This is a genomic window from Mesorhizobium sp. WSM4935 (assembly GCF_029625735.1).
Lineage (GTDB): Bacteria > Pseudomonadota > Alphaproteobacteria > Rhizobiales > Rhizobiaceae > Mesorhizobium.
The window spans coordinates 110,793-165,631 of sequence record NZ_JARTVR010000003.1 but is presented as its reverse complement, the minus strand read 5'-3'; the positions used below and the strand labels follow the sequence as shown (position 1 = coordinate 165,631).

Below are 54,839 nucleotides of genomic sequence, written 5' to 3'. Positions count from 1 at the left end.
AGTAGGCCGGATCGAGGATCACTGGTTGACGATCATGCAGCCGGCGCATCGGCTCGCCGGCAGGCTCAGTGATTATAGTGCAACTCGTGACGTCCAGCGCTTTGTTCTAAGCCCACAAGCCCGCGAGAAAGGCGCGTGACCGGGCAGGAAGATGTGCCAGGGATCCTTGCCGCGATGGGCCGGGCTGATGGTCCATTCATAGAAGCCATCGGCCGGAATCAGGCAGCGCTTCGATTTGAAGGCGTCGCGAAATGCGGGTGTCGTATCGCGGTCTCGACGCGTGCATTGAACATCGGTGCCTTGGGCATCTCCTTCGCCCAGTAGGGCACCAGCCACCAGCGGCCGGTGCGAACCTTGTGGTTATCGTCGTCGCCCGCCGTGATGAAGGGCACCTCGTCGGTCGGCGCGATGTTGTAGCGGGGTGCATCGTTGCGGCCCACATCTGCTGGCGCCGTCAAACGATAAAGTCGGTGGATTTCGGACCATGGAAGATATCTGGTGTAGCGTCCGCACATGCGCTGGTCACTCCATGTCGGGGACGTCGCCGCTCACAAAGAGGGTGTTTGGCGGTCCGTAGTGCCCAAGCGCCGGATCGGCATCCCGGCTCCAGGCTATAACGCCGACATGCTTTCCTGCTAGCGTTTTGGCAGTCCGGATCGCGCGCTCTTCGCTTTGCTGATCGGTCGGCCCGTACATTGGAAACAGCTCGCCATCGTCGCCGCGGTCAAAGGCGACCACGACAATGAGCTTTGGCTTTTTCTGCTCCGGAAGGACGTGGGTAGACATTCAACGGGCCTTTCTCAATTGAGCGGCGCTGATCCCGCTTCTAGTGCCTCGATCGCGTCGAGCACCGCTTGGCGCTTTGGCTCGACGGGCTCATCCGGGTGGAAGCCCGCGAGTGACAGCGACGAATAAGCAACCGTCACGGCGCTGACGAGTTGCTGCGCTTTCGAACTATCCGGAACCTCCGCAGTGGCGGCGATCGCCAGAAAAAATACACGGTTGTCGGTGAACTCGCCTCGGCCATCTTCCGCCTGGATAATCTCGCGCATTCGCGCCAGCGCGGTTTCGCGGTCCGCTCGCTCCGTCTCGGGATCGTGCACGAGCTGTAGGCCGTGAACCTGCCAGCGTTTCTCGTCCGGCCAGCCCTCGCAACACGCCTTGCTGGCGGCGTTGCTTGCCGCCCACCAGACCTCAGCGGCAGCATACTCGTCTTCCGACGGCTCTTGGTCCGGCGGAAAGCCCTTGTCGTCCCATCGCTCGACGGCGAACGCGCCGCTGGCAGCATCTTCTGCCGTCATGCCGGCGCGGTCGAGCACTGCGGTTGCAGCGTCGATTCCGCGCTGTTTGTCTTCGGCGGTGGCGCCCCTGGCGTCCATCATGATGTCCATGACCGACCTCTCTGTGGCTGTCGGGGGACAGTGAACAAAATGAGAACATTGGAGTCAAGAGCCTCTTGACCAGAGAGGAATATGTTCCTCATTTCGGAGGATGCCCGAGCAACCAGAGAAGTGGCCAAGAGGCGCCCCGTGGACTCTGACCCATGCCCATGACGCGGGACAGGTGGCGGGGATCCGCTGCGCGAAATGCAACATCACGCGCTACTACAAGCCGCTCGAGTTGCGAGAGGTCATCGGCAACATCACGATCGAAGAGGTTCGGGACAAGGCTCGCTGCCAGAAGTGCGGCAGCCGGGAATGGATAAGTGCGCAGCTATTCAACACGACCGGCGAGCAAGCCCACACGATCCGATTTCGACGGCTGGTCGAAATCCGATGGGAGAAGCGGGTGATCTGGCGGGATGAATGACGGTCCATCTCTATGGGTCCTAGTAGCAGTTCCGCCATCTTCGGTTGTGGCACCCGGCTAACCCCGGCCCGTGTTGTTTTTATAGCCCGTCGGCTTCGGCCGGCGGGTTTTTTGTTTGCCGCACTGAGTTGAGCAAGGCAGCGACTACTTCCCTCGGCACTTCGCTGCCTACAAAATACCGCACCAGGTCATCTGCGCATTTTTCCCATTCCTCCGGCGGGATGCGGTCGTCTGCAATCGACCGTTGAAACGCCTGGCGGATCACGTCGAAATCAAAAGCGGAAATGAAATTAGCTGAGTGTCTATTCACGGGGCTTTCTCCACGAAATGGGCGAAAGCACCTGAGTTGACTTTCAAGCGTCCGTGTGCCGGGAAAGGGACGACCTATTGACAATACGCCTCTGTCGGTTTGCGAGCTACCACATTTGTTGGATAGGTGCTTTTAATTCTGCATAGCGGGTGAAACCTTGTTCGAAGCTGCCGGTTCGCGTGGGGAATACGGGAGGTTCGGATGGGTCGCGACGGCAGAGATGACAAGGAGAAAGCGGCTGATCTCCTGGTTCGGCGGCTGGTGAAAGAGACAGGCATCACGCAGAAACAAGCACGAGATCTCATCGAGATGATCGGCACAGACTGGGCTTCGCTCGTGCGAGAGGCGCGCTTCCTTAAGGGCAGGCATTGAAACGCCGCTGGCGAAGGTGGCGATCCGTCGGCCTGGATGGGTGAGCTTTTCTTGTTGCGTAAATGCCTAATCGGGATAGGAATTAGCTAAAAGCATTCCGGTTGGGGGGGGCCATGCCGATTTACAAACAGGCTAAAGAAGCCGGAATCTTCAGTTCCTCAGACCTCGCTCTGCTCGGCCGCGTATTCGACAAATTGAAGAACGAGCATCAGTCCTCGGAGCGACGTGAAGCTTTGGCGTCTCGCCTTCTGGCCAATTACCAGGCCGGCATCAGGGACGAAGACGAATTGCTTACGGCTTCGAAACTACCCCTCGGGCGCTAGAAGCGAGCGATGTACTGACGGGCTTTTCTTTAAGCGGATGCTAATATTGTTAATGCCGCACGGCCAAAAAGCGGCTCATAATGTGAGCCTGCCCCGCGCCGCACGCGCTGGGTAAGGGCCCGGCCTGCCCTGCCTAGTCCCCTCTAGACGTCCCCCAGGCCGGGCATCGTCTTGCCTGAGCGATCTGGGACCGAACGTCGTGGGAACGTTTTTGAGCTTCGGCAGCTGCTATATCGATCAAATATGTGAGGAGCGGCTCGCCGGAAGCGCTAGCCCTCCGGCGGATCTCCGTCAGCATGGACTGCGCAAATTCCAGGTTCTCAAGCGTCGTGGTTTGATACAACTCGGCCTCCCGAAATAAAGGCTGAGGCAAGTGTATTAGCAGAAGCTTGCGTGAGAATTAATCCTTGGCACTCGCGTTGTCGCCATACTGTGCCAGCACCTCCTGAAGCGCTTCAACCGCTGCATCGGTCACGATGCCATCCGTCTCGACGAAGAACTCGTGACTTTGCCGGCCGATGTAGTCGGGTACGATCTGAAACTGAAAACCGGGTAACGCCGCGCGAAGGTCCTTACTCAGCTCCTCGACCAGCTTGGGCGTGACCGCGCACATGCGCGGCGGCACGACGATCATGCTGCTGGCCTGCCGGCGAGATGTCATTTCCGCCTTTCGAAAGAACAGGCGGCCAGCTAAGGGCTCAGGGGGAGGCAGCTGACCGCCTAGGGGCCTTGGAAGCGTCGGAAATGGAACCGACTTGGCCACGCCATGCCGGCGTTTGCGGCGTTCAAGGGCGGCCTCACTGCAATGGTGAACAGGCGGTTACTATCCACAGATCACTTGAAGGCAAAACTGTAAACAACCCCGCTCGCCTCATCCGTGACCCGGATCCATCGCTGTTCGTCACCGCGTATGGTCGTGACCGCGCAGCCCGTGGCCGTTTCCGCTGCTACCCATGGGGTATTAGCATGACAACCTGATGGGCCACCACCGCGTCACCAGCCATTTCTTCAACCCGGTAGGTTTTCATGCACTGCTGGCCCCGTTCGGTCGCAGACCCAACGATGGTCGCGAAGCGTTGTTCCGGGCTCGACGGGGCGCATTTTGATCAGCGCAATATCGCGCCGATGTGCTTCGCCAGCCCTTCAAGGGCTTCCACATCGGCCGCATATTGCGCAGCATGCGTCGGATATCGTTCTTGCTGCTGGCGATAGAAGCGGATCCAATTCGGCAAATCGGCGATCGGGAACGTTCCCCGCCAGACGCCTTTCTCGAGCGTGAATGTTCCCGTTGCCGAATCGTAAGTCGCTATCGTCTTCATGGCGGCGTTATAGGCGGGTGGTCTTGAAACAAAAGGCGCGGCCGATCGTTTGCGATCTGCAATGATGGGTGCGCGATGCCATCCACCTCGATCAAGAAAACAGAGTACGATCCAGTCAGCAGGGTTCTCTCCGTGTGGTTCGTGGCCAGCGGCAAGCGCTACGATTTTGAGGAGGTGCCGGCGGAGACTGATGCGGCGTTCCGGTCGGCGTTTGTCAAAGGCCGATATTTTAACGACCACATTCGCAATCACTTCCGCTTTCGCCGCATTCCGGACTAAGCGTCCATCTCAAGCGGTTCATGATCCGACTGTTCGTGCCAAAGCACCTGTCGCATGTCTCTGCAGTCCACGATTTGACCGCAGGTCTCGCAGCGATAGAAATCCGTATCGTTCTCGGCGCCGGGTGGAATATGTACGGTGACCGCGTGCTGCGGCCCGAGTTCAGAGAGCTTTGTCATTCGGTGAGCTTCTCCACCGTCGCAATGATGGCCTTGGCCAACGCCTCGGCCTCACGAATGGGCTCCGGGCCATAGAGGCCGTCCACCATCTCCCGGCTTGGCAGCACGCCGGCCGGACAGGTCAACTCGATGGCCATCCTGATGAGGCCGAGCGCTTCGTCTAAGTCCTCAGCGGAGGTCGTAACCCAGGGTAGTGCAAGAAGGTCTTCGAAGCTCTCCGATTCAGCGTCAGTCACCCCGGAGCTTGTGGGCTTCGCGTTCAAGCGTCTTTCGGTAGTTGCCATGCTGCTTAATCAACTCTCGTACCTGTTGCACCGTCAGGCCAACTTTGTTGGCGAAGTGACGTACTTCGTAGTCCTCGTCGGCTGAAACTCGGTCGCGGTCGCGAAAATCCCGTTTGGTCTTGTCATCTGCCATCTTCGCGTCTCCTGGTCTGTCGTGGAGAACCGCGGCAACGAATGAATGTTCCCATTAGCCATAGCTAATGGGACCGAAGCAATCCCGCGCTATTAAATCGAATTCGATAGGCAGTGTTGGGGTCCTGATGCATAGATCAGGCAGCGATCGGCTGTCTTTATTCCGCCTTTGTCGCCGACCTTGGTTGATAAGCCGCCGGAAGGCGACGGTTGGATTCACGAACTGAAATTTGACGTATACCGCTCTCAGATCGTCATCGATAGGCGTGGCGTTCGCATCTTCACGCGGAGCGGCATCGATTGGACCGAAAAATATCGAGAACTGGCGAAAGTCGCCGACGAGTTAAACGTCGTCAGCGCCATTATCGATGGTGAGATCATTGTGCTGAATGCAGCCGGGCATCCCGACGTCCGGGAACTTCGTAAGGCCGTCACACGCCGTCCGCACGATTTGTACTTTGTGGCTTTCGACCGAATGCACCTGAACGGGGCGCTTCACGGGGCTGCATTCGTTACCTTGAACAGAGAAGTACGTCATCGGCTCTGGAAGCGCGTCCAGGAGCACAAAGGGCCCGCGCCAAAGGGCGTCAAGCGACCCTCAACGCATTGGGTAAAGCCGGGGCTCATCTGCCGCGTCAAGCATCTTCGTGGCGAAGAGACGTTGCGTCATGCGTCGTTGCAAGATTTTCGCGAAGAGGAGAGGGTTGTCGGTTCCGCATCCCGCCTGACGGCGGCGCTATACTGATGCTCCTATGGCCGCCCTGTTGAGCCGGTCTCAGGGCCACGAACTTTCTCCAGCACCGAATTGACTTGGTCCCGCTGGTGGGCATTCCGGTGCTTCCGCCTTGTACGCCCTTGTTTGCTTTGGTCGGAAGAGAGGCGGGCGGCCCTCTCTCCCCGCAAGCCTCATCGGCGGTCTCCCCCATCTTCCTGCGCTTCGCTTCGTGCAGACCGGGGATACCCCTCCACCGCCGCGGCTTGCCCCCTCGCTTCCCGATGCTCGCCGCGAGGTGGGGTTCAGGTGGCCTGAACCCCTCGGGTTAACCTCAGGTCAACTGAGAGCGACAACGAGCAAGACCATGACCACGACTGAACCAACATCCCGCTCGGCAAGCGGGTGCCGTGCAAATCCAGTCCCCGCTGCCCTGAACTATGCAGCCTTCGCCGCGTGGACAGAGTGAAGCGTCTCGGGCTTCAGATGTGTGTAGCGGCGCAGCATCTTCCAATCTTTGTGCCCAGTAACCAACGCTACCTGTTCAATTGTGAACCCGGCTTCAAACAGGCGGCTCGTTCCTTCGTGCCGTAAGTCATGAAAATGTAGGTCGTGGATGCTCAGATCAGCGCATCCTCGACGGAAGGCGGTGCCGACTGATTTGTGATTGAACGGGAAAATTCGATCATCGTCATTGCTTCGCCTTGCGCGCTGCTCCTCAACAATGGCCCACGCATCGTATCCAGTGGCCGCGAACAGCGGTATGCGCTGATTGTTGCCTTGCTTGTTGCGGGGGTCTTTCCGGTCGCGGATGAGAAGCATTCGCGTGCGATTCTCCAAGTCGGACCAACGAGCCCTGCAAATTTCCTCCTGGCGCATCGCCGTCGCAACCGCGAAACGTATGATCTGGCCAACCGGCGCTATCTGGAGAGGATTTGAATCGAAGTAGGCGATTAGCCTGTCGAGTTCGTCCTGGGTGGGCCGCCTGTCGCGCTCACACCCCTTGCCGACAAGGCCAAGGCGCTTAAGTGCGATGCGCGCGAGATCGACAGGTTCCACTTTGACTGCTAGACCGTGGACGGCCGCGGCATGCGACAGGACAAGTTTGATAAAACCGATGTCTATACCAAGAGTCATCGGTCCAGCGCCTTGGGCTGCCCGCTCACGACCAAAACGAACAAGCCGTTCGCGATCGAGAGCCGCGAGGTTGCACTTCCCGAGTTGCCTCTTCAGCATAGCGAGGGCTGCGGCCTTGGAGCGGCGAGGGGACTTGCCTACATCGCACATGTCATTGATATGAAGATCGATGAGTTCGCCGAAGGTTTTCAGGCGCGCTGTACGTGACTTGGTCGGCGTTTCGCCGCGATCGACCTGGCGCTCGGTTTCGGTGGCCCAGCGCCGCGCGTCGTCTCTGCGCAGGAACGTCTCGCTGACATAGCGACCCTTGCGACGGACTTGCACACGCCAGGAACCGGATGAGAGCTTGGTGTAAGTGGCCATTTTTTCGTGTGCGCTCCGTGTGCACTGAGAGATCGAAACGTGGCGAAAAGGGTCGTATTCTGGGGTAAATTCGTGTGCACTCGGCAGGTTCTAAGAATTTGATGTTAAAGGAAAAATGCTGGAAAATCAAGACCATAGAGTGGCCGTTGCCCCGATGATGGACTGGACGGACAGGCATTGCCGGTTCTTCCATCGTCAGATGACGCGGCGCGCGCTGCTTTACACCGAGATGGTGGTGGCGGACGCGGTCATCCACGGTGCGCGCGAGCGACTGCTCGGTTTCGATGATGTCGAGCACCCGGTTGCATTGCAGCTTGGCGGATCGGATCCGGCAAAGCTCGCCGAGGCCGCGCGGATCGGCGAGGCTTTCGGCTATGACGAGATCAACCTCAATGTCGGCTGCCCGTCAGACCGCGTCCAGTCGGGGACGTTCGGCGCCTGCCTGATGAAGACGCCGGCCCTGGTCGCCGAATGCGTCGCGGCTATGAAAGCTTCGGTGAAAATCCCCGTCACGGTCAAATGCCGCATCGGCGTCGACGATCAGGACCCGGAACCCGCTCTCGACGCGCTTGCCGACGGCGTATTTGCCGCCGGCGCCGACACGCTCTGGGTGCATGCCCGCAAGGCTTGGCTGGAGGGGCTGAGTCCCAAGGAGAATCGCGACATTCCGCCGCTCGATTATCCGCGCGTCTACCGGTTGAAGGCCAGAAAGCGGGACGAATTCATCGGCATCAACGGCGGCATCCAGTCGCTCGCCGAGGCGTCGGCGCATCTTTCCCATGTCGACGGTGTGATGCTCGGCCGCGCGGCTTACCATACGCCGGGGATCCTCACCGGCGTCGATGCTGCTTTCTACGGCGAGGCGGCTGCCGCCTTCGACTATCCGGCGCTGATCGACGCCATGGCCGGCTATGCCGCGCGCCATATCGAGCGGGGTGGGCGGCTCGGCCACATCACCCGCCACATGGTCGGTCTGTTCCACGGCTTGCCCGGCGCGCGCCGCTTCCGGCAGATTCTTTCCACCGATGCGAACAAACGCGGCGCCGGCCCGCAGGTGCTTAAGAGCGCCTTTGCGGCAATCGATCTCGCGGCGGCGGAAGCCGAAGCGGCCTGAGTTTCGGTCAGTCCCGCAGGATCATGCGGTCGCCGCGTACGTCGAAACCCGACAACGAGCCGATGAAGTTCATGCCGAGCAGGCTCTGGTCCAGCATGCCGGGCGCGGCGACCATCACCGACATGTTCTTGCGCACGATGCCGCCGATCGCCACCTCGTCGGTCCTGACCGTTGCCGCGCGCGCCATGCCGTTGGCTGTGGCGACATCCACGCTGTAGCTGAGCGCCGCCGGGTTGAAACCCGCCGCTTGAGCATCTTCGGACGTCAGCACCGTGCTGGTCGCGCCGGTGTCGACCACGGCGCGTACCGGCGTGCCGTTGACCAGGATGCGCGCTTCGAAATGGCCGTTGCCGGCCTTGTCGAGCGTGACGGTCGGGCGGCCATTCTCCACGCCCAAGGCCAGCGGACTGCCCGGCACAAGGCCGGCGGTCACGCGGCTCGCGACGTCCTGCAACTCGTAGCGATACTGATAGCCGGCAATCAGCACGAGGATCAGTGCGGCCCAGACGCCGATATTGCGCGCCATGTCGCCCAACGGCCGGCCCGAGCGGAGCAGGCTCGCGCCGATCACCATCACCAGCACGCCGACCCAGATCAGCCTGCCGAAATCATTGTTGTTCATGCCGAAAGTGTGGCCGGCCGAATTGTTGAGCATGAGCAGCACGACGCCGGTGCCGATCACCGCCATGACGATCCAGAACAGCCGGTTCATCGGTTTCTTCTCACGAAACGTCGCGCTCGCGCGCCATGCGGGCACGACGGGTTTCGCGGCGCGGCGGCCGCTCCACCGTTTCGAGCCGCGCCGGCAATTCAGCCATCACCGATCGACGAACTTCAGGGGTCATCGTGAGCCAGCCGGAAATCTCGTCGCGCGTGCGGCCGCAACCGAAACAGAAGCCGGTTTTCATATCGATCGAACAGACCAGTATGCAGGGGGATTCGATGGCGGACATGCTGTTCTCTTGGCTCTATTCCACATGGTGCAACCGCCGGAGCAATGCAAGCCCTCCGCATTGCGCCGCACGGCAACGTATTCGCGGCATCGTCAGGCGGTTGTGCCGGCCGGAGAAGGCGGCTATGCCGCTTGCGACCTCCGCAACGAACCGCGAACCGACATGCCAGCTAAGCCTTTCGACGATTTCCGAAGCCTGCTTGCGGCCCTGCCGCCGGCCGATGACGCGGCGGGCGCCCGTGTGCGGGCGCTGTTCGCCAAGGCGGACAAGCCGAAAGAATCGCTGGGGCAGATCGAGGACATCGCGGCCTGGATTGCCGCCTGGAGCGGGCGCGCGCCGCCGGCGATCAACCGGCCATTGATGGCGATCTTCGCCGGCAATCACGGTGCCGTCAGGCACGGCATTTCGCCGCGACCGGTGGCGGCGACCGCCAACGAGGTCGAACTCTGCGCCGCCGGGGGCGCCGCGATCAACCAGGTCTGCATCGCCAACGATCTCGGCTTGAAGGTCTTCGACCTCGCCTTGGATATCCCGACCGGCGACATCACCGAGGAGGCCGCGCTCGATGAACGCGGCTGCGCAGCAACCATGGCCTTCGGCATGGAGGCGGTCGCGGGCGGCGCCGATCTTCTGTGCCTGGGCGATCTTGGGGTCGGCAATTCGACGATCGCCGCCGCGCTTTGCGCCGCGCTGTTCGGCGGCGAGGGGGCTGACTGGGTCGGTCCCGGAGCAGGCGCCGATGCGCCGATGATCGCGCGCAAGGCCGAGGTCGTGGATCGGGCGCTGGCATTCCATGGCCCCGGTCTCGGCGATCCGCTCGAGGCTCTGCGCAAGGTCGGCGGACGCGAATTCGCGGCTATCTGCGGCGCCATTCTCGCGGCGCGCATGGAGAAGATCCCCGTCCTGCTCGACGGGTTCGTGGCGACCGCGGCGGCCGCTGTCCTCCATGCGGCCAATCCAGGCTCGCTCTATCATTGCCTGCTTGCAAGCCTGTCGCCGGAGCCTGGCCACGCCAAGGCGGCCGAAAGGCTCGGATTGCGGCCGCTGCTCGATTTCGGCATCAGCCATGGCGAAGGGGTAGGGGCCGCTCTCGCCGCCGGTATCGTGAAGGCTGCGGCATTGACCAGTTCGGGCATGGCGGCGGCTGTCCGCCGTTAAAGGTTCCAAATGCCGCTTCAGCGGCGTCCGCGCGTCGCCGCGACAGCCTTGGTCGGCAAAGCCGGCAGCTCTTCCATCACCCGGCTCAACGGGAAGATGGCGATCGCCTCGGTGCCTTCGCGCAGCTTGGAATGAAGCTCGAATGCGCCGCCATGCATGGCAAGCAGCCCCTGCACGATCGGCAGGCCGAGGCCGGTTCCCTGTTCGGCGCTCTTGATGGCGATCGAGCCTTGGCCGAAAGCCGAAAGCACCACCGGGATTTCCTCGTCCGGTATGCCCGGGCCGTTGTCCTTGACCGAAATGTACTGGCCGCCGCCGGCGGTCCAGCCGACGCGCACGCGCACTTCGCCGCCGGACGGGGTGAATTTGATCGAATTGGACAGAAGGTTGAGCGTGATCTGGCGGACGGCGCGTTCGTCGGCGAAGAGGCGCGGCAAGGTCTCCTCGAACTCCTGGACGATGCGGATGTCCTTGTTGCGGGCGCGCAGCTCCATCATGTGGCAGCAGTCCTCGACGATGGTCACCAGCACGACAGGCTCCTCGTTGAGCTGGTAGCGGCCGGCCTCGATGCGCGACAGGTCGAGGATCTCGTTGATCAGGTCGAGCAGGTGCTGTCCGGACTCGTGCACGTCATGGGCGTAGTCGCGATAGGTGGGATTGTTCATCGGACCCAGCACTTCATTGGCCATCACTTCGGAAAAGCCAAGGATGGCGTTGAGCGGCGTCCTGAGCTCATGGCTCATCGAGGCGAGAAAACGCGATTTCGCCAGATTGGCGTCCTCGGCGCGCCGCCTTGCTTCGTCCGACATCGATTTCGCCGTCTCTACTTCGGCGATCAGCGCGTCCTTCTCCGAGCGGAAGGACAGCACCATCAACGAAGCCTGATTAAGGTGTCGCGCCACATAGCCGAAGAAGGGAAGCGCGGCGATCAGCAACGCCGCCATCGTGGCTTCGATCGGCGTCCACAGACGCATAATGGTGTAGACATAAACGGCAACGGGAATGGCGAAGGTCGCGAACAGGGCGCCGCCAAGCGAGGAGGCCAAGACCGCCGTCATCGCCATGGCGACCAGGATCACCATGGCCTTGGCCACATGGAACTGGTCGACCTGGCATGTGTCGCAACCGATCCAGGCGAACCATGCCCAGCCAAGGCCGCACAGGAAATGGCCTATCAGGAAGTCACGGCGCGTTTGCGCCGGGTCGAGTTCGGCCGCCTCGGTCCGCTCCACGCGACGCGCCATGAAAGCGACGATCGTGTAGCAAAGCAGCGTCGCCAAAGCCCAGATGGTGATCTGCCCGTCCATGCCCGCCAGCCGGCCGACGGCCGCCACGGCGAGCACGAGCAGGGGGATCGCGACCGCGCTGACCACCATGGTGCGCGCATGCAGCTTCAGCAGCTCACGGTCGAAGTCGAGGCTGCCAGCCTGCTGCGAAAGGCGGTCGCGCGTCTTGCGCACTGCCCGCGCCACATCGCTGTTGCGGTGCGGTTTCCGGCGGTCCACAATGAATTTATCCGCTGTATTCGAGCGTTGCAAAGGCATACAGACTTCAATTTCTGCGCGCAGCGATTGTCAGTTCGTTAAGCTACGTTCGAATGATTAAGAGACTGTTTGCCATATGAGCCGTTTCGGGCTGCGAGGACCGCGCCGACGGCACGCGGCACGTTCGCCGCGAAGCCTCCGGTTCAAGCTGCTGGACTACGGGCTGGCCATCCTTGTGCTGGGGTTGCTGATCCTGGTGGCGGCGCGGCTCGATCGCTTCGAGACGCGTAAGGAGCAAGGCATGGCGATCGTCAATGACGGCGATTCGATCACGCTCGGTGCCGAGCGCATCCGCATGCGCGGCATCGACGCTCCGGAATATCAGCAGACCTGCCGGAAGGCCGGCGCCGACTATCCCTGCGGCAAGCTGGCGCGGCAATCGCTGGTGCGCCTGATCGCCGGCATGCCCGTTTCCTGCAGCGGCTGGCAGCGCGACCGCTACGGCCGGCTGCTCGGCGATTGCAAGGCGGGCGACACCGACCTAAACGGGGCCCAGGTGCAGGCCGGATGGGCGGTTGCCTTCGGTGACTTCGAAACCGAGGAAGCGGTGGCGAGAGCGGCCAAGGCCGGTATCTGGGCGGGCACTTTCGAGGAGCCGCAGCAATGGCGCGACAGCCACCATGACGCGCCGGTCGAGAGAAAGCACGGCTTGCTGGCATCGTTCGGCGATGCGTTGCGCGAATTTTTTCGCTTCTGGTGATGGGTGGACCCGCGCTCTATGATCCGGTGGAGACGTTGGAGAATGGAATGAAGCTGTTCGACGGCGGCCGCGCGCCCAATCCCCGGCGCGTGCGTGTCTTCCTTGCCGAGAAGGGGCTGACGGTGCCGCTGGTGCCCGTCGACATGGGCGCGCTGGAGCATCGCGGCCAGGAGGTGGCGCAGCGCAATCCGCTGCGGCGCCTGCCGGTGCTCGAGCTCGACGACGGCACCATCATCACCGAATCGATCGCCATTTGCCGCTATTTCGAGGAACTGCATCCTGAGCCCGCGCTGTTCGGCAAGGGCGCGCTCGGCAAGGCAAAAGTCGAGATGTGGCAAAGACGCATGGAACTGAACCTGATGGCCAGCGTCGCCGCCGCGTTTCGGCACATCCATCCGGCGATGAAGGAATGGGAGGTGCCGCAAATTCCGCAATGGGGCGAGGCCAACAAGCCGAAGGCGATCGAATTCCTGCACCTGCTCGACCATGAGCTGGCGGAGCGCGAATTCGCCGCCGGCGATGCCTATTCGGTCGCCGACATCACCGGCATGATCGCCATCGATTTCATGAAGCCAGCCCGCATCAAGGTGCCGGAGGAATGCACGAACGTGCTGCGCTGGTACGCGGCGCTTGCAAGCCGGCCGAGCGCGACGGCCTGAGCGACGGAAATTGGATAATCCGCCCGATATGAGACAATCGCTGGAGCGCCTCACCGAAAGGGTGCGGGCCTGCCGTATCTGCGTCGACGAGCCAAACGGCCGGCCCCTGCCGCATCAACCGCGGCCGGTGCTGCGGCCGTCCTCCAGGGCGCGGATCCTGCTTGCCGGCCAGGCGCCGGGCACCAAGGTGCATGCGTCAGGTATGCCGTTCACCGACGCTTCGGGGGACCGGCTGAGAAACTGGCTCGGCGTCAGCGCGCAGGAATTCTACGACACAGAAAAGTTCGCCATCGTGCCGATGGGCTTTTGCTTTCCCGGCCAGGACGCCAAGGGCTCCGACCTGCCGCCGCGTCGCGAATGCGCGCCGGCCTGGCGCCGGGAGCTGATGGCGCTGATGCCCCAGATCGACCTGGTGCTGACCATCGGCGGTTATGCGCAGGCATGGCATATGGGCACGACACGGCTGCCGTCGCTGACCGAGACGGTCAGGAACTGGCGCGCCATATGGGATGTACCGTCTATGCCGAAAGTGCTGCCGCTGCCGCATCCGTCGTGGCGAAACACCGGCTGGCTGAAGAAGAATCCCTGGTTTGAAATGGATTTGCTGCCCTTTCTCAGGTCGGAAATCCGCTATCGCATCGATTAGGCATTCCGCAAGATATCACTCGCTTTTCGTGCCTTTGGCAGAATTTCTTTCTTGTGAAAGGCCCCGATAAAAGGGATTATGGCGAAACTATTCCCCTGGAGCTTCCCATGGATCGCCTCGATAGAAAAATTCTCCGCCTCCTGCAGGAGGACGCGACGCTCGCGGTCGCCGATGTCGCCAAGAAAGTCGGCTTGTCGACCACGCCTTGCTGGCGGCGCATCCAGAAGCTCGAGGAGGAGGGCGTCATCAAGCGGCGCGTCGCCATTCTCGACCACGAGAAGGTCAATGTGCGCGTCACCGTCTTCGTTTCCATCCGCACCAATTCGCATAGCCATGAATGGCTGCGCCGCTTCTCCGAGGTCATCCAGGAATTCCCGGAAGTGGTCGAATTCTACCGTATGAGCGGTGACGTCGATTACCTGCTGCGCGTGGTGGTGCCCGACATCGCCGCTTACGATGCCTTCTACAAGCGGCTGATCGCCAAGATCGAGATCCGCGACGTGTCGTCGTCCTTCGCCATGGAGCAGATCAAGTACACGACGGAAATCCCGCTCGACTACATGGTGCTGGACAAGGAATCGGGCGCCAACGCGGCCTGACACCGGCTGCGCCGATCGGCCTTAGTTCTTCTTCTTGTTGAGGAAATTCCACGGCGAGTTGACCGGAAGGGTCACCGTGTCCGGCACGCTGTCGACGCTTGCCACTTCGGCCTTGCGCACGGTGTAGCCGGACTGGACGATCGACACGCCGTCAAGGATGAAAAGCTGGCTTTTCTCCATCCCGGGCTTCAGCACGCCGGTGACCGCGACCGGCTCATAAGCCTCTTTCAGCGTGTAGGGATGCGCCGGCGTCACCAGCACGATCTGGTTCGGCGGCGGCGTCGGCATGTGGCTGCAGGCGCCGGTCCATGGCACCAGCAGGAATTGATAGACAAGATCGCCCTCGCGATCGACCGGCAATGCATAGCCGGCTAATTTTATCGTCTTGTCCTGCAGATTGAGCGACAAGGTCTCGCCGTGGTCGGGCAGTTTTGCCGCGATCATCGGCAGGTTTGCGTCCTCGGCGACAGCTTGCGTCGCGGGACGCAGATCCTTCCAGAGGATATGCGCCACGTCGGCCGCGGCATCGGCTTCGGTGGCCGTGAAGAGAAGCGCGGCCACCAGCGCCGCGCCTGATTTGAAACGCTTGCTCATGATCCTTCCATCCTCCGCCAGCCGATTTCCGGAATCGAGTAAAAGCGTCGTGACCTATCCGGGCTCACCGATCCAGCCGCATGACATGCCGGCGCGTGCCGGCGGTTCCGGTCTCATGGAAGCCGCGCGCGGCGAACATCTCGCGAAAGCCCATGAAGCGATAGCTGGGCGCGGCCTCGTCGACGGGATAGGCTTCGATGACACGCGCGCCTTTGGAGAAGGCACGGTCGATCGCAGCGTCGAGCAGGGCGGAGGCCAGTCCGCGGCCGCGCAAAGCCCTCGGCACATAGAAGCAGACGATCGACCAGATGCCGGTCTCGGTTTCGTCCTGCTGCCTTGAAAGTTTCCGGTAGGTCTCGCGCGGCGCGACCGAGCACCAGCCGACCGGTCCGCTGTCCAACTCGGCGAGGATTCCGACCGGGGTGCCGGCAGCGATCAGCGCCATCATCATGCGCTTTTTCTCGTCGTTCTCAATGTGCTCGCGGCTGGAATGGCGCCAGGCCGTGCACCAGCAATATTTCGGAGCGCCGGGCTGCTCGAACAATGTCTCGAAACGGCCACGCGTTTCTTGCGTGACCTCGACAAAGCGGACGCCGGAAAGGTCAGGTTTTTGCGGCTGCGAGCCTTGCGAGCTGTTTGGCATCCGTCAGTTCCTTCACCGCATCCTTGCCGATCCAGCGCGCCGTCTTGTCCGACGATGCTGCCAGCTTTTCCGCCAGCGCAAGGGCAGGGGCGTGCAAGCTCATCGAGCGCTTGCCGATCTGCCGCAGCGCCCAATTGACCGCCTTGCGGACGAAATTGCGCGGGTCGCCGGCATGTTTCTCGATCAATGGCAGATAGGCAAGGAAGGTCGCGTCCGGCTCTTTCTTGAGATGCACCGCGCTCCAGGCCAGCATGGCAAAGGCGGTGCGGCGGACGAATTCGCGTTCGTCTTCGGCGAACTCGTTGATCAGATCGCGCCAGAAGGGCGTTTCGGCGAATAGGTCGGCGACGGTGTCGACGATCTCCCAGCTGTCGAAATCCGCGGCCCAGCGCCGGCATTGATCGACGTCGATCTTCTTCGGCTCGCCGGTGAAGGCCGCCATCAGACGCGCTTCCCGGATACCGCTATCCCACAGCAGAAGCGATCGCTCGTGGTTCTTCGTCACCTTGCGCGCCAGCGGCCGCAATTGCGAATTGCCGACGCCGAGCGCGCTTGCCGTGTTGATGCCGAAGCGCGCCATGCCCGCCCGGTCCGCCTCGGTGCCGATCGTGCGCAAATGCGCAACGATGTCGTCGGCGCTCCAGCTCGGACCGGGCAGAGGCATCGTCGCCTATTTTTCCAGGCGCGCGAGAAGCGAGGAGGTATCCCAGCGCTTGCCGCCCATGTCCTGCACATCCTTGTAGAACTGGTCGACAAGCGCCGTCACCGGCAGCTTGGCGCCATTGCGATTGGCTTCGGCCAGGCAGATGCCGAGATCCTTGCGCATCCAGTCGACGGCGAAGCCGAAATCATATTTGCCGGCATTCATCGTCTTGTGGCGGTTCTCCATCTGCCAGGAGCCGGCGGCGCCCTTGGAGATCACCTCGACGACCTTTTCGATGTCGAGGCCGGCCTTCTTGCCGAAATGGATGCCTTCGGCCAGCCCCTGAACGAGGCCTGCGATGCAGATCTGGTTGATCATTTTCGTCAGCTGGCCGGCGCCGGCCGAGCCCATCAGCCCGACCATGCGGGCATAGGCATCGATGACCGGCTTGGCTTTGTCGAAGGCCGACTGCTCGCCGCCGACCATCACGGTCAGGACGCCGTTCTCGGCGCCGGCCTGGCCGCCGGACACCGGCGCGTCGAGGAAAGAGAAACCCGCTTGGCGCGCAGCTTCATCAAGCTCGCGCGCGACCTCGGCCGAGGCCGTGGTGTTGTCGATGAAGACGGAACCCTTCTTCATCGCGGCGAAGGCGCCGTTGGCACCTGTCGTCACCGAGCGCAGATCATCGTCATTGCCGACGCAGGAGAAGACGAAGTCCTTGCCCTCGGCAGCCTCGGCCGGCGTCAGCGCCAGTTTGCCGCCATGCTGGGCCACCCATTGCTCGGCCTTTGCCTTGGTGCGGTTATAGACGGTGACGTCATGGCCGCCCTTGTTCCTGAGGTGTCCGGCCATCGGATAGCCCATGACGCCAAGACCGAGAAATGCAACCGATGCCATAAGCCTGCCTTCCAACAAAACAGAGATTCAGTGGCGGAAGGTCTAGGCCCTGCGAAAAATTCGTCAAGGCGCGCAGCGGCGCATCGACTGGTGCAGGCGGCCGAGGCGGCAATCTAAGTCTTTGTTTTATGGATGTCGTTTCCCCTAAAAACCGCTGCGCACTTTTAGGCGAAATGCATCATCGATGCAGATGGACGGTGATCCGGCGCTCGATCCACTCGACGCCATGGCGCAGGATCTCGACCATCACCAGATAGACGATCGCCACCCAGATATAGGCCTGGATGTCGAAGGATTTGGCATAGGCGAGCTTGGCGTTGCCCATCAGGTCATAGACCGTGATGATGGCGACGATTGCCGAGGCCTTGATCATCAGGATGAGCTCGTTGCCGTAGGGCCTGAGCGCGACGATGATCGCCTGCGGCAGGATCACTTTGCGCAGCGTCTGCAATTTGTGGAGGCCGAGCGAGGCCGCACCTTCCCATTGGCCGCGCGGCACGCTTTCGATGGCGCCGCGCAGGATTTCGGCCTGATAGGCTGCGGTGTTGAGCGAAAAGGCGAAGACGCCGCAGTAGAAAGCCTCGCGGAAGAACCACCACAGCCCGACCGTTTCAAGCTCAGGGCGGAACGAGCCGATGCCGTAATAGACCAGATAGGTCTGCACCAGCAGCGGCGTGCCGCGGAAGAAATAGACGTAGCAATAGGCAAGCCCGGACAGGAACGGGTTCTTCGACATGCGGCCATAGGCGACCGGAAGCGACAGGACGGCGCCAAGGATCATGGAGATGGCCACCAGCGACAGGGTGGTTCCTAGTCCTTGCAGATAGGCCGGTGCGTATCTGGCGAAGAACTCGGCGTTCCAGGCATAGACGAGATAGGCCACGATCCCGAGGCCGAACAGACTCCAGATGCCGACCAGCGCGTAGCCCAGGATGCGGGCTCGGGGCCAGCCGCGCGCTTGCGAAGGCGGCTTGTCGATGGCGATCGCCTGGCTGACGCTCATCGCGCTTCCCTCCGCCCGAGGTAGCGCAGGATGTAGCTGGTAGCGATCGACGACAGGACGGCCAGCGCCAGGAAGATCAGCGCCGCGACGCTGTAGAAGAGGAAGGAATGTTTGGTGACGCGCGCCGCGACGCCGGATTGGCGCAAGGTCTCGGCGAGATTGACCACCGAGACCAGCGAGGTGTCCTTGAGCAGGCTCAGCCAGCAATTCTCGAGGCCCGGAAAGGCGATGCGTATCAGCTGCGGCAGGATCACCAGCCGCATCGTTTGCCATTTCGACAGGCCAATGGCGTAGCCGCCCTCATACTGGCCTTTCGGAATGGCGCGGAACGCGGAGAGGAAGACCTCGCTGGCATAGGAGGAGAAGATCAGCGACAGCACGATCATGCCGGCGACGAAGCTGTTGACGTCGATCGTCGCGTCCGGATTGAACAGCCGCACGACATATTGCAACAGAAGCGGCATGCCGAAGAAGAACAGGAACAGCGTGACCAGTTCCGGCAGGCCGCGAAAGACCGTGGTGTAGATGTTCCCGGCCAGGCGCAGCGACGGCTCTTCATGCTGCTTGGCGAAGGCGACGAAAAAGCCGATCACAAGGCCGATCGGCAGTGTGGCGAGCGCCAATGCAATGGTGACCAGAACGCCAGACGCAATGTCGTCACTCCAGCCGTCCGGTCCCCAGCTGAGAAGTGTCCAAATGCTTTGGGCCGGCATTGACGGGTCGTGTCTCCGTGGCGATCCCGGGAGAAGAGAAGGGCGGCGAGGGGTGCCTCACCGCCCTGGCGTAATTGTCAGGATTCGGCGCCGTAAACGTCGAACTTGAAGTACTTGTCGTTGATTTCCTTATACTTTCCGTTCTTGCGAATGGCGTCGATCGCGGCGTTCAGCTTGTTGACAAGATCGGTCTCGCCCTTGCGCACGGCGATGCCGGCGCCCGGTCCGAAGATCTCAACCGGCTGCGGCGAGGGCTGGCCGAGGATCTTGCAGCAGGCGCCGTCCGGCGAATCCAGCCACTGCTGCAGCACGACGATGTCGTCCTCGATGGCGTCGAGACGGCCATTGGCAAGGTCGGCCTGTTCCTCGGGGCTGCTCGGATAGCCCTTGATGGTGCTGTCCGTGTAGGTCTTCGAAGCATAATTGTAGTGCGTGGTCGTGGTGGCGACGCCGATGGTTTTGCCGGCGAGGTCTTCCTTGGTCACACCTTTGAGCGGCGAATCCTTCGGCACGGCGATGGCCGACGGGGTGTTGTAGTATTTGTGGGTGAAGTCCACCTTTTCCTGGCGCTCGGGCGTGATCGACATGGAGGCGACGATGGCGTCGAACTTGCCGGCCTGCAGCGCCGGGATGATGCCGTCCCAATCCTGCGCGACGAAGGTGCACTTCACCTTCATTTCATCGCAGAGAGCCTTGGCGATATCGATGTCGAAGCCGACCAGCTGGCCGTCCGAGGTCAGGTTGTTGAAGGGCGGGTACGCGCCTTCGGTGCCGATCCTCAGGGTTTTTTCCTGAGCCTGGGCGACGCCGAGTGTCAGCAGCGCGGCCGAAGCGGCAAGCGCGATACGCAGTGCAATACGCATGATAATCCTCTCATATTGTCATGGCCGCTGTCCCGTGCGGCTCTTGTGGGCGGAGCTTCCTTACCGCCCGCTGGGGCGGATACTCCCACTCTTTCCAAGAAAAAAGCAACAGCAAATCAACGGGAAACGACAATCAGGACGTGCCGCTGCGTTACTTGGTTCGGGCCACGAGACCCGTTGTGCGCTCGACAAAGTCGGCTATCGACTTCGTGTCGTTGAGATCGAAAACCGGCAGGTCTTCGCCTTCGACTGTAAAGTCGGCGGCGACCGCGACGATGTTGGGATCGTTGGCCGAAAGCGGCGTCCGATCCTTGGCTTCGAGCCGCCTTGCCTCGATCTTCTTGTGCGCTTCGCGCTTGTAGCCTTCGACCAGCACGATGTCCGAGGGCGACAGCCGCGCCAGAATGTCGTCCAGCGTCGGTTCGTCCTCGCTCCGCAATTCGTGCATCAGCGCCCAGCGCCGGCCGGAAACGATGGCAATCTCCGTGGCGCCCGCCTGCCGATGGCGGAAAGAGTCGGCGCCCGGCTTGTCGATGTCGAAGTCATGGTGGGCGTGCTTCACCGTCGAAACCGTCCAGCCGCGCGCCACCAGCTCGGTGACAAGCTTTTCCGTCAGGGTCGTCTTGCCGGAGTTCTTCCAGCCGGTGATGCCGAATACGCGTCTCATGGCCTGAGGGTTTGCAACAGACGCTCTGCCGCCGCAAGGTCGTCCGGTGTGTTGACGTTGAAGAAAGGGTCGATCTTTTGGTTTCCGACCGCGATCATCGGGAACTCGACCTCGACATGGCCCTGGCTCTCCATGAAGGCCGAAACCCGCCGGTTGTCCTTTTCGACCAGGAAATGGTGCAGGGCGTCGCGCAAGCCGAGCGGCCATAGCGCGAAGGTCGGGTGCGATCTGCCGTCCGAACTGGCGACGGCGATCGCGCCCGGACGATCGCGGGTTGCGGCTGCGAGGCGCTCGACGAGATCGTCGGGGAAGAATGGTGTGTCGCCGGCGGCGCTCATCAGCCACCTGCAGCGCGTTTTCCTCGCCGCCCATTCGAGGCCGGTTAGAATGCCCGCTAGTGGCCCGGCATGGCCCGGCACGGTGTCTTCGAGAACCGGCAGGCCCAGGCCGGCAAATCGCGCCGGGTCGCCGTTCGCGTTGAGCGCCAGGGCCGCGACCTGTGGCTTCAAGCGCGACGCGACATGATCGATCAGCCTGGCTTTGCCCAATGAAAGCAGCGGCTTGTCGCCGCCGCCCATCCGGCGCGACTGGCCTCCCGCCAGAATGATCCCCGCAACATTTCGGTCCATCGGCCTATATGCCGTCCGGCGCCATATCGGGTCCAGCGCTTTCGGCGGCAGGTTGCCGTCTGCCGACGACGCGCTCGCGGTAGAGCGCATAGAGGCCCGAGCCGATGATGATGGCGGCGCCGACGATCATGGGCAGGTCGGGGACGTCGCCGAAAATGACGAGGCCGAGCAGGATCGACCAGAGCAGGGCGGTGTAGCGGAAGGGCGCGATGAAGGAGATGTCGCCCGAACGCATCGCCATGATGATGAACTGATAGCCGATGAGCACCAGCACTGCCGCGAGCGCCAGAAGCGCGGTCGCCCGGCCGCTCATCGGCGTCCAGCCGCCCATCGGCGACAAGAGCAGCGCGCCAAGCACGGTCATGGCAAGCGCGGTCGCCGTCGACACCAGCAGGGTCGGGATCGCCTCCGGGATGCGCTTGGTGGAGAGATCGCGCACCGCGCAGCAGGCGACGCTGGCCAATGCCACCAGCGAATAGACGCTGAACCCTTCGAAACCTGGCCGCACGATGATCAGCACGCCGGCGAAGCCGGCGGCAATCGCGGTCCAGCGCCGCCAGCCGACGCCTTCGCCGAACACCAGGGCCGCGCCCATAGTCACCGCAAGCGGCAGCGCCTGCATGACAGCGGAGACGTTGCCGATCGGCAGATGCGCAAGCGCGATCAGGAACGACACCGTGGCGCCGGCCTCGCCGGCGACGCGCATCGCCACCATCGGCTGCAGCATCGCGGCCGGATTGGCAAGCGCGCCGCGCCGCCAAGCGAGCAGGCCGACGAACAGGGAGGCGAAGGCGCCGCGCACCAGCATGACCTGCGCCATGTTCATCGACTCGGAAGAGAATTTGGTGATGGCATCGTTCAAGGTGAAGCCGACCATGGCCACGATCATGAACAGCGCGCCGCGCAGATTTGGCGAGAGGGGCAAAGGCGTTTCCGGACTCTATTTTGGCTCAAACCTGTAGCAGGTCGGCGGAAACAGCAACGCCAAAAGAAATGGGCCACGAATTTCTACGCGGCCCATGAGATCGATTTGTCGAGGCTCCGAAGACTTATTTCGGCGTCAGCACTTCGGTGCCGTTGCCGTTCTGGCCGGCGATGGTCCACAGCCCGTGCAGCGAGCCGTCCTTCTCGATCTTGTAGACGACGAGACCGACTTCCTTGCCCATCGCATAGCCGGCGGAAAACGCATTGTCGTTACGCATGCAGATACCGTCCGAAGTCGAGCCGCCGGTTTCCCAGTGGATCGTGCAGGTCGTGTCGCTGGTCAGCGTGATGGTTGCCTCGCCGCCATATTTCGAGCCGTCGAAATTGGTGCCCGCGACGGTGTAGGTGCCGCCGATCGACTGAGCAGCGGCCGGCATGGAGGCGATCCCAAGCATAGCAAGTGAAAGCATGAATGTGCGCATGTGCACTCCCCCTAGAGCGAAAATCGCGCTTCGAAGGCTAGGCCGGAAAAGGCCGGCGGTAAATCGGGCGGCGGATGGCTTGCAGGGTTTATTTCGAGTGTGGCCCGGTCGCCTCGTGCAGGCTTGCGGCAATGGCGCCGACCAGCGGGTCGTATTTCGCCTTGAGCGCCGCGGGATACTCGATGAAGACGGTGTGGACGACATCCTCCTTTCCGAATACGGATCGACGATAGAAGATGTTGTCGCCCTTCGTGCCCGACAGCACCGCCCACTTCTTGCCGGTCTTGCTGTAGGTGACTTTTTCTCCCGGCTCCGGGCTGGCTTTTTCGTTCTGAACCAGGCTGTCGGGGGTATCGTCGAGTGCATTGTAGCTGCCGTAACAGGCCACGCTGGCGCCGTCGGCGCTTTGCCACTCGAGGCCATCGCCGTTTTCGGGCTCGGGCATGCGCTTGCTGAAAATCTTGTCCGGGAAAGTGCACACGGTGCCGAAGCGGGCGTTGACATAGGTGAACGGCTTGGCCAGCGCCGCCGTCGTCAAGTTCGTCAACAAGAACAGAAGCGTGGAAAACAAGCCGATGCGACGAAGATGCTGCATGATACCCCCTTGGTCGATGACCAAAGGCGATCCTGCACCAAATCGCAGAAAAAATCAGCCGCCGGTGACGCTCATATGCCGCGACACCGAAGGACGGCTGGTGCGGCGGTCGATGACGAAATCATGGCCCTTAGGCTTGCGGCCGATGGCCTCGTCGATCGCCTCGCCGAGCAGCTCGTTGCCTTCGGAGGCGCGCAGCGGCGCCCTCAGATCGGCGGCGTCCTCCTGGCCAAGGCACATATAGAGCGTGCCGGTGCAGGTCAGCCGCACGCGGTTGCAGCTCTCGCAGAAATTATGCGTCATCGGCGTGATGAAGCCGAGCCTGCCGCCGGTCTCGGCGACATGCACATAACGGGCAGGACCGCCGGTCTTGTAAGGAATGTCGGTGAGCGTGAACTGGCGTTCCAGCGAGGCGCGCAGCAGCGACAGCGGCAGATACTGGTCGGTGCGGTCGGCATCGATCTCGCCCATCGGCATCGTCTCGATGAGGGTGAGGTCCATGCCGCGGCCATGTGCCCAGCGCATCAGCTCAGGGATTTCGGCATCGTTGAAGTCGCGCAGCGCGACCGTATTGAGCTTGATCTTCAGCCCGGCCTTCTGCGCCGCGTCGATGCCTTCCATCACCTTGCCGAGATTGCCCCAGCGCGTGATCTGGTGGAATTTCGCGGCATCCAGCGTGTCGAGCGAGACGTTGATGCGCTTGACGCCGCAATCGGCGAGCTCGGCGGCGAAGCGCGACAGCTGCGAGCCGTTGGTTGTGAGCGTCAGCTCTTCCAGGGCACCCGTCTCCAGATGCCGCGACAGTTGACGCACCAGATGCATGATGTTCTTGCGCACCAGCGGCTCGCCGCCGGTCAGCCGCAGCTTCTTCACGCCCTTTTCGATGAAAACGGTGCATAGCCGGTCAAGCTCTTCCAATGACAGCAGATCCTTCTTCGGCAGGAAGGTCATGTCCTCGGCCATGCAATAGGTGCAGCGGAAATCGCAGCGGTCGGTGACCGACACGCGCAGATAGCTGATCGTGCGACCGAAGGGGTCGATCATGTCCATTGCAAGCGCTTCCCGTGGCCTGAGTGGCGTCGTTATATACGGCTATGTGATACGATCCAACGCCGCATTCAAGATAGAAGGTCTTGATCTTTGGTAACATTCCCCGACCGACATCGCGTGTCGGCTGCCCAAAGCGCGTTACGAGCTTTAGGTCTTGTCGCGTTGCATGTCCCGGAACCGCTGCGCACTTCTGTGCGACCTGCATTGGCATGATCTTTCCGGATCGTGCGAAGCGGCGTAGGGAAGGGCGCAACCCAGACAGGACCAGCCATGACCGCGCCAAAGGAACTCAGGGTCTCGAAGGACCGCAAGCTGCTGACCGTAACCTTTCCCGGTCATCAACCGTTCGAATTGCCGGCGGAGTTTTTGCGCGTGGCCTCGCCATCGGCGGAAGTGCAAGGCCATTCGCCGGAACAGCGCGTGACCGTGCCCGGCAAACGCAATGTCGCGATCCTCAAGATCGAGCCGGTCGGCAATTATGCGGTGCGCATCACCTTCGACGATTTCCACGACACCGGCATTTTCACCTGGAACTATCTGCATACGCTCGGCCACGAGAAGGACGAGCGCTGGAACGCCTATCTTGCCGAGCTGGCCGAGAAGGGGCTGAGTCGGGATCGCTAGCCCGGGGCTGGCAATCCAATATCGGCTGTCGTCAATGCGTCATGGACATCGGGTAGCGCCGGCAAAAGGTCAGGGGGAAGAAGATGTCGCGCATCACATCCGTCGAACAGCTCGAGGCCCTCTACGGGCTGCCGGGCGAGGCTTCGGTCGTCAAGGAACTCGACCATGTGATTCCCGAATATGCCGCCTTCATCGAGGCCTCGCCCTTCGTGGCGCTCGCGACCAGCGGGCCTGAGGGGCTGGACTGCTCGCCGCGCGGCGATCTCGCCGGCTTCGTGCGCATCGTCGATGACAAGACGCTGATGATGCCGGACAGGCGCGGCAACAACCGCGCCGATTCGTTGAAGAACATCATTCGCGATCCGCGCGTCGGACTGCTCTTCCTGGTGCCGGGCTCGGGCACCACGCTGCGCGTCAACGGCCGCGCGCATATCACGACCGACGCCGAGCTTTGCGCGTCCTTCATGGTCGACGGCAAGCCGGCCCGCTCGGTCACCGTCATCGATGTCGACACCGTCTATTTCCAGTGCGCCCGCGCCATCGTGCGGTCGGAACTCTGGAATCCGGCCAGGCATGTCGATCCGAAGTCGCTGCCGACACCCGGCCGAATCCTCGAGGTCACCAGCCGCAAGAGCATCGACGGCGAGACCTACGACCAGGAATGGCCAAAACGGGCGAAGAAGACGATGTGGTAGTCGGAAGCCGTTCAGGCTTCCTTCAGCACGTCGGCGATCTTGCGCATCTGCTCGCCGATCATGTCGCACTGTTCCGGGGTCGACTGGCTCATCGCCTTTTCGATCAGCGCCATGTGAATCTTCAGCGCCTTCATCAGCAGGGCCTCGCCCGCCTCGGTGAGGTTCAGCCGCAGCACCCGCTTGTCCTTCTCGTCGCCCTCGCGGCGCACCAGCCCGCGCGTCTCGAGCTGGGGCAACAGCATGGTGACGTTGGAGCGGCCGACCAGGAGCCTGCGGGCAAGGTCATGCTGCGACATGCCGGGGTGCCGGTAGAGGTTCATCAACACGTCGAGCTGCGCCGGCTTGAGGTCGAGCGGGGCGAGCTTCACCGCCAGCGTGCGCTCCAGCACATGGCAGGCGCGCGCCACCGCAACCCAGTTGCGAAAGCGAGGATTGTCCCAGGGCAGCTCTTGCTTAATGTTCATGTTTGAACTATTATGTTCATGCTTGAACGAATGGATGGACTGCCAATATGGCATCATTTGGAATGAAGGTCATCCGGGGCGTTTTCGGCGCGGCCGAGCATGTTGCGCCGCGTCTTGGCGGCCGTGCCGCGTTCGAACTGTTTTGCCGGACACCCAGCGTCAAGGCCTTGAGCGACGGCGAACGCCGTGCGGTCGAGCGGGCCTCAGCTTTCATGGCCGAGGCGCGCCATCACCGGCTGAAGACCAGGACGGACTGCGTCGCCCTGCATGAATTCCGGCCGGAACCGGGCACGGAATCGCGCGGCACGGTGCTCGTCATCCATGGTTGGCGCTCGCGCACCGAATATATGCGCGCTTTGATCGAAGGGTTTCGCGCGGCCGCCTACAAGGTCGTCTCGCTCGACCTGCCTGGACATGGCCATTCGCTTGGCCGCCATCTCAACATGGTGAATGCCGTGGACGCGGCGCGGGTCGCCGGTGAATGGTTCGGTCCCTTTGCCGCCGTCGTCGGCCATTCCTTCGGCGGCGCGATTGCCGCCAATGCCGTCGCGGCCTCGGTCAAGGGCATGCCGCCGCTCAAGGCGCAGAAGCTGGTGCTCATTGCCGCGCCGAGCTCCTTGCCTGCGATTTTCGACGATTTCAGCGACATGATGAATGTCGGCCCACGCTCCCGCGTTGCCATGGCGGACCGGGTGAAGCATCTGTCAGGCCGGCCGCTCAGCGAATTCACCGGCGATCGCCAGCTGGCCGCGGCATCCGTGCCGACACTGATCATCCACGCGCCCGACGATCGCGAGGTCCATGCCGACCACGCGAAGCGCTATGCGGGCGCCGGCGAGCATGTCCACCTGCACTGGGCCGACGGGCTCGGCCATCGCCGTATCCTCGCCGACAGGGATGTCGTTGCACGGGCGGTGGGTTTCGTGACCGGGCAGCGCGAAACGACGCTGCACTAATCAGCCTGTCATTCTACCTTCTTTTTCTGCCCCGGCTCCACGGGCAGCCCGGCCGCCTTCCAGGCGGTGTAGCCGCCGAGGATATGCTTGACCGGCGTCAGGCCCATATCCTGCGCGGTCTTGGTGGCCAAAGCCGAACGCCAGCCGCCGGCGCAGAAGAAGACGAAGGTCTTGCCGCTGGCGAAGAATGGCTTGTGGTAAGGGCTTTCGGGATCGATCCAGAATTCCAGCATGCCGCGCGTCACATGCTTGGCGCCGGGGATCTTGCCGTCGCGCTCGACCTCGCGCGGGTCGCGCAGATCGACGAAGATCGTCTCGTCATCCTCCAGCAGCCCCGCGGCCTCCTCCGGCGACACAACCTCGATCTCGGCATTCGCTTCGTCGAGAAGCTGGCGATACCCTTTCTTCACGTCAGATCCTCCCGGCCACGTTTGTCGGGGCCGCCGGAATTTCGATCACAAAGCCTGACGTTTGTCACGGGGTCAGGCGTTAGATCGTGATGACCTTCGTTGAATCGCCATCACGGTCTAACTCTTTGTTGGAGCATGATGTTTCTCCGAAAACCGATTCCCACTTTTAGGGATCATCCTCTAGCGCCGGCCATCGTCGTCCATGCCGCCATGGCGCCGGCAACGGTCGCCATAAGGGCGGCATGGGTTGCCCCGTCGCGCGCCTGGATCGACATGCCATGCTGTACGGTGGCGAAAAAGGTGGCCGCGGCCTGGCAATCGAAGCCGGCAGGCAGTTCGCCTTCAGCCACTGCCCGCTCTAGACGTCTTTCAAGCGCCGTCTGATTTTCGGCGCGGCGGCGGCGCAGATCCTGGCAGATCATCCCCTGCGTCGAATCCTGATGCAAGGCTCCGAGCGCGATCAGGCAACCCTGCGGCCGGTCGGTCTGTGAATAGGCCCGGGCGGTCTCAGTCAAAAAACCCTCGATCGCGCGCCGCGCGGTCGGGGCTTCTTCCAGCGTCGACCAGATATCGGTGCCTTCCCTGCGCGTGTAGAGGTCGATTGCTTCGAGGAAGAGCGCCTCCTTGCTGCCGAAGGCGGCGTAGAGGCTTGGCGAATTGATGCCCATGGCCGCGGTCAGGTCGCTGACCGAGGCGCCTTCATAGCCCTTGGCCCAGAAGACCTCCATCGCCCGACGTAAGGCGGCGGCTCGATCAAAGCTGCGCGGGCGACCTCTTTCCGACACGGTGTCCCTCCGGTGGCTCATTTCTGTGTTGATCGATACATAATTCACTTGACGGCATTCGGCAAGCTTGGCAGGCATTTATGTATCGATCGCTACATAAGGAGAATCCAATGTCTTCCAACCAGTTGCGCGGCAAGGCTGCATTCGTCACCGGCGGCAGCCGCGGTATAGGCGCAGCCATCGCGAAAAGATTGGCGCGTGACGGCGCGAGCGTCGCCTTGACCTATGTGAATGGCGAGGCGCAGGCGCGCGCCGTGGTCGATGACATCGAGGCGGCCGGCGGGCGCGCCATCGCCATCAGGGCCGACGGGCGCGATGCCCGGGCGATCGAAAGCGCCGTCGACCAGGCGATAGATGCGTTCGGGCGGCTCGACATCCTGGTCAACAGCGCCGGCATTTGGCGCGCCGCGCCGATCGATGCCTTGTCGCTCGCCGATTTCGACGAGAGCATGGAGGTCAATCTCAGAGCGCCTTTCGTCGCCTCCAAGGCCGCCGCGCGGCATATGGCGGATGGCGGCAGGATCATATCGATCGGCAGCAATCTGGCCGAGCGCGTGACGGATCCGGGCCTCAGCGCCTATTCGACCAGCAAGGCGGCGCTGATCGGACTGACGAAGGCTCTGGCGCGCGACCTCGGTCCGCGCGGCATCACCGCCAATGTTGTCCACCCGGGTTCGACCGACACGGACATGAATCCCGCGGACGGGCCACATGCGGAGCACCAGCGCCGGAAGATGGCGACACCGCGCTTCGGTGAGGCGGAGGAGATCGCGGGGATGGTGGCCTGGTTGGCTAGCCCCGAAGGGCGCTTCGTCACCGGGGCATCGTTGACCATGGATGGCGGCGCCAACGCCTGATTGTTTTTTCGACAGCTTTTGCGAGCGCGTGGGGCCCGGAGCAATCGCCGCTTTGGGTCTCACGATGATGTGAAACCGTTCTGCAACACGGCTCCGGAAATTTATGGAAGCTTAACGAAATCAGTATGAATCGGTATAGTCACGTCATACATCCGCAATGCGGAGGGCGGGACCGTCCAGCGGCACGGAACGGGAACCGGTTTCAACCGGTGCGGGTGAAGCATGAAAATCCTCGGGAACAAAAAAGCTGTCCTGCCGATGGCGATCGCGGCGACGCTTGTCCTCGGGCAGCAGCCGGCAAGCGCGCAAGGGCTGTTCGACATGCTGTTCGGCGGCGGCATCCGGCACAACCCGCAAGGCGAATTTCCGCCGCCGCCGAAGCCGCGCAAGATACGGCCGGCCGCGCCAGGCGGAGAGGGTGGTGGCAGCGTCAGGATCAGCAGCCCGACCTACAACACCTACAGGGCCGACAAGCTTGTGCGGGTCGATTTCAAGTCGCTGCTGCCGGCACCCCAGCCGGTGACCGCGCAGGACGCTGCCTTTGTTCCGTCGGTGACGAGCAACAGCTTCCGAGATGCCGTCGCAGGCTTGAGCGATTACGAGCTGTTCGCCGAGCCGGATATCGCCAAGGCGCTGATCGCCTATTATTCGGCCAATCCGGACTTCATCTGGGTGAGCGACAATGCCCCCAACAGCCGGGCGCAGGATGCGGTGCGAGTCCTGGGCGAGGCGGCGAGCTACGGCTTGACGCCAGCCGACTACTCCGTCGATGTTCCGGCTTCCTCAAGCTCCGCCGCGCCGGAAGAGCGGACCAAGGAGCTGGTCCGCTTCGAGATGGCGCTGTCGGCGCGTGTGCTGCGCTATGCGCATGACGCCCAGAGCGGCCGCGTCGACCCCAACCGGATGACCGGCTACTATGATTTCCCGGCCAAGCCCTTCGACCTGGAAGGCGCGCTGAAGACGCTGGCGCATACCCAGGAGGTCCGCACCTATCTGGAATCGCGGCATCCGCAAAATGCCGAGTACCAGGCGCTGCGCGTCGAGCTGGAGGCGCTCGAGGCCAGCGAGGAAAACGAAATCGTCGTCGATCCCAAATTGCTGCTCAAGCCCGGCGAGAGCAGCCCGGAACTGCCCAAATTGCTGACGCTGATCGCCCGCAATCTCGACGATGAGATGGGCGGCAATTACGGCGAAATCCTCGCCAGGCTGGGCAAGAGCGAGGTCTACGAACCCGAACTGGTGCCGGTGATCAAGGCCGTGCAGCAGCGCGCCGGCATGAAGGGCGACGGTGTCATCGGCCCGCGCACGGTGGCTTCGCTGGCTGGCACGTCGAAGGCCGACAAGATCGAGAAGGTCAAGGTGGCGCTCGAGGAACTGCGCTGGATGCCGTCGGATCTCGGCAGCCCGCGCGTCTTCATCAACCAGCCGGCCTTCACCGCCAGCTATATCGACAATGGCGAGGAGAAACTGAAGACCCGCGCGGTCATCGGCCGGGTCACCAACCAGACCGCCTTCTTCTACAACCAGATCAAGCAGGTTGACTTTCATCCCTATTGGGGCGTGCCGCAGTCGATCATCGTCAACGAGATGCTGCCAAGGCTACGCAGCGATCCGGGCTATCTCGACCGCGCCGGCTATGAGGTGACGGATTCGCGCGGCAAGCGTATCCCGTCGGCGGCGGTCGATTGGGGCGCCTATGGCGCCAACATTCCGTTCAGCGTACGTCAGCAGCCAAGCGAGGCCAATGCCTTGGGCGAATTGAAGATTCTCTTCCCCAACAAGCATGCCATCTACATGCACGACACGCCGCAGAAGTCGTTCTTCGCGCGCGACATGCGGGCGCTCAGCCATGGCTGCGTGCGGTTGCAGGATCCGCGCGGCATGGCCGCCGCCGTGCTGGGCACCACGGTCGACGATATCGCCGAGAAGCTAAAGCACGGCCATTCGACCGAGAATGTCACGCGCGTCATCCCGGTCTATGTCGCCTATTTCACGGCGTGGCCGGACATGTCCGGCAAGGTCGAGTATTTCGACGACGTCTATGACCGCGATTCCAAGCTGATGCAGGCGCTGTACGCGACCGAAGCGGTGCGCACGCCGGCAAGCTGACCGCATTTACTCCGAGGCAATTCCGGACGGCAGGCTACGGCGAAGCCACCAAGCCTGACCGCTTCACACTTGTCCTGGAATTGCTTTGATCAACGGCCGGCGGAAGCCGGCGTCGCGCCCGGCGATCAACCAATAGACCAGGCCGGCCACCAGGCCGGCGGCGGCGACAATGCCCATGTCGGCCCAGCGTTCCGGGTCATCGGTGGCATCGGGCCAGATCAGCATGAAACCGGCAGCCGCGGCGGCAGCGCCGAAGACCATGTGCAGCCAAAAGCTGCGTAGGGAGAAGAGCTCGGCGATCAGGGCAAAGACCACCGTCTGCATCCCCGTCAGTATGATCGTCAGGAAATAGACGAACATGCCGAGCGGCGGCACCACCAGAACGGCGACCGGCGTGAACTCCATAAGCCCGAAATAAGCTGGCGCGTTGGGCAGCGAGCTCAACACCGCGTAGATCACCACCACGGCGATCAACCCGACAAGCACAGCGACCAGATAACCGACAAGCACCATCAGGATGCGCTTCAGGACGTAGCCGATCATTGCCATGCACCCCCGTGCCCGCAATCATGACGGGCAGTCAGCCACCAAAGCTTTATCGATGCAAGTGTGGTCCGTCGCGCCGGGTTTTCGCGCGCGGCACAGGAGTGTTCAGTGCCAAAGCACAGAGGTAGGAAAACCGGGCAGGGTCTGTGCTCCGTTAGGCCTGACGGAACATCAAGGCGGGCAGGCGAGGCAGCCTACTTGGGTTCGCCGGTCACGGGATCGTAGGTGATTTGGACCTTGGCCTTGTCCGTGGTGTAGTAGGTGACGGTGTAGCCGTCGCTATCCCAATCGACATCCTTCACATAGCGGAAGTCGGTGCGGTGCTCGACCTTGGCGACGATTTCCGAGAGCTTCTTGGCATTCTGCGGCGGCAGTGGTTTGTCGTCCGCCGCGGAGACCGGCCCGCCGGCCAGGGAGGCCGCGATACCGGTTGCCAAAACAACAGTGCGCATGAGAGCCCTCAAATCTCGTGTTGGCAGATGCGCTCAGAAACTCGCACCTGGGCAGGTTGGTTCCGCCGCGTAAGAACAACGCTTCCCGAAGCGTTTGCCTCGATGCGGGCCAATCCATGTCCGCCGGTAACCAATTCAAGGATCGCTTGGCGCGAAGGTCGTTTGATTTCAAAGGGTAGAGGAGGTGTCTGGAGACGCCGCTCGATGTAACGAACGACTAACCATGCGCCGGATGGCGAGTTTGTCATATTAGCTGTTCGTAGTAGAGCTTTCGGCAAGACCCTGATAGAGTTCTGGCCATAACAGGGTGGCAACGGCGCGCCGGACCTGCCGGGGATATCCATCGGCAGACGGCGACGTGTTTCTTTTGAGCGCAGGTCGCCTGTTCTGGACTGGAAGCGGGGACTGGGGGCTCGATCATGGCTGAACGGAATTATACCCGTCAGCTTGCGACAATCATTTCGATCGACGCCGTAGGATTCTCGCGACTGATGGGCATCGACGACGAGCTCGCCGTCGCCGCCTTCGAGGAGAGGCGAGACATCATTGCCGACAGTTGCGGCGCCTTTGGCGGGCGTACGTTCGGCGATGCCGGCGACAGCATCATGGCCGAATTCGGCACCCCGATCGAAGCCTTGCGCGCGGCCTTCGATTTTCAGTCCCGGATCGCGGCGCTGAATGCCGCGGTCGCTGAGGACATGCGCATGCCGTTCCGCGCCGGGATCAACACCGGCGACGTCATCGTCCGGGAAGGCCGGCTCTATGGCGACGACGTGAACATCGCAGCCCGGCTGCAGGAATTCGCGCCGCATGACGGCGTCGCCATCTCCGCGACGACATGGCATCACGTGAAGGACAAGACGTCGGCCGTCTTCACCGATCTCGGCGAATTCAGCCTGAAGAACATCGCCCTGCCGGTGCAGGTCCTGATCGCCGGCCGCGGCGGCAACGGTCCTGTCGCGGCGGCTTCCTTCGCTTCCATCCCCGCAACGCCCGGCCGTTACAGGCCGGTCGCCAAAGGCCCCCCCGCAATCGCCGTGCTGCCGTTCCAGGGCAACGGAAGCGAACCCGATGTCGGCTATATGGCCGACGGTATCGCCGAGGACATCATATACGGCCTTTCCAACACGCGCTGGCTTTCGGTCATCGCCAAGGGCTCCAGCTTCCAGTTTCGAGACGACAGCCTGGGTACAAGGCTCATCGGCAATGCGCTCGGCGCGCGCTACATCGTCAGCGGCACGCTGGCGCGCTCCGACAGGCAGATCCGCCTCAACACGTCGCTCACCGACACCTCGAACGGGCGCCTGGTCTGGTCGCAACGCTTCGACCGCGATCTCGTCGACATCTTCAGCCTGCGCGACCAGATCGGCAGTGAGATCGTTTCCATCCTCGACAAGGAGGTCGACCGCGCCGAGCAGGCGCGCACGTTCCAGGTGCCGTGGGAAAGCCTCGAAACCTGGCAATTGGTCAGGCGTGGCCGTTGGCACATGAACAGGCGCACCCGCCGCGACACCGACATCGCCCTCGAATTCTTCGAGAGAGCCTACCGGGACGATCCGAATTCGAGCGCGGTGCTCAACGAGCTCGCATGGTGGTATTTCTGGCGGGCGTGGCTTCGTTTCGGCGACAGCGACGATCTCGAGAAAGTCGAGACGCTTGCACGCAAGGCGCTGCTGATGGACAGCCTCGATGCGCGTCCGCATGCCTATCTCGGCGCAGCCGACATCATGCGCGGCCTGCCGGCATTGGCGGCTGAGCACCTTGCCGAGGCAATCCACATCAATCCGAGCTTTGCCTTCGCCCGCTCGGCCATGGGCAGCGCGCGGCTTTTGCTTGGCGATGCGACCGGCGCAATCCCATTCTTCCTCGACACCGAGCGGTTGAGCCCGTTCGACCTTTATCGTTTCCACAATCTGGGAGAACTGGCCGCGGCCTATTGCTTCGTCGAGGACTGGCCGGCCGCGATCGCCACCGCCGAGCGTTCGCTCAACCTGTCGCCAGGCTATTTCTACGCCAGGTTCTTGAAGATAGGCGCGCTGATGAGAAGCGGCCGGTGTGATGAGGCAGCGCGCGAGCTTGCGATTTTCATGACCAGGCACCCCGATTTTTCCGAGCAGAGGATACGCTGGATACCGTTCGTGGACCCGGCCAAGAACAATTTCCTGATCGGCAATTTCGATTTGGCCAAGTCCGCAGCATGATCACTGGGTCGACTAACAAATGACTGTGAGCGAATTCACATACGCCGGACCGATGCAAACCTAGGCCAGAACAATGCCGGCATCGCATTGACGTGGACAGCCGGGGGGCTTGAACGCGATGATCACTTTGAAGTACTTCGCCGCCGTCCGCGCCGCTCAGAAGAGCCAGCGTCCGGTCGCCGAGATGCCGCCTTTCGACATCAACCGCCTGCGTTCCAAGAGCGGCATTGCTTCCCGCATCGCCGGCTTCCTTCTTGGCGACCCGCGCTGGCTGCTGGCGCTGCTGCGCCGTTTCTGGCCGAATTTCGGCTTCGGCAATTTCCTGCTCGTCACCAAGGGCGCAGACGTTCGCGACATATTGGAGCGGGGCGACGAGTTCGAGACGCCCTACGGGCCGGAAATGGCCGAACTCGCCCGGGGCTCGAATTTCATTCTCGGCATGCAGGACGGCGCCGCGTACCGACAGATGAAATCGGCGGTGCTGAGCGCGTTCCCGCCGGCGGAAGTCGAAGCCGCCGTCAGGCCGATCGCCGAGCATCACTCGCGCGAGATCATGACCCGCGCGAGCCCCGGCTTCGATGCCATTGCCGGATTGATGAAGATCGTGCCGGTGCGCATCTGCCGCGATTATTTCGGCCTTGAGATCGACGATGAAACCGAATTCGCCGACTGGTCGATCGCGCTCAGCGCATTGTTCTTCTCCGACCCGACGGCAAACCCCACCACGCGCCAGCTCGCCGTGGTCGGCGGCGATCGCCTGATCAAGGTCATAGACCGCTCGATCGCCGCGATCAGGGAAAGGTCGGGCAAGGACGACCGGCCGCTGGCCCGTCTCGTCGGGCTGATGGATCAGGGGCGCCTGTCGCTGCCCGACATCCATTCCATCATGCTCGGCATGGTCGCCGGCTTTGTGCCGACCAATGTGCTTGCCGGCGGCAACTGCCTGGATGTGATCTTGTCGCGCAGCGATGCGCGGCAAGCCGTCGATCAGGCAATCGCGACCGGCGATACCGGCAAGCTCGACCGCGCGGTCATGGAGGCCATGCGCTTCAAACCGATCTGGATCGGGCCGTGGCGCTACACCAGGCGTGACGCGGTCATCGGCAAGGGCACGCGCCGCGAGCGCCTGGTCAAGGCCGGAACGGTGGTGATGCCGGCAACGCTTTCAGCCATGTTCGACCCGGAGATCGTGCAGCGGCCGAACGAGTTCGACACGTCGCGCCCGCATCGCGACTACATGGTGTTCGGCTACGGCATCCATCTGTGCATCGGCGCCGAGATCGCCCGCATCCAGATCGGCGAATGCGTCCGCGCCCTGTTCAGCAAACCGAAGCTTGCCCGCGCGCGGGGCAGGGCCGGCAAGATGGTCAATGTCGGCGCCTATCCGGCGAGTCTCAAGGTCCATTTCGAGCGCTCGCCGCTTTGCCGCACCGCCGATCAGTCGATGGTGACGGTGGTCTGCCCGATCACCCGATCGGTGCCGCTCGATGCGGTGCGCGACAAGGTCGCGGATCTCGGCAATCCGGCGGTCAGCGAGCTCAGCGCCGCGCTCGACAGGGTCGGCACCATTCATTTCACCAGCCTGGCCGTCGCTCCCACCGGCAGGGACGAGAAAACCGGGAGCGAAACCGGCGCGCTGGTGCTCGAAATCTCGGGCGATGGCAGCACCGACGATGTCATTGCCGCCGTCGCGCAATCGATCGGTCACCGGTTGCGGCCGATCTTCAGGGACGTCTGCGGCCTCCCGGACGGCGGCCCGCTGGAAGACTTCCTGAAGAGGAACCATATCGACATATCGCCTTCCTTCGGCAGCGCCGCCGGGCTGGTTTTCTCCGGCACGCCGGGGCATTCCGTGCGGCGGATCCTGGCCGAGGCCAAGCTCGCCGACAGCGTGCGTGAGATCGTCGAGAAGCCGCGCGCGGGCAACGGCAATGCGATGGATGTGCTTGCCGAAGCGCGCCGGCATGTGCGCTGCCTCGGGCAATTCGGCTGGGCGTTCGAGCCCGCCGAAAGCCTGCTGGAAAGGCCGCCGGGCCACTGGGCGCGCGCGCTGACGACGACGCTGCTGACCCCGGCGATGTTCGCCACGGTGGCGGTCGTCGTTCTTGCCTTTTGGCGCATGACCTATGTGCTCGTGTTCGGTAATCCGCATGGCGTCACCTTCGCCAATATCGCGATTGCCGGCGCCGCGCTTCTGCTTTCGGTGCTCGGCCTGCTGGCCATCTTCCTCCTGTTCGTCGGGCTTTGCTTCCTGGCGCTGCGGCGGCTCGAGGACAAGGACCGGCCGGCGAACACCCCGGTCAATATCGGCGCGCTCGAAAAGATCCTCGCCAAGGAGGATCACACCGCGCAAAACAACCTGACGGCGATCTCGACGATGAAGCCGGGGATCTTGCGGCGGCTGGCGCTGCGGCTCTCCTTCTATCTGATATCGATATCGGCGCAGAAAGTGTTCAGGCCGGGCTTCCTCGCCACCATCAACACCATTCATTTCGCCCGCTGGGTGCTGTTGCCCGGCACCGACAAGCTGGTGTTCTTCTCGAATTACGGCGGCAGCTGGGAAAGCTATCTCGAGGATTTCATCGCCAAGGCCTCGGCCGGCCTGACCGGCGTATGGAGCAACACCGAAGGCTATCCGCGCACGCGCTGGCTCTTCCTCGACGGCGCGCGCGACGGCGACCGCTTCAAGCGCTGGGCGCGGCGCCAGCAGGTGCCGACGCTGTTCTGGTACAGCGCCTATCCGCATCTCAACACCACCCGTATCCGCATCAACTCCAGGATCAGACGCGGCATCGCTTCGGCCACCGGCAACGAGGCGCGCGACTGGCTGAGCCTGTTCGGCTCCCTGCCGCGCCCGCAAGCACGGCCGGCGGACGCGACCAGTCTGGCTGAACCCCCGTCCGCGCCGCTCGAAGAATTGGAATCCGGGGAAATCCAGTCGATCTTCTTCGGGCCGTTCGGGGCGCTCGGCCATGCGCATATGCTCGGGATCCGGGTACCGGAGGGTTTGCCGGCGGCGAAGCGCAAGGCGTGGCTCAACGCCCTGATCGAAAAAACCAGCTTCGGCGACGGTGTGCCCGCCGGCCGCGCCATGATGGTGGCGTTCGGTCCCAACGGCTTGCGCCGGCTGGGGCTCGAAGGCGGCGTCGACGACGAGCCGTTGGACACGTTCCCGGTCGCTTTCCGCCAAGGCATGGGAACGCCCGAGCGCAGCCGCATCCTCAACGATACCGGTCCTGACGCTCCGGACAAATGGCAGTGGGGCTCGCCCCAAAACCCCGTCGACGTTGTCATCGTCTGCTACGCCGAGACGCCGGCCATGTTGAAAGCCGAGATCGCGGCCATGAAACGGCAGACGGCAGGCGCCGGCATGTCGGTGACCGCCGAGCTGCCGCTGATGGTGCGGCGCGACGGCAAGCGGGCGGTGGAGCATTTCGGTTTCGTCGACGGCGTCTCGCAGCCGATCGTTCGGGGCACGGCGCGCGCCGCCAAGGGAGCCGCGCCCATGCATCTCGTGGCGCCCGGCGAGTTCCTGTTCGGCTATCGCGACGAGAATGGCTTCTACCCGGCTTCGCCGTCGGTCGAGGCGGCGCTGGACCGCACCGGGATCCTGTCGCAGGTGCGGCGCAACCGTCAGATTCCCGGGCAGCCGCCTCCGCCCCGCGATTTCGGTCGCAACGGCACCTTCCTCGTCGTGCGCCAGTTCCAGCAGCACGTCGAACTGTTCGACGATTATTGCCGGAAGGCCGCCGTTCAGGCCGCCGCTGAGACCGGCGACGCGGCCATCACGCCGCGCTGGGTGGCGGCAAAAATGCTTGGCCGCTGGCAGGACGGGAGCTCGCTGGTGCGCAATCCGAACGGGCGTCCGGGCCGGGGCGTCGACAATGATTTCGCGCTCGGCGCCGAAGACCCGCAAGGGCACGCCTGTCCTCTCGGCTCCCACATACGCCGTTCCAACCCGCGCGACTCGCTCGGTGAGGACCGCGGGACGCAGATCAGGATCGGCAAGCGCCACCGCATCCTGCGCGTCGGCCGCACCTACGAGAAGAAGGGCAAGGGCGGGAAGACCGAGAAGGGACTGCTCTTCATGTGCCTCAATGCCGATATCGAACGCCAGTACGAGTTCATCCAGCAGACATGGGTCTCGTCGAACTCGTTCCAGGGCCTGGTGGACGAAACGGATCCGACGATCGGCGCGCGCGGCGGCGGCGGCCGATTCTCGATCCCGTCCTGGGAAAAGGTCACCGTGCTCAAGGATGTGCCCCAGTTCGTAACCACGAAGGGCGGCGGCTATTTCTTCATGCCGAGCCGCTCGGCGCTGCGCTATCTGATCTCGCGGCTGTGACCGAAAGGCCGAGGCGCTTCGTCGTGCCGTCGAGATCATGGAAACCGGAGCAGGTCACCAAACAGCTACGGCGACCCGCCGAGTCTGCTAGGCCGAACCCGCTGAGCCTGCTACGGCGAACCCGCCGAGCCTGATCGTTCAGTCGTCGTCCTGCGATTCGGCGATCTGGTTCAGCGCGGCGACGTTGGTGATGCGCAACCCGCCGCGCTTGATGGCAATCATCTGCCGGTTGCGCCAGTCGTTCAGCGTCTTGTTGACGGATTCGCGCGTGGCGCCGAGGAACTCGCCGAGTTCCGATTGCGAAATCGGAATCCAGCCCGCGGCGTCGGCCATGACGCCGCTCAGGAACACCAGCCGCTTTGCCAGCCTGGCCTCGATGCCGAAAAAGGCCTGGTCGCCCAGCTCGCCGCTGACCCAGCGCAGCCTTGCGCACAGCAACTCGATCATCGCGCGTGCGAGAGGCGGGTTCTTCTCGATGCGGTCAAAGAGTTGTGTCCGGCTCAGCGAAACCAGCTCGCAGGCGGTGAGGCAGATGGCGGTCGCCGTGCGCGGGCGCCCGTCGAGCGCCCCGATCTCGCCGACCAGGCTGCGCGACAGCTCGATATTGGCCACCAGCTTCTGGCCGCCCGGCGAATAGATCGAAATCTCGACAGTGCCGCTCATCACGCCGTAGATGCGGTCGGACGCATCCTCCTGGACGAACAAATGCTGGCCGGCGGCATAACGCTCCAGCTTGCAGCCGCTGAACAGCAGGTCGAACTGGCGCGGGTCGATGCGCGCCAGGCGCGGCAGGTTCCTGTCGTCCGCGCCGTTTGTAGCCATGATACGATTCCGCCTCTCGTTAAGCGGAAATTGTAGGATAAGTGCGTGCTCGATCAAAGCGTCGTCTCCTTCTATGGTGGCTGACCGAATTCGGCAGGCGGCGGAAAGACGTTCCGATGTCACGCCCGACGCGCCGAAATTGGGCAAGCCGGCAAACTGCAAGGAGACCGGACGCACTGGCGGTTGCGGGCCGATCTTGGAAACGCCGTCCGCGCGCTTGGGTGGGAGGTGCCCCATGCGCGCAGACAGCAAATCTGAAAATGGCTAGGTGATCGAAATTTCTGCTTGAGAATCCGGTGCAATATCTGCACGCAGCCCTGTATGGCGTATGTGAAGGCGCTCACAGATATGCATGGCCGCCGGAGCGACTGTCGTTCCTGAAATATGTGGGCTCATGTCTCGGTCGGCTTTGCTTCGAATGACAGGCTGCATGATTGCCTAGTCGGCAAAGAGATCAATCGAAGCATGGCCGAACCTTGGCTTGACTGGAGCGGACGGTCGGCGTCATGGTTCACTTTGGGGAGGGGCGTGCCATGGCTGCCGCGAAGGGACTCCTTGTCAAAGTTCGTGGCGACGGCGCGGGACTCGCGGTGCGCGGCGGGCCGCTCCGGATTGGCGGGATCGAAGCCGAACCGATCCTTGCCCTGCCGCCTGGTGTCGGTGGCGCAGGTCCGGCCGCGGCCGGAGATCGCGGCGCCACCTGGTTGCGGTTGGCCACGGATGCCGCCGATACCGACAATCCCTGGGACCACGCTCACGATCTCCTCGCCCGAACTCCGGCGCTTGCGGCCGCTGGCAGCGAGGTGCTCGCGGTCGAGCCCGATATCGTGCAGCAATGGGAGTACAGGAACGGCGCCGGCGACCGCGGCATGGCGGCAAGCGCCAGTCCCGTCTGCGCGTTCGACGATCAGGACCCACAGGGCGGACAGGCGGTGGTCGCCGGGCGCATCGCCTGGAACGCCGCGCCGGACTTCAGCCAGTTCGCGGCGGCTCGCAACAGGGTGGGCGCCAAGCAGACCAACATCACCATCGCCCATCTCGATACCGGTTTCGATCCGGGCCACCAGACCCTGCCGGCCGGACTTCTTGCGGCGCAGCAGCGCAACTTCGTCGACGACGGGACCGGTCCGGACAACGCGGCCGACCACGCCCCGGCCGGCACGCTTACCAGCAATCGCGGCCATGGCACCGGCACGCTGAGCCTGCTTGCCGGCAACAAGCTCGACGGCACTTCACCGCATTGGCCGGGTTTCACCGACTTCGTCGGCGGCGCGCCGCTGGCGAAGATCCTGCCGGTGCGCATCGCTGACTGGGTGGTGCGGCTGACCACCGGCACGATGGTGCAAGGCATTGACTATGCGCGCCAGCAGGGCGCGCAGGTGCTGTCGATGAGCATGGGCGGCCTCGCCTCGCAGGCTCTGGTCGACGCCGTCAACCTCGCCTACGACCACGGCCTGGTCATGGTCACTGCGGCCGGGAACAATTTCACCTTCACGCCGCGCAGCATCGTCTATCCGGCCCGCTACAACCGAGTGCTTGCGGCATGCGGCGTGATGGGCGACGGGCGCGCCTATGCCGGGCTCGCTCTCGGGACCATGCAAGGCAATTACGGGCCGCCTTCCAAGATGAACACGGCGCTCGGCGCCTATACGCCGAACGTGCCCTGGGCCGAGATCGATTGCCGCAAGGTGGTTGACATGGACGGCAGCGGCACCTCGGCCGCGACCCCGCAGGTCGCCGCCGCGGCAGCTCTCTGGCTCGCCGAGCATTGGGACGTGGTGAAGAATTACCCGCAGCCTTGGATGCGCATCGAGGCGGTACGCAAGGCGTTGTTCGCGAAGGCCTCGAAATCGACGGCCAAGATGAATGCGGCGGAGACGAAGGAGAAGATCGGGCAGGGCGTGTTGCGGGCACTCGACGCATTGGACATCCTGCCACCGGCGGCGGGGACCCTGACGAAGCTTGCTCCCACTACCTACACATGGAGCTGGCTCGACCTTCTGACCGGCGGGAATTCTTTGGCGCCGCCATCGCCGGCGACGCTGCGCCAACGGATGATGTTTGCGCTGGAGCTGACTCAGATGGCGCAACGCTCGACGGCAATCGAACAGACGATCGCCGACCCGGATGGCGATCCGGATCAGGTTTCGGCGGCGGCACGCAACCGTTTTCTGGAAGCGGCGCTCGACCAGGGCAATCCGTCAAAGCCGCTCAAGACGTTTCTGGAAAGTCTGCTCGGCCGGCCAGGTGCCAGCGCCGCCGTTCCTGCGCCGGTTACAGGCTCTGCGCCGGCCATCAAGCGCAAGCCGCGGCCGCTGCCGCCGCCGCAACGGCGCCTGCGCATCTACGCGCTCGATCCGTCGGTCGCCAAGCGGCTGGATTCGGTTTCGGTCTACCAGGCGACGCTTTCGGTGCCGTGGGACGACGAGCCCGCCACCGACAGGCCGCTGCTGCCCGGCCCGATCGGCGAATATCTGGAAGTGATCGATGTGGACCCCGCGTCCGACCGCGTCTACGACCCAGTCGATCTCAACGACAAGTTGCTTCTGGCGCAGGACGGCCTGCCGCCTTCGGAAGGCAATCCGAAATTCCACCAGCAGATGGTCTACGCCGTCGCCATGACCACGATCGGCCATTTCGAGCGCGCGCTCGGCCGGCGGGCATTGTGGGCGCCGCACTATGCCGAGGCTCCCGGCCGCGCCGGCGACATGACGGTTAAAGCGCATTATGTGCCGCGCCTGCGCATCTATCCGCATGCGCTGCGCGCCGAGAATGCCTATTACAGCCCGGAAAAGAAGGCGCTGCTGTTCGGCTATTTCCCGGCAACCAGCAATGAGGGCGACGTCACCACGCCCGGAACGACGGTGTTCTCGTGCCTATCCAGCGACATCGTCGCGCATGAGATGTCGCACGCGCTGCTCGACGGGCTGCATCGCCGCTTCCAGGAAGCGTCCAACCCGGACGTGCCGGCCTTCCACGAGGCCTTCGCCGACATCGTCGCGCTGTTCCAGCATTTTACGCTCAAGGAACTGGTCAGCTTCGAAATCGGCAAGGCCAGAGGCGAATTGTCGGCCGCCTCGCTGCTTTCGGGTATCGCCAAGCAGTTCGGGGAAGGCAGCGGCAGGGCCGGGCCGTTGCGCGAATATGGCGGCGCCGGCATGGCCGATCTCGACTACGACAAGACCTTCGAGGCGCATGATCGCGGCTCGATCCTGGTGTTCGCCGTCTACCAGGCCTTCCTGGCCATCGCCGACCGGCGCACTGACGACCTGATCCAGCTTGCCACCGGCGGCTCCGGCATCCTGCCGGCGGGCACCTTGCATCCGAGCCTGGTCGAGCGCCTGACCGACGAGGTCGCCAAGACCGCCAGGCAGATGCTGACCATGTGCATCCGCGCGCTCGACTATTGCCCTTCCGTCGACATCACCTTCGGCGAATACCTGCGCGCCCTGATCACCGCCGACCGCGACGCCTATCCGGACGATCCGCTCCATTATCGCTTGGCCTTCCTGGAATCGTTCCGAAAATGGAAGCTTCTGCCGCGCGACGTCCGCACCATCTCGGAGGAAACGCTTGCCTGGAGCGCGCCGGAGGATCCGTCGCCTTCCTGGCTGAAGGGTCTGCTCAGCAAGATCGACCTCGGCTGGAACCAGAAATTGAAGCGGGCCGAGATCTTCGCGCTCAACGACAAGAACCGCTATGCGCTGTGGAAGGCGATGCACAGGGCCTTCGCCTCCAATCCGGATCTCTACAAGCAGTTCGGCCTGCTGCCCGATCTGCCGCGCTACAATGAGGACGGCACGATCATGCGTGCGCCGAAGAAGGGCGAGACGACCTTCGACATCTACAGCGTGCGCCCGACGCGTCGCGTCGAGCCGGATGGCTCGTTCCGCGTCGAGGTGGTGGCCGTCATTCAGCAGCGCATTCCGGTTGCGCCGGACGGCACGGCGATGCCGCAAGGCATGGCCAAGGGCGACGGCTTCTTCTGGTTCCGCGGCGGCGCCACGATCATCATCGACCCGCGCCAGGGGTTCGAGGAGATCCGCTACTCGATCATCAAGAATACCGGCAGCACGGACCGGCAGAAGCGCCAGGCCGGGACAATGGCGGCCAATTATCTGTCGCCGCTGCGGGCGCTCTATTTCGGCGGCGAAGTGTCGGAGCCCTTTGCCCTGCTGCATGCCAGCGACGGAGACGACGACCATGTCTAGAAAGCCGGCGACGAGGACAAGGCCGGCAAAAACCGCCGCAGCGGTCGCGCCGGCATCGGGCGTTACCGTGCGGCATTATTGCCAGGGCATCGGCGACTGCCACCTGCTTACCTTCAAGAGGGCGGATGGAAAGCCTTTCCGCATGCTCATCGATTGCGGCATCCATGTTTCGATCGCGGGCGGCCCGGCGCTGGTCGCCGACATCGTCGCCGACCTCAAGGAGGAGACCGGCGGCAAGATCGACATTCTCGTCGTCACACACGAACACTGGGATCATGTCTCCGGCTTTCTGACCGCGAAGGACCTTTTCAAGGATTTTGCCGTCGCCGATGTCTGGATGGCATGGACGGAGAATCCTGCGGATGCAGGGGCCGCGGAACTCGACAAGTTCAAGGGCCAGGCGATCGCCGCGCTGCAAGGCGTGGGCCAGAAGCTCGATGGAATGCAGGGGCTCAGCGCCTATATGGCCGGCATCCGCGACGGCCTGCAGTCCGTGCTCGGCTTCCAGTTCGGCGCCGCGGGCGAGCGGGTGCGCTCGGCCCGCGACGCGGCGGCCAAGCTCTCGCAAAAGCCGTCGCCGACCTATTTCGAGCCCGGTGGCCCGCCGGTGACGATCGACGCGTTGCCCAACCTGCGCGTCTATGTGCTCGGCCCGCCGCGCGACAAGGCGGCGCTGCGGCTGGAGGATAAGGCGAGCGAGATGTTCCCGCTGGCCGGCGGCGGCCCGTTCGCGCGGGCGCTGGTGAGCGGCCTTAAGATGAACGAGGCGGCCGATGTCGGTTACGTCGACGAGCTCAGTCCGTTCGAGCGCAATGTCGGCACGCCGCTTTCCGCAGCGCTGCAAGGTGACAAGGGCAGCGATCCTGCCATCGATGTCGGCGCCTTTGTCCGCAAACATTATTCCGGGCCGGTTTCGGGCGCGGCATCTATGGAGGACCGCGACCAGTCGTGGCGGCGCGTCGACGCCGACTGGATGGGGATCGCCGCAGACCTTGCGCTGCAGCTCGACCGTGGCGTCAACAACACCAGCCTGGTGCTTGCCTTCGAGTTCATCGATAGCGGCCGGGTGCTGCTGTTCCCAGGCGACGCTCAGATCGGTAACTGGCTGAGCTGGAAGGAGCTGACATGGCCGGTGGGGCAGGGCACCGTTACGTCGGCCGATCTTCTGGCGCGCACCGTCTATCTCAAGGTCGCCCATCACGGCAGCCAGAACGCCACGCCGGAAAAACAGGGTTTCGATCTGCTGACCAGTGCGGACCTTTCGGCCTTCGTCCCCACCAACAAGGGCGACGCCTTGAAAGTCCACTGGGGCGAAATGCCCTATGACGGCATCCTGACCGCGCTCGAGACGAAGACGAGGGGCCGCGTCATCCGCGCCGATGATCCATGGCTGGCGGACAAGAACGGAAGGCCGGGTTTTGCCGTGCCGGCCGGTTCAATCCAGGCAGTGCGCAGCGCCCCCCGCGATGCGGCATGCGGGCCGGGCGGGCTGTGGGTGGAAGTGGATCTGGCCTGAGCGTTCGCCGCCGAGCCGATTGCGAAAAACCAAAAACCGCTCTATGGAGCGAGCGGCTGAATGAGGGCGGCCACTCAACACATTGCACAAGGTCGCCCCATGCCCGATGCTTTCTCCCGCGTCATCGCCTTCCTTGCCGTCGTTACTGCCCTGCTGTTTGCCGGGCTGCATTTCCACCAGGGCCACATCATCGCCACGCTCTATTTCATGACCGGCGCCGTATTGGTGACGGCGGTGACGCGCATGAATGTGAGACGGGGGCTGATTTAGGCGCCTGCCTGATCGAGGTTTGGAGGCCTTGAAAGATCGTCGGCAGATCGCCTTGACTTCGAGAGCCTGCCTCCCTTATATCGCGGCTCGCTTGGCCTTCGGGCGACGAGCGGGCGATTAGCTCAGCGGGAGAGCACACCCTTCACACGGGTGGGGTCGCAGGTTCAATCCCTGCATCGCCCACCATCCAACCTTCTGAAAAAGTTGGATGATCCCACGAGTTCCACCAATTTAGTTAGCGTTGCGAGCCTAGCGCGCCGCTGCGATCAGCCGCTCCGCCAGTTCCGGCGTCAGCGCGTCGAAATGCGAGATCACCAGAGTCGGTTCGAATTCGCGCACATGGCGGTCGGTATAGCCGAAATCGACGGCGACCACGGGAATGCCGGCCGCCTTGGCGGTGTCGATGTCGGTTTGCGAATCGCCGACCATCAAGGCGCTGTTCGGATCGCCGCCGGCGAGCCGGATCGTCTCGGTGAGATGGCGCGGGTCGGGCTTGCGGAAGGCGAATGTGTCCTGGCCGCAGATCGCGGCAAAATAGTTCGACATGCCAAGCGCGCCGATCAGCGTCGCGGAATTCGCTTCGTATTTGTTTGTGCAGACAGCCATCAGGTAGCCGGCGGCCTGGAAACGATCGAGCGCGGCGGTGACCCCGGGGTAGGGGCGGGACTTGCCGGGAATGTTCAGCGTGTAATGGTCGAGGAACAGCTTGAGGAGCCGGTCGTGCTCCTCGGCCGCCAGCGCCTTGTTCTGCGCGGCATGCGCGCGTTCGATCATGACGCGGCCGCCATGGCCGACGAAGCGCCTGAAACCGGCTTCGTCGATGGCGGCGAGGTCGCTTGCCGCCAGGCTATGGTTGAGGCTGTCGAGCAGGTCGGGCGCCGTGTCGACCAGCGTTCCATCCAGGTCGAAGACGATGATCGGGCGCGGCATGGGAGGTTCCTGTGGCGATTGAATTGCCGTAGCCGATACAGGGAGGGCCGGGTTCAAGCAAGAAGCCTCGATCGGTCCACAGCGGGGGCCTTTGACGGCCTTTGACGGGGCAGGCAAAAATGCTAGGAGGCGCGCGAAACCGGCGAAATCGGGGTCCCCATGGATGCAAGGCAGTTGAAGGTCGAAGCCGCGCGGGCAGCGCTCGCCCATGTCGGCAGCGGCATGCGGCTTGGCATCGGCACCGGCACCACGGCGGAAGAATTCGTGCGGCTGCTGGCGGAGAAGGTGTCGACCGGCCTCAAGGTTATCGGCGTGCCGACTTCGGAGCGCACCGCGGCACTCTGCCGCGAGCTCGGCGTGCCGCTCTCCACGCTCGAGGACACGCCGGAACTCGATCTTACCATCGACGGCGCCGACGAGGTCGACCCGAACCTGACCTTGATCAAGGGCGGCGGCGGCGCGCTGCTGCGCGAGAAGATCGTCGCGGCGGCGTCCGCTCGCATGATCGTCATCGCCGACAAGTCCAAGCTGGTCGAGACCCTCGGCCGCTTCCCGCTGCCGATCGAGGTCAACAAATTCGGCCTGCGCGCCACCCAGATAGCGATCGGGGCCGCCGCGGCAAAGCACGGCCTTTCCGGCCCGGTTACATTGAGGATGACGGGGGGGCAGCCATTTGTTACAGACGGCGGCCACTTTATCCTCGATGCATCTTTTGGCCGCATTCCGGATACAAGAGCGCTTTCGAATGCTCTCTTCGCCATTCCGGGCGTTGTCGAGCACGGTCTATTCATCGGGCTGGCGTCAACGGCCATCATCGCCGGCGGCGACGGTATCGAAACCGTCCATGCAGCCTGAAACCAGGGAGTTCTATCGACCATGATGTTGCCTAAACGAGTTCGCCGCCTTTCGATGCTTCTGGCGGCCTCGGCCGTCCTTGCGCTGTCCTCGCCGGTATTTGCGCAGGATATCAGCGAATCGCATCTGAAGGCCGCTCGCGCTGCGGTCGCGGCGATCCACGCCACGGACTCTTTCGACAACATCCTGCCGCAGGCGGCTGCGGCACTGGAGTCGCAGCTCATCCAGAAGAACCCCGACATGCAGGAGCTGATCGGCAAGACCGTGGCCGAGAAAGCACTCGGCCTTGCCTCGCGGCGCGCCGACCTCGAAAAGGAGGCGGCCATGGCCTATGCCAAGGTTTTCTCCGAGAAAGACCTCAACGACATCGCCACCTTCTACAGCTCGGAAGCCGGCAAGAAGCTGCTGGACAGCGGCCCCGCGGTGACGCGCGACCTCGTGAAGGCCGCCGACATCTGGCAGAACGGCGTAGCCCGCGATCTGGCGCAGCAGGTCGGCGAGACGCTTGCCGCCGCGGCCAAGGCCAAGGCGCCGGCAGCACCGGCTCCGGCCGCCACGGCGCCGGCCGATGGTTCCGCTCCGGCGGACAATTCAGCTCCCGCCGACAATTCAGCTCCTGCGGACGACTCGCAGAACTGATCCGCATCGCCGGCCAGCAGCCGCTGGACCACAAAGCCCGGGTTCGCCCGGGCTTTTCTTTTGCCGCTTTGCGGCCTACCTGTGACCCGTCTTTTCTCATCCGCAGGAGCCCAAGCGATGGCCGCTTATGACTATGATCTGTTCGTCATCGGCGGCGGCTCTGGCGGGGTGAGGGCGGCCCGGGTGGCGGCCTCCCTCGGCAAGCGGGTCGCCATTGCGGAGGAGTACCGGTTCGGCGGCACCTGCGTCATCCGAGGCTGCGTGCCGAAGAAGCTCTATGTCTACGCTTCACAGTTTCCCGAACATTTCGCCGACGCCGCGGGCTATGGCTGGACCGTGCCCGAGGCGAGCTTCGGCTGGCAGACGCTTGTCGCCAACAAGGACAAGGAGATCGCGCGGCTCGAGGCGAGCTACAAGAGGAATGTCGAAGGCTCCGGCGGCGAGACCTTCCACTCGCGCGCCGTGCTGGTCGATCCGCACTCGGTTTACTTGGTCGCCGAAGATCGCACCGTCAGCGCCGATCAGATTCTGATCGCTACCGGCGGGCGGCCAGCGCCGCATCCGGCGCTGGCAGGCCACGAATACTGCATCTTCTCCAATGAGGCCTTCGATCTGAAGGAGCTGCCGAAGGCGATCATGATCGAGGGCGGCGGCTACATCGCCGTCGAATTCGCCAACATCTTCCACGGTCTGGGCGTCGACACCACCCTGGTCTACCGCGGCCAGGAGATCCTCAGCCGCTTCGACATGGATCTGCGCCGCTCGCTGCATGAGACGATGGAGAAAAAGGGGATCAAGATCCTCTGCCCCGCAGTTTCGGAATGGGTGCGCAAGACCCCGGAGGGCAGGCTGGACGTGCTGTTGTCTTCCGGCCAAACCCTAACGGTCGACCAGGTCATGCTGGCGATCGGGCGTATTCCCAATACCGAGAATATGGGCCTGGAAGGCGTCGGCATCGAACTCAGTAAGACGGGCGCGATCGTGGTCGATCAGTACTCGCGCACCAATGTCGACAACATCTGGGCGATCGGCGACGTGACCCATCGCGTGCAGCTGACGCCGGTCGCCATCCACGAGGCGATGTGCTTCATCGAGACCGCCTTCAAGGACAATCCGACCGCGCCGGACCACGACACCATTGCGACGGCGGTGTTCTCGCAGCCGGAGATCGGCACCGTAGGCGTATCGGAAGACGAGGCGATCAAGCGCTTTCCCGACGTCGAGATCTACCGCGCCTCGTTCCGCCCGATGCGGCATACGTTGTCCGGCCGCGACGAGAAGATGCTGATGAAGCTTGTGGTCGACGGCGCGTCCAGGAAGGTGGTCGGCGCCCATATTCTAGGCCCCGATGCCGGCGAGATGGCGCAGCTTCTCGGCATCCCGCTGAAAGCTGGCCTTACCAAGGAGGACTTCGACCGCACCATGGCCGTGCACCCGACCGCGGCCGAGGAACTGGTGACGATGTACAAGCCGACCTATCGCGTGAAGAACGGCGAACGGGTCTAGCGATCGCTCCGGAGTCGACCTTGTCCGCCGCTCCGCTCGACCGCGATTTCGGCCTACGCATCGACCGCGTCATCGGTGCGGCCATGGAGGAGCAGCGCGTCGTCGGCGGCGTGATCCTGGTCTCGCAGCACGGCGCCGTGCTCTACCGCCGCGCCTTCGGCCTTGCCGACCGCGAACTGGGCAAGCCGATGATGCAGGACGCCATCTTCCGGCTGTCCTCCGTCACCAAGCCGATCGTGGCCGCCGCGGCATTGGCTCTGGTCGAGGCCGGCCAATTCGCGCTTGACGATCCGATCGCCAAGTTCATTCCAGAGTTCCGCCCGAAGATGCCTGGCGGCGAAGAGCCGACGATTACAGTGAGGCAGTTGCTCACGCATACCGCCGGCCTTGCTTATGGCTTCGCCCAGCCTGCCGGCAACGCCTATGAGCGCTCGCATGTGTCGGATGGGTTGGACCAGCCGGGGCTGTCCATGGCCGACAACCTGGCGCGCATCGCTTCGGTGCCGCTTGCTTACGCGCCCGGGACAGCCTGGGCCTATTCGGTGGCGATGGACGTGCTGGGCGAAGTGATGGCCAGGGCAGCCGGCACCTCGTTGCCGGATCTCGTCGATCGCCTGGTTGCTACACCGCTCGGCATGAGCGACAGCCGCTTTGGCGTGCGCGAGGAGAAGCGCTTGGCCGTTCCCTATGCCGACGATCCGTCCGGCGCTGTCAGAATGGGCGAGCATCATCTCGTGCCTTTTGGCGACGGCCTGATCTCGTTTGCTCCGGCGCGCGCCTTCAACCCGGCGTCCTTTCCTTCGGGCGGCGCCGGCATGAACGGTACCGCTGGCGATGTGCTGACATTTCTCGAAACGATCCGGACCGAAGGAGGCCCTGTCATTCGGCCCGGAACCGTCCGGGCGATGACGACCGACGCCATCGTCGGCATCGAGACGACACGGGCCGGCTGGGGCTGGGGGCTGGGATTTGCCGTCCTGCGCGACCCGGCCGCCGCGCAGACGCCGCAGGCAGTCGGGACCTGGCGCTGGGGCGGAGTTTACGGTCACTCGTGGTTTGTTGACCCGTCGGAAGGTCTCACGGTGGTGATGCTCACCAATACGGCGATCGCCGGCATGGCCGGTGCATTTCCGGATGCGGTACGCGACGCGATATACGGCGTCTGAGACAAAGTGGACCGCCGCGGGATAGAGCGGTTAGAAGAACCGCTCTATCCCTTTGTTCGTCGCAATTCCGGACGGAAAACCGCTCCGCACTTTTCTGGAATTGCTCGAGTGTCGGCGGCGGTAATGTCCGCAAGCCTAGAGCAGTGTGCCGCGAAGGATCACCAGCGCTACCGAGAAGTAGATCACCAGCCCGGTGACATCGACCAGCGTGGCGACGAACGGCGCCGAGGCGCTTGCCGGATCGAAGCCGATGCGCTTCAGCGCGAAGGGCAGCATCGATCCCGACAGCGAGCCGAAGGTGACGATGCCGATCAGCGCCGCGCCCACTGTCGCCGCAATCAGCATCCAGTGCGGACCGTAGTCGTAGAAGCCGAAATACTGCCAGAGCGCGATGCGGCAGATGCCGACGATGCCGAGTATGGAGCCAAGCACCACCCCGGTAGGCAGCTCGCGGAGCGCCACCCGCCACCAGTCGCGCAAACCGATCTCGCGCAGCGCCAGCGCGCGGATGACGAGCGACGTCGCCTGCGAGCCGGAATTGCCGCCGGAACTCATGATCAGGGGGATGAACAGCGTCAGCACGATCGCCTTTTCCAGCTCGCCCTCGTAGCTCTGCATGGCGTTGGCCGTCAGCATCTCGCTGAGGAACAGCGCGCAGAGCCAGCCGGCGCGCTTCTGGATCATGGCGAGGAAGCCCATCTTCATATAGGGGTCGTCCAGCGCCTCCATGCCGCCGAAGCGATGCACGTCCTCGGTCGTCTCCTCGATCATCGTGTCGATGATGTCGTCGACGGTGACGATACCGAGGATCCTGCCGTGGTCGACGACAGGCAAAGCGAGCAGGTCGTATTTGGAGATCGTCTGCGCCAGGTTCTCGCGATCGGTGAGCGGCGTCACCGTCACCGGCGCGCGGTCGGGCGCCACGGACAGGATCGAATCTTCCGGGTTGCCGGTGATCAGCCGGCGCAAGCCGGTCGAACGCAGCAGGAGCTGCGTGTCCGGATCGACGATGTAGATGGCGTAGATCGTTTCGCGCGTGCGCTCGACCTTGCGGATGTAGTCGAGCGTGCGGCCGACGGTCCAGTCCGAAGGCACGCTGACGAATTCCGTCGTCATGATCGAGGCGGCGCTGCCTTCCGGGTAACCCAGGATGGACAGCAGCGTCGCGCGCAACGGCGGCGCCAAGGCGCCGAGCAGCTCCGAGCGAGCCGGTTCGTCCAGCTCCCGCAGGATGTCGGCCGCGCGGTCGACCGACATGGCGGTCAGGAGCTTGCTTGCCTTCGGGCGCGGCAGGGCCTCGGCAAGCTCGGGTGCCGCTTCGAGTTCCGGCTGGTCGAAGATCTCGACCAGCCGCTCGAACGGCACGGCGCAGAGCAGCTCGATGACTGTCTCGCGGGGCTCGTGGTTGAGGGCTTCGACGACGTCGGCGACGTGATCGTTGGCAAGAACACGGGCGACGGCGACGGCTTCGTCGTCCAATACGGGTGCGAATTCGTTCATGGCTCACTCCTTGCCGTCCGGCAGGACGTGAGCCATCAGGTCACGTCAGGGCGGACGGCGGTTGCGTTCGACTGTGACTGTCGCCAGGCATGGCGGATTGACCTTTCTGCTCGCGGGGTTCGAGTTTGAATTTGGCGAGCGGGCGCAACATAGAAGCGGTTTTGGCCGAGTCAATCGCGAAGGGCGCTTAAAATGAATGCGGGGAGGCCGGATCGCGAGACTGTGATCGAGGCCGGCTCAAGCCGGGGCACCGTCACCGATCAAAGGCTTGGTATGACTGCTATTTCTGCTTCAGCCGGCGGAAGCGCAGCCACTTGTCCTCGACCGGCCGAGGCTGGGAGAGAATTGTGGTGAGCTCGCGCGGCAGGCTGGGAGCAAGCGGCTTCTTGGTGGCCACGCCCTCGGAGATCGAAACCACGCTGTGGTAGAATTCCTCGCCCGACAGCGAGCGCGGCGGCACCGCTTCGTGCATGACGCTGATGACGGTGACGTTCGGGCAATTGTCCTTGATCGCCTGGTGGAAGGCTATCTTGCCTTCGGGATCGAGCGCGGCAGTCGCTTCGTCGAGGAAGAGAAGTCCCGGCTGCCGCAGGATGATGCGCGCGACCACCAGCTTCTGCTTCTGGCCGCCCGAAAGCACCTGGTCCCAGATCTTGCCCTCGCGGCTTTCGTCGGCCAAGTGGCCGATGAAGTCGCCCAGACCGGCCTTGTGCAGGGCGGCCGCAACCTGCGTATCGCTATGATCGCTCTCTGAGCCCGGCAGGCACACGAGCTGCTTCAGCGAGACCTGCTGCAGCTTGATCTCCTGCGCGGCGTAGAAACTCGTCACGCCCTCGGGGAAGACGATGGTGCCGCGGCCGTAGGGCCACAGGCCGTTGATCGCCTTGATCAGCGAAGTCTTGCCGCAGCCGGACTCGCCCTTGAGGAAGGTCCACTCGCCGCGGCGGAAGCGCAAATTGGCGGCGCTGAGGAAGGGTGTCGCATCTTCGCCCTGATGCGCCAGTTCGAGCTTCTGGATGGTCAGGCCGAACACCGGATTCTGGCTGGCGTAGCTGAAGTCGGAGCGACCGGTCTGCTGATAGAATTCGCGCGGGTGCTGGACGTTTTCGATGGCCTCGGCGAGTTCGGTCACGCGTTGACTGTTGGCCCTCAGCGTCGCGATCGCAGGCATCACATGGATGAACCACGAGCACTGGCTGATCAACTGGGCGACCATTTCGGAGCCGGTGATGTAGCCCTTGTAGTCGAGGCGGTTATGGATGAACGACACGAGCCCTGGTGCATAGGCAACGATACGGGCGCCGACAAAATTGTAGATCAGCTCGAACGACGTGTAGCTGGTGTTGACGATGTTGAGCCGCCCCCACGTCTTGTCGATATCGATATAGAGCCTGTCATGCATCGACTTTTGCACGCCCTCACCATGCGAGGCGGCGACATGGAAGCTGCGGCGCAGGAATGTCGTCAGCTCACTGCGGTAGCTGCCCTCGGCCTGCTGCATGCGCACATTGAGCCGCTCGAGCAATCGCCCGAGCTTGACCGCGATCCAGGTGTTCAACGGCACGTAGGTGGCGACGGCAAGGAAAGCCAGTACTGCTGTGCCGTAGCTGCCCAGGAATTCCAGGCCTTTGACCTCAACCGATGACCCGATCAGGTTCTCACCGATAAAATAGAGCGACGTCGCCACGCCGAGCACGCCCATTGCGAGACCAATGGCGCCGCCGGTCATGTCCTTGATCGATTCCTGGATGCGCTGATCGATGTTGTCTGGAGCGACGATGCCGCCCGCCACCGAGCCGTGCTGCGCATGGAAATGGGTATGGTTGCCGTCGAGCAGGGCCAGGTTGAATTGGTTGTTCAGCCAGCCCCGCCATTTGCGGTGCAAAGTCGTCGAAACGAGATTGCGCACACCGGTAAGGCCGGCATCCTTCAGCACCACCAGCAGCACCAATATGCCGGCATTGGTCAGGATGGTCTGCAAGGGATGGGTATTGGCCGCGTCGTGCAGGAAGGCGATCGAATTGCCCAACTCGCCCAGCGCCATGGCAAACCAGACACCGGCCTTGCTGGACAGCGCCGTCAGCAGTGCGATAACGAGGGTGAGGGTCCAGGCTTCCTTCCACCGGTCGGAAAACCAGTAGGCTCGCATCAGCCCCCAGAATGTACGCATCGACGATACCGGCGTCAGGGACGAGGTCTTTGCCTCGCTGGATATTGGCTCCGGTATTGTACGTCGCGGTCTACCGACGCGAATCACGATCCCGCCCAAACCTTTCTTAGTTTTGTTACACAGGGTAACACCAATTGATCATTTTCCATTAATTTTCTGGCGGAGAATGTGAACACGGTTACCCGCCGTGGCACATGGGCAACAGAGAGTCGGTGCCGGCAGACCATTCGGTGCGCTGATTTCGGCTTTTATTCCAGCGTGTTAAGGGCAATTGAGCCAGCCGATTGAAAGCTTCCCCAAGGGAAGCAGAAAACACGGGTTTGTGAACGAAAAAGAGGTGCCGATCGGCCGAAATGGCTACTGCTCGGTGACGGGAATGCCCGAAAATCTGCCTTCCGTGAGCTCTCCAGGCTTGCCTGATTCGTCTTTTCCCAAAGCGCTGAAATGACCGGAAATGGTCTTTGCGGCTGGGTCGTATTTGTCGATGACGATCTCGCCGCTGGCGAAACGGACAT

At 63.2% G+C, this 54,839-nt stretch carries 60 protein-coding genes, 1 tRNA gene and 1 pseudogene (2 of these 62 cut by a window edge); 26 read left to right on the top strand and 36 right to left on the bottom strand.

Going from position 1 to position 54,839, the window contains the following annotated elements:
* The 4 genes and pseudogenes from P9273_RS08850 to P9273_RS08835 form a co-directional block, all read right to left on the bottom strand.
* A protein-coding gene (locus P9273_RS08850; RefSeq protein WP_278048555.1) for an SOS response-associated peptidase family protein crosses the window boundary here: on the bottom strand, positions 1-49 show its start. It extends 173 nt beyond the left edge of the window; the window shows 49 of its 222 coding nt (coding positions 1-49); its start codon is at positions 47-49; the stop codon falls past the left edge of the window.
* Between the two features lie 23 nt (positions 50-72).
* Positions 73-515: pseudogene (locus P9273_RS08845) on the bottom strand (SOS response-associated peptidase).
* Positions 516-522: 7 nt separating this feature from the next.
* Positions 523-786 (bottom strand): hypothetical protein, encoded by a 264-nt coding sequence (locus P9273_RS08840; protein WP_278048554.1) that lies wholly within the window; start codon positions 784-786, stop codon positions 523-525.
* Positions 787-800: 14 nt separating this feature from the next.
* Complete coding sequence (locus P9273_RS08835) at positions 801-1,391, bottom strand: hypothetical protein (RefSeq protein ID WP_278048552.1); 591 nt, start codon at positions 1,389-1,391, stop codon at positions 801-803.
* A 100-nt stretch (positions 1,392-1,491) separates the two neighbouring features.
* Here P9273_RS08835 and P9273_RS08830 point away from each other — a divergent pair, with 100 nt between their 5' ends.
* Positions 1,492-1,809 carry a hypothetical protein gene (locus P9273_RS08830; RefSeq protein ID WP_278048551.1) on the top strand — a complete coding sequence of 106 codons (318 nt, stop codon included), beginning with the start codon at positions 1,492-1,494 and terminating at the stop codon, positions 1,807-1,809.
* A gap of 79 nt (positions 1,810-1,888) precedes the next feature.
* On the opposite strand, the gene P9273_RS08825 is transcribed toward P9273_RS08830, so the two are convergent.
* Positions 1,889-2,119, bottom strand: a complete 231-nt coding sequence (locus P9273_RS08825; protein ID WP_278048550.1) for a hypothetical protein — start codon at positions 2,117-2,119, stop codon at positions 1,889-1,891.
* Positions 2,120-2,320: 201 nt separating this feature from the next.
* Here P9273_RS08825 and P9273_RS08820 point away from each other — a divergent pair, with 201 nt between their 5' ends.
* Both P9273_RS08820 and P9273_RS08815 read left to right on the top strand, forming a co-directional pair.
* On the top strand, positions 2,321-2,491 hold the full coding sequence (locus P9273_RS08820; RefSeq protein ID WP_278048549.1) for a hypothetical protein: 171 nt from the start codon (positions 2,321-2,323) through the stop codon (positions 2,489-2,491).
* Between the two features lie 113 nt (positions 2,492-2,604).
* Complete coding sequence (locus tag P9273_RS08815) at positions 2,605-2,814, top strand: hypothetical protein (RefSeq protein WP_278048548.1); 210 nt, start codon at positions 2,605-2,607, stop codon at positions 2,812-2,814.
* A 400-nt stretch (positions 2,815-3,214) separates the two neighbouring features.
* Here the strand turns inward: P9273_RS08815 and P9273_RS08810 are convergent, their stop codons facing one another.
* Together P9273_RS08810 and P9273_RS08805 are read right to left on the bottom strand one after the other, a co-directional pair.
* Positions 3,215-3,448, bottom strand: a complete 234-nt coding sequence (locus P9273_RS08810) for a hypothetical protein (protein WP_278048547.1) — start codon at positions 3,446-3,448, stop codon at positions 3,215-3,217.
* Positions 3,449-3,920: 472 nt separating this feature from the next.
* Entirely contained in the window at positions 3,921-4,133 is a 213-nt protein-coding gene (locus tag P9273_RS08805) for a hypothetical protein (protein WP_278048546.1), read from the bottom strand.
* A gap of 75 nt (positions 4,134-4,208) precedes the next feature.
* Here P9273_RS08805 and P9273_RS08800 point away from each other — a divergent pair, with 75 nt between their 5' ends.
* Positions 4,209-4,412, top strand: a complete 204-nt coding sequence (locus P9273_RS08800; protein WP_278048545.1) for a KTSC domain-containing protein — start codon at positions 4,209-4,211, stop codon at positions 4,410-4,412.
* 175 nt (positions 4,413-4,587) lie between these two features.
* Here P9273_RS08800 and P9273_RS08795 read toward each other — a convergent pair whose 3' ends face one another.
* Both P9273_RS08795 and P9273_RS08790 read right to left on the bottom strand, forming a co-directional pair.
* Positions 4,588-4,854, bottom strand: a complete 267-nt coding sequence (locus tag P9273_RS08795; protein WP_278048544.1) for a hypothetical protein — start codon at positions 4,852-4,854, stop codon at positions 4,588-4,590.
* Positions 4,820-5,008 carry a DUF3606 domain-containing protein gene (locus tag P9273_RS08790; RefSeq protein ID WP_278048543.1) on the bottom strand — a complete coding sequence of 63 codons (189 nt, stop codon included), beginning with the start codon at positions 5,006-5,008 and terminating at the stop codon, positions 4,820-4,822. Before P9273_RS08790 ends, P9273_RS08795 begins: the two co-directional genes overlap by 35 nt.
* Before the next feature lie 180 nt (positions 5,009-5,188).
* Here P9273_RS08790 and P9273_RS08785 point away from each other — a divergent pair, with 180 nt between their 5' ends.
* Positions 5,189-5,752: an ATP-dependent DNA ligase gene (locus tag P9273_RS08785; RefSeq protein WP_278048542.1), complete on the top strand. Its 564-nt coding sequence runs from the start codon at positions 5,189-5,191 to the stop codon at positions 5,750-5,752.
* Between the two features lie 405 nt (positions 5,753-6,157).
* Here the strand turns inward: P9273_RS08785 and P9273_RS08780 are convergent, their stop codons facing one another.
* Positions 6,158-7,219, bottom strand: a complete 1,062-nt coding sequence (locus P9273_RS08780; RefSeq protein ID WP_278048541.1) for a tyrosine-type recombinase/integrase — start codon at positions 7,217-7,219, stop codon at positions 6,158-6,160.
* Positions 7,220-7,334: 115 nt separating this feature from the next.
* Between P9273_RS08780 and dusA the strand changes: the two genes are divergently transcribed.
* Complete coding sequence (dusA, locus tag P9273_RS08775) at positions 7,335-8,333, top strand: tRNA dihydrouridine(20/20a) synthase DusA (protein WP_278048540.1); 999 nt, start codon at positions 7,335-7,337, stop codon at positions 8,331-8,333.
* 7 nt (positions 8,334-8,340) lie between these two features.
* Here the strand turns inward: dusA and P9273_RS08770 are convergent, their stop codons facing one another.
* Both P9273_RS08770 and P9273_RS08765 read right to left on the bottom strand, forming a co-directional pair.
* Positions 8,341-9,045, bottom strand: coding sequence for a TIGR02281 family clan AA aspartic protease (locus P9273_RS08770; RefSeq protein ID WP_040994869.1), 705 nt, complete (start codon positions 9,043-9,045; stop codon positions 8,341-8,343).
* A 10-nt stretch (positions 9,046-9,055) separates the two neighbouring features.
* Complete coding sequence (locus tag P9273_RS08765) at positions 9,056-9,286, bottom strand: DUF1289 domain-containing protein (protein ID WP_278048539.1); 231 nt, start codon at positions 9,284-9,286, stop codon at positions 9,056-9,058.
* Between the two features lie 162 nt (positions 9,287-9,448).
* Between P9273_RS08765 and P9273_RS08760 the strand changes: the two genes are divergently transcribed.
* Positions 9,449-10,444, top strand: coding sequence for a nicotinate-nucleotide--dimethylbenzimidazole phosphoribosyltransferase (locus P9273_RS08760; RefSeq protein ID WP_278048538.1), 996 nt, complete (start codon positions 9,449-9,451; stop codon positions 10,442-10,444).
* Positions 10,445-10,461: 17 nt separating this feature from the next.
* Here P9273_RS08760 and P9273_RS08755 read toward each other — a convergent pair whose 3' ends face one another.
* Complete coding sequence (locus tag P9273_RS08755; protein ID WP_278048537.1) at positions 10,462-11,988, bottom strand: sensor histidine kinase; 1,527 nt, start codon at positions 11,986-11,988, stop codon at positions 10,462-10,464.
* A gap of 76 nt (positions 11,989-12,064) precedes the next feature.
* Between P9273_RS08755 and P9273_RS08750 the strand changes: the two genes are divergently transcribed.
* From P9273_RS08750 to P9273_RS08735, 4 genes are all read left to right on the top strand, one after another.
* Complete coding sequence (locus P9273_RS08750; protein ID WP_278048536.1) at positions 12,065-12,688, top strand: thermonuclease family protein; 624 nt, start codon at positions 12,065-12,067, stop codon at positions 12,686-12,688.
* A 47-nt stretch (positions 12,689-12,735) separates the two neighbouring features.
* Entirely contained in the window at positions 12,736-13,347 is a 612-nt protein-coding gene (locus tag P9273_RS08745) for a glutathione S-transferase (protein WP_278048535.1), read from the top strand.
* Between the two features lie 28 nt (positions 13,348-13,375).
* On the top strand, positions 13,376-13,993 hold the full coding sequence (locus P9273_RS08740) for a uracil-DNA glycosylase family protein (RefSeq protein ID WP_278048534.1): 618 nt from the start codon (positions 13,376-13,378) through the stop codon (positions 13,991-13,993).
* 107 nt (positions 13,994-14,100) lie between these two features.
* On the top strand, positions 14,101-14,592 hold the full coding sequence (locus P9273_RS08735; protein WP_006205209.1) for an Lrp/AsnC family transcriptional regulator: 492 nt from the start codon (positions 14,101-14,103) through the stop codon (positions 14,590-14,592).
* Positions 14,593-14,613: 21 nt separating this feature from the next.
* Here P9273_RS08735 and P9273_RS08730 read toward each other — a convergent pair whose 3' ends face one another.
* The 13 genes from P9273_RS08730 to moaA form a co-directional block, all read right to left on the bottom strand.
* A complete protein-coding gene (locus P9273_RS08730; protein ID WP_278048532.1) occupies positions 14,614-15,186 on the bottom strand; it encodes a DUF3299 domain-containing protein in 573 nt (190 codons plus the stop codon).
* A 64-nt stretch (positions 15,187-15,250) separates the two neighbouring features.
* Entirely contained in the window at positions 15,251-15,829 is a 579-nt protein-coding gene (locus P9273_RS08725; protein ID WP_278048531.1) for a GNAT family N-acetyltransferase, read from the bottom strand.
* Positions 15,789-16,493, bottom strand: a complete 705-nt coding sequence (locus P9273_RS08720) for a DNA alkylation repair protein (protein WP_040994850.1) — start codon at positions 16,491-16,493, stop codon at positions 15,789-15,791. Before P9273_RS08720 ends, P9273_RS08725 begins: the two co-directional genes overlap by 41 nt.
* Positions 16,494-16,499: 6 nt before the next feature.
* A complete protein-coding gene (locus tag P9273_RS08715; protein WP_278048530.1) occupies positions 16,500-17,369 on the bottom strand; it encodes an NAD(P)-dependent oxidoreductase in 870 nt (289 codons plus the stop codon).
* A gap of 178 nt (positions 17,370-17,547) precedes the next feature.
* Positions 17,548-18,372: an ABC transporter permease gene (locus P9273_RS08710; RefSeq protein ID WP_278048529.1), complete on the bottom strand. Its 825-nt coding sequence runs from the start codon at positions 18,370-18,372 to the stop codon at positions 17,548-17,550.
* Positions 18,369-19,085, bottom strand: coding sequence for an ABC transporter permease (locus tag P9273_RS08705; protein WP_278048528.1), 717 nt, complete (start codon positions 19,083-19,085; stop codon positions 18,369-18,371). The genes P9273_RS08710 and P9273_RS08705 overlap by 4 nt, the downstream gene beginning before the upstream one ends.
* A 77-nt stretch (positions 19,086-19,162) precedes the next feature.
* Positions 19,163-19,948 carry an ABC transporter substrate-binding protein gene (locus P9273_RS08700; protein ID WP_040994841.1) on the bottom strand — a complete coding sequence of 262 codons (786 nt, stop codon included), beginning with the start codon at positions 19,946-19,948 and terminating at the stop codon, positions 19,163-19,165.
* 151 nt (positions 19,949-20,099) lie between these two features.
* The gene (gene mobB, locus P9273_RS08695) at positions 20,100-20,615 is read right to left on the bottom strand and encodes a molybdopterin-guanine dinucleotide biosynthesis protein B (RefSeq protein WP_278048527.1); all 516 of its coding nucleotides are present in this window, start codon (positions 20,613-20,615) and stop codon (positions 20,100-20,102) included.
* Positions 20,612-21,244 carry a molybdenum cofactor guanylyltransferase MobA gene (mobA, locus tag P9273_RS08690; protein WP_278048526.1) on the bottom strand — a complete coding sequence of 211 codons (633 nt, stop codon included), beginning with the start codon at positions 21,242-21,244 and terminating at the stop codon, positions 20,612-20,614. Before mobA ends, mobB begins: the two co-directional genes overlap by 4 nt.
* 4 nt (positions 21,245-21,248) lie before the next feature.
* Positions 21,249-22,169, bottom strand: coding sequence for a DMT family transporter (locus tag P9273_RS08685; RefSeq protein WP_278048525.1), 921 nt, complete (start codon positions 22,167-22,169; stop codon positions 21,249-21,251).
* Between the two features lie 124 nt (positions 22,170-22,293).
* A complete protein-coding gene (locus P9273_RS08680; RefSeq protein WP_041006631.1) occupies positions 22,294-22,650 on the bottom strand; it encodes a hypothetical protein in 357 nt (118 codons plus the stop codon).
* A gap of 88 nt (positions 22,651-22,738) precedes the next feature.
* Entirely contained in the window at positions 22,739-23,269 is a 531-nt protein-coding gene (locus P9273_RS08675; RefSeq protein ID WP_278048524.1) for a hypothetical protein, read from the bottom strand.
* Between the two features lie 30 nt (positions 23,270-23,299).
* A complete protein-coding gene (gene moaA / locus P9273_RS08670) occupies positions 23,300-24,295 on the bottom strand; it encodes a GTP 3',8-cyclase MoaA (protein ID WP_278048523.1) in 996 nt (331 codons plus the stop codon).
* 270 nt (positions 24,296-24,565) lie between these two features.
* Between moaA and P9273_RS08665 the strand changes: the two genes are divergently transcribed.
* Positions 24,566-24,919, top strand: a complete 354-nt coding sequence (locus tag P9273_RS08665) for a gamma-butyrobetaine hydroxylase-like domain-containing protein (protein ID WP_040982795.1) — start codon at positions 24,566-24,568, stop codon at positions 24,917-24,919.
* An 83-nt stretch (positions 24,920-25,002) separates the two neighbouring features.
* Positions 25,003-25,614, top strand: coding sequence for a pyridoxamine 5'-phosphate oxidase family protein (locus P9273_RS08660; RefSeq protein WP_278048522.1), 612 nt, complete (start codon positions 25,003-25,005; stop codon positions 25,612-25,614).
* 11 nt (positions 25,615-25,625) lie between these two features.
* On the opposite strand, the gene P9273_RS08655 is transcribed toward P9273_RS08660, so the two are convergent.
* The gene (locus P9273_RS08655) at positions 25,626-26,078 is read right to left on the bottom strand and encodes a MarR family winged helix-turn-helix transcriptional regulator (protein WP_278048521.1); all 453 of its coding nucleotides are present in this window, start codon (positions 26,076-26,078) and stop codon (positions 25,626-25,628) included.
* Positions 26,079-26,125: 47 nt separating this feature from the next.
* On the opposite strand from P9273_RS08655, the gene P9273_RS08650 reads away from it, so the two are divergent.
* Entirely contained in the window at positions 26,126-27,034 is a 909-nt protein-coding gene (locus P9273_RS08650; RefSeq protein WP_278048520.1) for an alpha/beta hydrolase, read from the top strand.
* A gap of 8 nt (positions 27,035-27,042) precedes the next feature.
* Here P9273_RS08650 and P9273_RS08645 read toward each other — a convergent pair whose 3' ends face one another.
* Positions 27,043-27,444 carry a rhodanese-like domain-containing protein gene (locus P9273_RS08645; protein WP_278048519.1) on the bottom strand — a complete coding sequence of 134 codons (402 nt, stop codon included), beginning with the start codon at positions 27,442-27,444 and terminating at the stop codon, positions 27,043-27,045.
* Positions 27,445-27,617: 173 nt separating this feature from the next.
* Entirely contained in the window at positions 27,618-28,229 is a 612-nt protein-coding gene (locus tag P9273_RS08640) for a TetR/AcrR family transcriptional regulator (protein WP_278048518.1), read from the bottom strand.
* A 110-nt stretch (positions 28,230-28,339) separates the two neighbouring features.
* On the opposite strand from P9273_RS08640, the gene P9273_RS08635 reads away from it, so the two are divergent.
* Together P9273_RS08635 and P9273_RS08630 are read left to right on the top strand one after the other, a co-directional pair.
* Positions 28,340-29,086, top strand: a complete 747-nt coding sequence (locus tag P9273_RS08635; protein ID WP_278048517.1) for a 3-oxoacyl-ACP reductase family protein — start codon at positions 28,340-28,342, stop codon at positions 29,084-29,086.
* Between the two features lie 222 nt (positions 29,087-29,308).
* Entirely contained in the window at positions 29,309-31,195 is a 1,887-nt protein-coding gene (locus P9273_RS08630) for a L,D-transpeptidase family protein (RefSeq protein WP_278048516.1), read from the top strand.
* Positions 31,196-31,258: 63 nt separating this feature from the next.
* Here the strand turns inward: P9273_RS08630 and P9273_RS08625 are convergent, their stop codons facing one another.
* Positions 31,259-31,738 (bottom strand): hypothetical protein, encoded by a 480-nt coding sequence (locus P9273_RS08625; RefSeq protein ID WP_442920199.1) that lies wholly within the window; start codon positions 31,736-31,738, stop codon positions 31,259-31,261.
* A gap of 197 nt (positions 31,739-31,935) precedes the next feature.
* Positions 31,936-32,193 carry a PepSY domain-containing protein gene (locus tag P9273_RS08620; RefSeq protein ID WP_278048514.1) on the bottom strand — a complete coding sequence of 86 codons (258 nt, stop codon included), beginning with the start codon at positions 32,191-32,193 and terminating at the stop codon, positions 31,936-31,938.
* Positions 32,194-32,612: 419 nt separating this feature from the next.
* Between P9273_RS08620 and P9273_RS08615 the strand changes: the two genes are divergently transcribed.
* Complete coding sequence (locus P9273_RS08615; protein WP_278048513.1) at positions 32,613-34,394, top strand: adenylate/guanylate cyclase domain-containing protein; 1,782 nt, start codon at positions 32,613-32,615, stop codon at positions 34,392-34,394.
* Between the two features lie 118 nt (positions 34,395-34,512).
* Positions 34,513-38,739: a cytochrome P450 gene (locus P9273_RS08610; RefSeq protein ID WP_278048512.1), complete on the top strand. Its 4,227-nt coding sequence runs from the start codon at positions 34,513-34,515 to the stop codon at positions 38,737-38,739.
* Between the two features lie 138 nt (positions 38,740-38,877).
* Here the strand turns inward: P9273_RS08610 and P9273_RS08605 are convergent, their stop codons facing one another.
* Entirely contained in the window at positions 38,878-39,561 is a 684-nt protein-coding gene (locus P9273_RS08605) for a Crp/Fnr family transcriptional regulator (protein WP_040994812.1), read from the bottom strand.
* A 533-nt stretch (positions 39,562-40,094) separates the two neighbouring features.
* On the opposite strand from P9273_RS08605, the gene P9273_RS08600 reads away from it, so the two are divergent.
* The 4 genes from P9273_RS08600 to P9273_RS08585 all read left to right on the top strand — a co-directional run bounded on the left by P9273_RS08600 (position 40,095) and on the right by P9273_RS08585 (position 45,744).
* Positions 40,095-43,772, top strand: coding sequence for a S8 family serine peptidase (locus P9273_RS08600; protein ID WP_278048508.1), 3,678 nt, complete (start codon positions 40,095-40,097; stop codon positions 43,770-43,772).
* Entirely contained in the window at positions 43,765-45,288 is a 1,524-nt protein-coding gene (locus P9273_RS08595; protein ID WP_278048507.1) for an MBL fold metallo-hydrolase, read from the top strand. The genes P9273_RS08600 and P9273_RS08595 overlap by 8 nt, the downstream gene beginning before the upstream one ends.
* 99 nt (positions 45,289-45,387) lie before the next feature.
* On the top strand, positions 45,388-45,558 hold the full coding sequence (locus tag P9273_RS08590; protein ID WP_167449170.1) for a hypothetical protein: 171 nt from the start codon (positions 45,388-45,390) through the stop codon (positions 45,556-45,558).
* Between the two features lie 111 nt (positions 45,559-45,669).
* A tRNA-Val gene (locus tag P9273_RS08585) sits at positions 45,670-45,744 on the top strand.
* A 63-nt stretch (positions 45,745-45,807) separates the two neighbouring features.
* Here P9273_RS08585 and gph read toward each other — a convergent pair.
* Complete coding sequence (gph, locus tag P9273_RS08580; protein WP_278048506.1) at positions 45,808-46,488, bottom strand: phosphoglycolate phosphatase; 681 nt, start codon at positions 46,486-46,488, stop codon at positions 45,808-45,810.
* A gap of 159 nt (positions 46,489-46,647) precedes the next feature.
* Here gph and rpiA point away from each other — a divergent pair, with 159 nt between their 5' ends.
* The 4 genes from rpiA to P9273_RS08560 all read left to right on the top strand — a co-directional run bounded on the left by rpiA (position 46,648) and on the right by P9273_RS08560 (position 50,654).
* Positions 46,648-47,343, top strand: coding sequence for a ribose-5-phosphate isomerase RpiA (rpiA, locus tag P9273_RS08575; protein WP_278048505.1), 696 nt, complete (start codon positions 46,648-46,650; stop codon positions 47,341-47,343).
* Between the two features lie 21 nt (positions 47,344-47,364).
* Complete coding sequence (locus tag P9273_RS08570) at positions 47,365-47,982, top strand: DUF2059 domain-containing protein (protein ID WP_040994802.1); 618 nt, start codon at positions 47,365-47,367, stop codon at positions 47,980-47,982.
* A 117-nt stretch (positions 47,983-48,099) separates the two neighbouring features.
* Entirely contained in the window at positions 48,100-49,488 is a 1,389-nt protein-coding gene (gene gor / locus P9273_RS08565; protein ID WP_278048504.1) for a glutathione-disulfide reductase, read from the top strand.
* A 20-nt stretch (positions 49,489-49,508) separates the two neighbouring features.
* Positions 49,509-50,654, top strand: coding sequence for a serine hydrolase domain-containing protein (locus P9273_RS08560; protein WP_278048503.1), 1,146 nt, complete (start codon positions 49,509-49,511; stop codon positions 50,652-50,654).
* Between the two features lie 135 nt (positions 50,655-50,789).
* Here the strand turns inward: P9273_RS08560 and mgtE are convergent, their stop codons facing one another.
* From mgtE to P9273_RS08545, 3 genes are all read right to left on the bottom strand, one after another.
* Positions 50,790-52,154, bottom strand: a complete 1,365-nt coding sequence (gene mgtE, locus P9273_RS08555; RefSeq protein WP_278048502.1) for a magnesium transporter — start codon at positions 52,152-52,154, stop codon at positions 50,790-50,792.
* Between the two features lie 280 nt (positions 52,155-52,434).
* Positions 52,435-54,324 (bottom strand): ABC transporter ATP-binding protein/permease, encoded by a 1,890-nt coding sequence (locus P9273_RS08550; RefSeq protein ID WP_278048501.1) that lies wholly within the window; start codon positions 54,322-54,324, stop codon positions 52,435-52,437.
* 357 nt (positions 54,325-54,681) lie between these two features.
* A protein-coding gene (locus tag P9273_RS08545) for a DUF6252 family protein (RefSeq protein WP_278048500.1) crosses the window boundary here: on the bottom strand, positions 54,682-54,839 show its 3' portion. Its footprint extends 244 nt past the window's final position; 158 of the gene's 402 nt are visible here — the last part of the coding sequence; its start codon lies off the right edge, out of view; it ends in the stop codon at positions 54,682-54,684.

Excerpts from the sequence above, each read along its gene's own strand:
- P9273_RS08840 (WP_278048554.1), bottom strand. The coding sequence starts at position 786 with ATGTCTACCCACGTCCTTCCGGAGCAGAAAAAGCCAAAGCTCATTGTC.
- P9273_RS08835 (WP_278048552.1), bottom strand. The coding sequence starts at position 1,391 with ATGGACATCATGATGGACGCCAGGGGCGCCACCGCCGAAGACAAACAG.
- P9273_RS08830 (WP_278048551.1), top strand. The coding sequence starts at position 1,492 with ATGCCCGAGCAACCAGAGAAGTGGCCAAGAGGCGCCCCGTGGACTCTG.
- P9273_RS08820 (WP_278048549.1), top strand. The coding sequence starts at position 2,321 with ATGGGTCGCGACGGCAGAGATGACAAGGAGAAAGCGGCTGATCTCCTG.
- P9273_RS08815 (WP_278048548.1), top strand. The coding sequence starts at position 2,605 with ATGCCGATTTACAAACAGGCTAAAGAAGCCGGAATCTTCAGTTCCTCA.
- P9273_RS08810 (WP_278048547.1), bottom strand. The coding sequence starts at position 3,448 with ATGATCGTCGTGCCGCCGCGCATGTGCGCGGTCACGCCCAAGCTGGTC.
- P9273_RS08805 (WP_278048546.1), bottom strand. The coding sequence starts at position 4,133 with ATGAAGACGATAGCGACTTACGATTCGGCAACGGGAACATTCACGCTC.
- P9273_RS08800 (WP_278048545.1), top strand. The coding sequence starts at position 4,209 with ATGCCATCCACCTCGATCAAGAAAACAGAGTACGATCCAGTCAGCAGG.
- P9273_RS08790 (WP_278048543.1), bottom strand. The coding sequence starts at position 5,008 with ATGGCAGATGACAAGACCAAACGGGATTTTCGCGACCGCGACCGAGTT.
- P9273_RS08780 (WP_278048541.1), bottom strand. The coding sequence starts at position 7,219 with ATGGCCACTTACACCAAGCTCTCATCCGGTTCCTGGCGTGTGCAAGTC.
- dusA (WP_278048540.1), top strand. The coding sequence starts at position 7,335 with ATGCTGGAAAATCAAGACCATAGAGTGGCCGTTGCCCCGATGATGGAC.
- P9273_RS08770 (WP_040994869.1), bottom strand. The coding sequence starts at position 9,045 with ATGAACCGGCTGTTCTGGATCGTCATGGCGGTGATCGGCACCGGCGTC.
- P9273_RS08765 (WP_278048539.1), bottom strand. The coding sequence starts at position 9,286 with ATGTCCGCCATCGAATCCCCCTGCATACTGGTCTGTTCGATCGATATG.
- P9273_RS08760 (WP_278048538.1), top strand. The coding sequence starts at position 9,449 with ATGCCAGCTAAGCCTTTCGACGATTTCCGAAGCCTGCTTGCGGCCCTG.
- P9273_RS08755 (WP_278048537.1), bottom strand. The coding sequence starts at position 11,988 with ATGCCTTTGCAACGCTCGAATACAGCGGATAAATTCATTGTGGACCGC.
- P9273_RS08750 (WP_278048536.1), top strand. The coding sequence starts at position 12,065 with ATGAGCCGTTTCGGGCTGCGAGGACCGCGCCGACGGCACGCGGCACGT.
- P9273_RS08745 (WP_278048535.1), top strand. The coding sequence starts at position 12,736 with ATGAAGCTGTTCGACGGCGGCCGCGCGCCCAATCCCCGGCGCGTGCGT.
- P9273_RS08740 (WP_278048534.1), top strand. The coding sequence starts at position 13,376 with ATGAGACAATCGCTGGAGCGCCTCACCGAAAGGGTGCGGGCCTGCCGT.
- P9273_RS08735 (WP_006205209.1), top strand. The coding sequence starts at position 14,101 with ATGGATCGCCTCGATAGAAAAATTCTCCGCCTCCTGCAGGAGGACGCG.
- P9273_RS08730 (WP_278048532.1), bottom strand. The coding sequence starts at position 15,186 with ATGAGCAAGCGTTTCAAATCAGGCGCGGCGCTGGTGGCCGCGCTTCTC.
- P9273_RS08725 (WP_278048531.1), bottom strand. The coding sequence starts at position 15,829 with ATGCCAAACAGCTCGCAAGGCTCGCAGCCGCAAAAACCTGACCTTTCC.
- P9273_RS08720 (WP_040994850.1), bottom strand. The coding sequence starts at position 16,493 with ATGCCTCTGCCCGGTCCGAGCTGGAGCGCCGACGACATCGTTGCGCAT.
- P9273_RS08715 (WP_278048530.1), bottom strand. The coding sequence starts at position 17,369 with ATGGCATCGGTTGCATTTCTCGGTCTTGGCGTCATGGGCTATCCGATG.
- P9273_RS08710 (WP_278048529.1), bottom strand. The coding sequence starts at position 18,372 with ATGAGCGTCAGCCAGGCGATCGCCATCGACAAGCCGCCTTCGCAAGCG.
- P9273_RS08705 (WP_278048528.1), bottom strand. The coding sequence starts at position 19,085 with ATGCCGGCCCAAAGCATTTGGACACTTCTCAGCTGGGGACCGGACGGC.
- P9273_RS08700 (WP_040994841.1), bottom strand. The coding sequence starts at position 19,948 with ATGCGTATTGCACTGCGTATCGCGCTTGCCGCTTCGGCCGCGCTGCTG.
- mobB (WP_278048527.1), bottom strand. The coding sequence starts at position 20,615 with ATGAGACGCGTATTCGGCATCACCGGCTGGAAGAACTCCGGCAAGACG.
- mobA (WP_278048526.1), bottom strand. The coding sequence starts at position 21,244 with ATGGACCGAAATGTTGCGGGGATCATTCTGGCGGGAGGCCAGTCGCGC.
- P9273_RS08680 (WP_041006631.1), bottom strand. The coding sequence starts at position 22,650 with ATGCGCACATTCATGCTTTCACTTGCTATGCTTGGGATCGCCTCCATG.
- moaA (WP_278048523.1), bottom strand. The coding sequence starts at position 24,295 with ATGGACATGATCGACCCCTTCGGTCGCACGATCAGCTATCTGCGCGTG.
- P9273_RS08665 (WP_040982795.1), top strand. The coding sequence starts at position 24,566 with ATGACCGCGCCAAAGGAACTCAGGGTCTCGAAGGACCGCAAGCTGCTG.
- P9273_RS08660 (WP_278048522.1), top strand. The coding sequence starts at position 25,003 with ATGTCGCGCATCACATCCGTCGAACAGCTCGAGGCCCTCTACGGGCTG.
- P9273_RS08655 (WP_278048521.1), bottom strand. The coding sequence starts at position 26,078 with ATGAACATTAAGCAAGAGCTGCCCTGGGACAATCCTCGCTTTCGCAAC.
- P9273_RS08650 (WP_278048520.1), top strand. The coding sequence starts at position 26,126 with ATGGCATCATTTGGAATGAAGGTCATCCGGGGCGTTTTCGGCGCGGCC.
- P9273_RS08635 (WP_278048517.1), top strand. The coding sequence starts at position 28,340 with ATGTCTTCCAACCAGTTGCGCGGCAAGGCTGCATTCGTCACCGGCGGC.
- P9273_RS08630 (WP_278048516.1), top strand. The coding sequence starts at position 29,309 with ATGAAAATCCTCGGGAACAAAAAAGCTGTCCTGCCGATGGCGATCGCG.
- P9273_RS08625 (WP_442920199.1), bottom strand. The coding sequence starts at position 31,738 with ATGATCGGCTACGTCCTGAAGCGCATCCTGATGGTGCTTGTCGGTTAT.
- P9273_RS08620 (WP_278048514.1), bottom strand. The coding sequence starts at position 32,193 with ATGCGCACTGTTGTTTTGGCAACCGGTATCGCGGCCTCCCTGGCCGGC.
- P9273_RS08615 (WP_278048513.1), top strand. The coding sequence starts at position 32,613 with ATGGCTGAACGGAATTATACCCGTCAGCTTGCGACAATCATTTCGATC.
- P9273_RS08610 (WP_278048512.1), top strand. The coding sequence starts at position 34,513 with ATGATCACTTTGAAGTACTTCGCCGCCGTCCGCGCCGCTCAGAAGAGC.
- P9273_RS08605 (WP_040994812.1), bottom strand. The coding sequence starts at position 39,561 with ATGGCTACAAACGGCGCGGACGACAGGAACCTGCCGCGCCTGGCGCGC.
- P9273_RS08600 (WP_278048508.1), top strand. The coding sequence starts at position 40,095 with ATGGCTGCCGCGAAGGGACTCCTTGTCAAAGTTCGTGGCGACGGCGCG.
- P9273_RS08595 (WP_278048507.1), top strand. The coding sequence starts at position 43,765 with ATGTCTAGAAAGCCGGCGACGAGGACAAGGCCGGCAAAAACCGCCGCA.
- P9273_RS08590 (WP_167449170.1), top strand. The coding sequence starts at position 45,388 with ATGCCCGATGCTTTCTCCCGCGTCATCGCCTTCCTTGCCGTCGTTACT.
- gph (WP_278048506.1), bottom strand. The coding sequence starts at position 46,488 with ATGCCGCGCCCGATCATCGTCTTCGACCTGGATGGAACGCTGGTCGAC.
- rpiA (WP_278048505.1), top strand. The coding sequence starts at position 46,648 with ATGGATGCAAGGCAGTTGAAGGTCGAAGCCGCGCGGGCAGCGCTCGCC.
- P9273_RS08570 (WP_040994802.1), top strand. The coding sequence starts at position 47,365 with ATGATGTTGCCTAAACGAGTTCGCCGCCTTTCGATGCTTCTGGCGGCC.
- gor (WP_278048504.1), top strand. The coding sequence starts at position 48,100 with ATGGCCGCTTATGACTATGATCTGTTCGTCATCGGCGGCGGCTCTGGC.
- mgtE (WP_278048502.1), bottom strand. The coding sequence starts at position 52,154 with ATGAACGAATTCGCACCCGTATTGGACGACGAAGCCGTCGCCGTCGCC.
- P9273_RS08550 (WP_278048501.1), bottom strand. The coding sequence starts at position 54,324 with ATGCGTACATTCTGGGGGCTGATGCGAGCCTACTGGTTTTCCGACCGG.